Genomic DNA, 57,671 nt, shown 5'->3' on the forward strand with positions numbered 1-57,671 from the left:
TGTAAACTTGCCTATTTCTGTTGCTACGGTGTGGATCACAAATCCACTGACAATGCCTCCTATTTTTTACTGCTCATATATTGTTGGAACAATTGCCTTAGCGCAACCTACACAACACTTCCATTTTGAGCCTAGCTGGCAATGGTTTTTAGAAAGCTTAACAACCATTGGTCCGGCTTTCTTAGTTGGTTCACTTATTTGTGCAACAGCCGCGGCTATACTTGGCTATTTCGTAACAGATATGCTTTGGAAGCGCTCTGTAAGAAAAGCATGGTTACATCGACATCAAAAATAAAAAACTGACAATTCAAATATGAGTATAGACAAAAAACCCAGCTGTAAGCTGGGTTTTTTAATGTAGTTGAAAAGTTATTTTTTACGCTACTTTGCTTTAAAAAAGCGACGTGCTGCTGCAAATGGTAACAAGATTAATGCATACCAAGGGAAGCTTGCAGACTGACGCTCATATTGTTCAACTTCTTCTGCAGGGCACTCTTCAATTGAACCACTAATTGGTGTTAACTTAACAGGTACTGCAATACTTTCATATTCAACATTACCGTTAAGATCCACTACCGTGTTACCGAATGAATCTGTTTTTTCTACCGTTTTGGTAGCAACACCAAATATTTCATTATTGTTGTTAATCGACTTGGCTTCAGCAACAACGTATTTAAATCGTGTTTCACCATCTTCTTCATAGCAAGGTAATAAATCGTTTAAATTTACGACTTTATCTTCACCGATAGTGTACATAAAGCCTTCACGACGACGTGTAGACGTATTGTAGATATCGGTTTCACCCTCACCAACAATCACACCATTATCATTTATGTCATTAGCGATTGAGCTAGAACTTGAGAAATAATCTGTCGGGAAAACAACACTGTCACTTTTCTTGTCGTAATAGAAAAATTTAGTACGGTTTGTACCTTCGATTCTTTTGGTTGCATAACCAACCACAACATCGTCATTATTGATAGCTAAAGGCTGACCCGAGGTCCAATCATCTTCTTGGTCAAGAAACTCTTTTACTTCACCATTCTCAAAAATAACCGGCATAGTGATACGAATATCTCGATCTTTATAGCGAACATCTGAAGTACCAGCTATTACCCCATTTTCATTAATGACAAAAGCGCTGCTTCTAAATGCAAAATCTTCGTCATCTTTTGGCGTAAGACCTAAGCCAAATATTTCCGTATTGATAATATTTAGGTCGTTATCCAAGGTCCATTTAACGGCTCGTTTATCGAAAATACCCGTACTAAAGCTACGATTAAGCGTTTCAACACAATCTGAAACTGGCTCATCTTCGTTATCGCAACGATCGTCAATATCATCTTGAGGATCAACTGGAATACCGGTAGATACGGTACCTACTACTTCGTAGCCACTATTGGATTTGACTATGTCATATGCGGCACTAATACCACCGTGCTCATCAAATTCAGGAACTAAAGGTACTTCGACACCATTAGCACCAATAACAATACCTCGACTTATAAAGTCACGTAAGAAGTGAGTTTCTTCTTCGGTTTCATCTGTTTGGGTAAAGGCGGTCTTTTCGTAAGGCGCACTGCCCCAGCCCACCATCACGCCATCGTCAGCAACAGCAGATAGAAGGTTTGATGTTGAGCGAGTTAAGCCATCATAATCAAGCGATGCTTCATCAAATAAAACCTGCTCTTGAGACCCTTCTGCAGTATAAGTAGTGGCAATTGCACTCGATATTTTTTGATACTCAGAATCATTAGGACGACTTTCAGTAGATAAAAACCAAATCATAAATGCGTGTGCATCAGCATTGGTATTTACTGCATCGTTATTTTGGATATCATCTAACGTAAACGTAATTTCTTTGTCAATTGACTCAAATCGCGCTTTTTCTCGGTCGTAGGCGTTTTTAATGTTGCTTGCATCAAAATCGATATAAGAAACGTCTACAGGTAGTTTATAGGTACCATTTGCAAGACCAATGATATGACCGTTTTCACTAACATCCGTTATATAATTATGCTTAGAGCCTTCCAGACCACCTAACTCTTCTAATTTATAGGTCGCGCTCATCGCTGAGGTACTTAGAGTAGCTAAAATACTGGCAGCGAGTAATTTATATTTCATTTTAATCCTTACTACTGATTCTTTAAATCTTCGAGTTCTTCCCAGCGCTCAAAAGCGGCTTCAAGCTCAGACTCTAACTGGGCTAAATGGTTCAATGCTTCTGATGTAATTGCAGCATCTTGCTTAAAAAAGTCAGGGTCATTGACCACAACTTGCTGAGCATCGAGCGCTTTTTCAAGTTGTTCCACTTTACTGGGTAATTCCTCTAATTCAAGTTTTAATTTGTAAGAGAGTTTATTACTTTTCTTTTGTGGTTTATCTTGGTTTTGCACCACGGGTTTTTCTTGCTTAGTTTGTTGCTGTTGTTGTTTCTCTTGCTCAACTAAGTAGGCAGCATAAGCCTCATAGTCACTGTAGCCACCAATAATATCGGTAATCTTACCATCACCTTCAAATGCCCAGACTGAATTACAGGTATTATCTATAAATTCGCGGTCATGGCTAACAATAAGCACGGTACCTTGATATTGGTTAATAATATCTTCAAGTAATTCTAATGTTTCGATATCTAAGTCATTGGTTGGCTCATCGAGTACCAAAATATTAGACGGCTTTAAAAATAGCTTTGCAAGTAACAAACGGTTCTTCTCACCACCAGAAAGTGCTTTTACCGGTGTGCGGGCTCTTGCCGGTGGAAATAAGAAGTCTTGTAAGTAACCAAGTACATGACGTGAGCGCCCGCCCATCATCACTTCTTGCTTACCTTCAGCTACGTTGTCTTGTACTGTGGCTTCTTCATCAAGCTTTTGACGATATTGGTCAAAATAGGCAAATTCTAAATTAACGCCTTGCTTAACACTTCCGCTATCTGGTGTTAAGTCACCAAATAAAATTTTAAGCAGTGTTGTTTTACCAATACCATTAGGGCCTACAAGGCCAATACGGTCGCCACGCATAACAAGTGTAGAGAAGTCTTTAGCGATCACTTTGTCTTTAAATGCATGACTTATGTTTTTCGCTTCAAAAACAAGTTTGCCTGAACGCTCAGCAGTTTCAATGTTGAAATCTGTTTTACCAACCTGCTCTACTCGCTGCTTGCGCTCTTTACGCAACTCTTTTAATGCGCGAACGCGTCCTTCATTACGTGTTCTACGGGCTTTTATACCTTGGCGGATCCACGCTTCTTCTTCGGCTAAGCGTTTATCAAATAGCGCGTTTTGCGTTTCTTCTACCTTTAAATCATGCGCTTTTTGTTCAAGGTATGTTGCATAATCACCCGGATATGAAATTAGTTTTCCGCGGTCTAAATCAAGAATACGAGTAGCTACTGCGCGAATGAACGCACGGTCGTGAGAAATAAAAACGATACCGCCTTTAAATTCTTTTAAAAATTGCTCGAGCCAAATAACACTACTCATATCCAAGTGGTTGGTAGGCTCATCAAGTAGCAATAAATCAGGCTCACTAACTAGGGCCCTTGCTAAAGCAACCTTACGTAACCAACCGCCTGATAATGATTCAAGTTTAGCCTCTGGATCTAGCTCTAGGCGCGATAACACAAGTTGAATACGCGTATCAAAACGCCAGCCGTCAACTGTTTCTAATTGATTTGATAAGCGCTCTAACTTATTTAGTAACTTATCGTTATAGTCTGTTTGCATCTGATTACTAACTTGGTGATATTCAATCAATAAGTTAGCAATATCAGGCATACCCTGCGCTACATAATCAAATACTGATCCTGCAGCCCCCTTTGGTGGATCTTGCTCTAGACGCGAAATTCGTATACCACCTAGTTGGTTTATTTCACCATCATCCAAGATAACTTGGCCATCAAGTACTTTAAGTAATGTTGATTTTCCTGCACCGTTACGACCAACAATACATACACGCTCACCCGACTCAATAACTGCATCAGCATCATCTAGTAACGGATGCGTACCATAAGCGAGTTGCGCTTTGGCTATTCTGATTAAATCCATCGTGATTACTACTCTTATTCTTTATTATCAGCAATAAATTGCGCTAATCGCTGTGCATCAAAAGGCCAAAATAATTTTTCGCCTTGATGAGCTTCAACAACCGGAATACAGGTTTGATAAAGCGCGATAAGCTGTTCACTATCCATGATATCTTTTGCAGCAAAGGAAACGTTTGCTGCAACTAATAATTCATCTGCCATTTCACACAAATGACAGCCATCTGTGTGATACAAGGTAAAACTAGCCATGTGTAATAAGCCAACTATTATGAATTTGCTTATTGCGTTTAAAATCTGGCGATAAAGTTTTGTCAGAAATATTCTCTGCTTTTAAGCCAAGCCCCATTAAACCAACTTCATCCATGATAAAGCCACGCTTGTTGTTAGAGAATATAAGCGTGCCATTTGGACTTAAAATCTTTTTAACCCAAGTAAGGAGCTTGATATGGTCGCGCTGAACATCAAATGCGTCTTTCATACGTTTTGAGTTTGAGAACGTCGGTGGATCTAAGAAAATTAAATCATATTGACCTTGTGCGTATTCAAGCCATTTCAAGCAGTCAGCTTGCTCAAAACGAAAACGAGTATTGCTCAAGTCATTAAGCGCGAAATTCTCTTGCGCCCATTTTAAATAGGTCTTTGACATATCAACGGTAGTAATTGCTTTGGCACCACCTATCGCAGCATGAACAGATGCACTGCCCGTATAAGCAAACAAGTTTAAGAAACGTTTACCTTGTGCGTTTTGTTGAATATAACGACGAGCCAAACGGTGATCTAAGAATAAACCTGTATCTAAATAATCAAATAGATTTACTTTAAATTTAGCACCAAACTCTTCGACTACTTGTGTGCGATTTTGTTTTGATACCTTAGTATATTGCTCTTCGCCTTTTTGCTTTTTGCGTACTTTAACTGCGATATTCTCTGGCGCAATTTCTAACTGCTCAGCGGTCAGGCTAATCACATCTTGTAAGCGCTTTTGTGCCGTAGTGTCATCGATTTCTTTAGGTGCGGCATATTCAAAAATAACCGCTGAATCATCGTACACATCAACTGCAACGTTATATTCTGGAATATCCGCATCGTAAACACGATAACAGCTTACTTCATTTTGCTTTAACCAGTTTTTCAAGTTTTGCTTGTTTTTCTTTAAGCGGTTTGCAAATGCTGTTGAACCTTCAAAATTAAGAGCTGGTTTATCTTCTTTGCTTAGCTCGACTTGTTTATCATCAAGTTGATATAAATTTAGCACCACATCTAACGGGCCATTTTTGAACTTATAGCGTTTTAATTTAACAAGCTTTAATAACTTAAATAGGCTTTCGTCGGTGCCAAGTAAAGCAAGCTTCCAATGGTTAAAGTGCTTTTTGAAGCCAACACCTAAGCTTCGGTGTAAGTTAACCAACTCTGCCATCGAGCCTAAACGTTCACCATAAGGTAAGTTTGAAATCACCACACCAGGAAGCTTAGCAACAGAAGTTAGCTTAGTTGCATCGCTTTGTTTAAATTTAATTACATTACCAAGGTCTGCGCGTTCCGCGTTTTCTTGTGCTTTTTTAATTACACCAGCATCAATATCATGTCCAATAAGCCAAAGCTTTGGATCAGTAATTTGAGCTGTTAGTTCTGCTTTTAACTCTTTGTATTTTTGGATGCGGAAACTTGGTAGGCGCTCAAATGCAAAACCTTCGCGGAATAAGCCTGGCGCTTCATTACGAGCCATGCTTGCTGCTTCAATTAAAATGGTACCAGCACCACAGCATGGATCAAATAAAGGTTGTTGTACATTTTCAAGCCAGCCACTTCGCTTTACAAGTGCTGCAGCTAAATGCTCTTTAATCGGTGCTTTACCTTGGTCTTGACGATAACCACGTTCAGATAAACGTGGACCTGAATAGTCAATATAAAGCGCAACACCTTGGCGATTTAATTTTGCTACAACACGCACATTAGCGTTGTACTTATCAACATCTGGACGCTGTTCAAATAGATCTGAAAAATAGTCAACAATCGCATCTTTTACGACAAGACCAGAGAACTGGGTATTTTTTAAATCGTTGTTAGTACCACTAAAATCAACAGCGAAGGTTTGTTTTGGACCAAACCACTCTTGCCAAGGCTGTAGTCGTGCAAATTGATAAAGGCTTTCTTTGTCTTTAACGCCTTCTTTTTCTTCTATCAGCATCATGATACGAGTGGCGAAGCGACTCGATAAACAAATTTTTTGTGCTAACAAGCTATCTGCTTCAAAACGTACAGAGCCCACGGTTTGTTTAGAGACTTCTGCACCAAGTGCTGTAAGCTCATCAACAAGTAAATTTTCTATTCCGATAGAAGTAAGTGCGATAAATTGCAAAGTAAAAACCCTTAAATGCTAATTGCGCAGGATTATAGCATAGCTTGGCAAACAAAAACGCCAACATTTGCAGGGATATTAGCTAGATTTTTACTTAGCCCACTAGGTTGTGAATCTCTCGCCGCGATTAAATTGCCCCTAGAGTGAACATATTTTAATTCACAAAGGTCAACACGCCCTAGGCCGATTTAAACTGTTTTTGTTGAATATAAACAGGATGGATACGATTATTTAGAACCTTGATGGCTTCAAACTGCTCTAGAGATAGATTTTCGTCTAACTGAAAGTGTGCGCTCAGATTAATGCAAACAGATGCTTCTGGTGAATGATCAACAATTAAAAACTCACCGTCTTGTGCCTTCGAGTATAACTTTACAACCGCTTCAACACTTGGCTGGCTACCCTGGTATTCATGAAAAAACCAACTCTTTGCAAGTACTGGCTTCAAATGAAATTTAACTGCTGTAGCGTTAAGAGCAATTTGGCAAAGCTCTGCCGGGCTCCATAATGAGAATGTTTCAAGATATTGATAAACTTGCTGATAAAATGCAGCATCTTCAAGACTGAAGTTTGGCTCTTGTAAAACAGCATCAGTGAGTTGGCGTAATTTGTAAGGTGTGCACAGTTGCATATCTTGGTCAAGGTCAACCAAAAGACGATTATTTTTTGCACAAGCAAGCCATTTCCATTGCTTCGATGCTTGTAACATGTCTCCTCCCTAACTTAGAATTCTGTGCGATTAATCATAAATTATAGCTAAGCCTGACCATTAATAAAATACTTTTTTAGAACATTTTATTAATGATCAAATGCTTAGATAACTGATCCTTATAAGCCGTTAAGGATCGTTTTTACCAATTCTGGGCCTTTATAAATAAAGCCAGTATAAACTTGTACAAGGTCTGCACCTGCTGAAAATTTTTCTTTTGCAGAGTCTGCATCATCAATACCACCCACACCAATGATAGGTAACTTACCATCAGTTAAACGCTTCAGCTCACTAACCACGTGGGTTGAACGCTGACGTACTGGTTGGCCAGATAAACCGCCCGCTTCGTTTGCGTATTGTTGGCCTTGTACTGCCGCACGCTCAAGTGTGGTGTTTGTAGCAATAACACCATCGATCTTATTGTTGATCAATGACTCACTAACTTGCGCAATTTGTATTTCATCAAGATCTGGGGCGATCTTAATAAGCATAGGCACTTGTTTGTTATGCTTTGCAGCTAAATCAAGTTGTTCATTCTTTAAGCTTTGTAGTAAGTCATCAAGCGCTTCACCATATTGTAAATCACGAAGACCTGGGGTATTTGGTGAAGAGATATTTACTGTGATGTACGATGCATGCTCAAATACTTTGCGCATACAATGAATGTAGTCATCTTTACCCTGCTCGTTTGGTGTATCTTTATTTTTACCTATATTTATACCTAGAATACCGTCATATTTCGCCGCTTTTACGTTATTAACTAGGTTATCAACGCCTTTGTTGTTAAAGCCCATACGATTTATGATCGCATTTGATTCTGGTAAACGGAAAATACGCGGCTTATCGTTACCAGCTTGAGGGCGAGGAGTAACAGTACCCACTTCAACGAAGCCAAAACCCATTTGTGAAAATGCATCAATACACTCTGCATTTTTATCTAAGCCTGCCGCTAAACCTACTGGATTTTTAAATTCTAAACCCAAAAAGTTAACTGGTTTATTAGGGACAGATTGAGACCACGCTGCACTCAATGGAGTATGAGCAAATCGGCGTAAATTATTAAGTGCAAATTCATGAGCCCACTCCGCATCACGGGTAAACATAAAACGGCGAGCTAGATCATAAAACATGGTTTGTTCCTTAGGTAAAAATAAACAAGGTAGCCGCTTATAAACGGACCATTGCAAATTAAGGGCAAAAAAATACCCCAGCGAGCTGGGGTATGTATTTTAACGACTTTTCACTTATTTGGAAGTGTCACAGTTGTGGCTTAACAACATTAGTTCACGAAGTGCTACTGAGAACTTCGCAAAATCATGGCTTTGCGATGTTTTGAATTCAGATAGCATCTGTTTCCAACGTTGTAGAAGTAGATCTTGGTTATCCATCCACTCATCAATTTGTGCATCAATGTCTTTGCTGTCTGCTGCAAAGCTATTAAGTACCACAGCCGATAACGTACGTTGTTGCCAATCAAGCTCTTCACGGTAAGAAGCACGAGCAAGTGCTTGCCAGTGATTTGCAACCGGTTGGTTAGTAATTTGGTCAAGGAACCAATGTAAGCCCATACGCGCACCCAACTTGAAGTACGTGTTAGATACCATAGCAATGCTACGCTCTGAATTATTAGCAATTTCGGCTAAGTCCATTACAGAGAATAGGCTTGATAGAGACACAACTCGTGTCGCAAGTGCTTTTGGTACATTGCTATCAATTAGCTTCTCAGCTGCTTTAACTAAACGCTCGCTTTCTTTTTCAACCATGTAGCTATTTAAGTTTTCACTTAAATCAGCAAATGTTGGTGCGAAGAACTCAATTGCTTGCTCAATCGTTTGTGCTTTATTGCGATGACGTAAGAACCAACGTGTTGCACGACGAACCGTACGACGTAACTGATAGAGCATTTCTGTTTGTACAGCTGCTGGGATCTTATTATCAAGTGCAACAATTGATGACCATGTTTCTGGCATCTGGAACACTTCTTTTGCAATTGAATAGCAAAGCGCGATTTCTGCTTCGTTAGCACCTGTTTCTTCGTGCATACGAACCATGAAGTTAAGGCCCATATCGTTAACAATATTATTGGCAAGTTTTGTTGCGATAATTTCTTTACGAAGTGGGTGGTTATCCATTGCATCGTTGAACTTCTCACGAAGTGGTACCGGGAATGAGTTAACCAATAACTGACGGTAATAAGGGTTTTCAGTGATTTCATCAACCACTAAAGACTCTTTAAGTACCATTTTCGCGTAAGAAACTAGTACAGATAGTTCTGGACGAGTTAAATCTTTACCCGCTGCTGCGCGCTCTGCAAGTTCTTCATCAGTTGGAATGAACTCAATTGCACGATTTAACTTGCCATCTTTTTCAAGGGCATGGATAAAACGTACTTTTTCTTTAAGTGTTGATGTGCCTTTTGACTGTGTAATCGATAAGGTATGCGTTTGACGATAACAATCTTTTAGAACCAGTTGCGATACTTCATCGGTCATAGCATAAAGTAGCTCATCACGTTGTTTACGCGTTAAGTCACCTTCAGCAACTAAGCCATTAAGTAAGATCTTAATGTTTACTTCGTTATCTGAACACGCAACACCACCTACGTTATCGATGAAGTCAGTGTTAACACGACCGCCTTTAGCTGCAAATTCGATACGACCTAATTGAGTAGCACCTAAGTTACCACCCTCGCCTAAGATTTTCGCACCAAGCTCAGAACCGTTAATACGAAGTGCATCATTCGCGCGGTCACCAACATCTGCATCAGTCTCTTTAGAGTTCTTGATGTAAGTACCGATACCACCATTCCAAAGTAAATCAAACTCCATCATTAGAGCTGCTTTGATTAATTCGTTAGGTGTCATGCTCGCTTTTTTAGTGCCAAGCATTTTCTTCATTTCAGGGCTTAAGCTAATTGATTTAGCCGCACGAGAGAATACACCACCACCTTGTGAAATAAGGTCTTTGTTGTAATCTTCCCAAGAAGAACGCGGTAAATTAAATAAACGCTCACGCTCAGGGTAAGATGTTGCAGCATCTGGGTTTGGATCAACAAAGATGTGCATGTGGTTGAACGCCACTTGTAAGCGAATGTGCTTAGAAAGCAACATACCGTTACCAAATACGTCTCCCGCCATGTCGCCGATAGCTACAACAGTGAAATCAGTTGTTTGACAGTCAATGTCCATTTCACGGAAGTGACGCTTAACAGACTCCCACGCACCTTTTGCAGTGATACCCATTTTCTTATGGTCATAACCTACTGAGCCACCTGATGCGAATGCATCACCTAGCCAGAAGTTATATTCATTTGCGATACCGTTTGCGATATCAGAGAAAGTCGCAGTACCTTTATCGGCAGCAACAACTAAATACGGGTCATCTTCATCATGACGAACAACATCAACTGGCGGAACAATCTCACCACGTTCGATGTTATCTGTGATATCTAATAAACCACGGATGAAAATTTTGTAACACTCTTGGCCTTCTTTGAAGAATGCTTCACGGTCTGTCGGTAGCTGTTTACATACGAAACCACCTTTCGAACCTACTGGCACGATAACCGTGTTTTTAACTTGTTGCGCTTTAACAAGACCCAGTACCTCAGTACGGAAGTCTTCACGACGGTCAGACCAACGTAGGCCACCACGTGCAACTTTACCACCACGTAAATGCACACCTTCAACGCGCGGCGAGTATACGAAGATCTCAAACGCAGGCAGTGGTAATGGCATTTCTGGGATCATAGAAGGCTGAACCTTGAACGATACATATGACTTAAATTGGCCATCCGCTTCTTTTTGGAAGAAGTTCGTTCTAAGAGTTGCATTGATCATATCAACGTATAAACGGATGATACGGTCATCATCTAGGTTTGCTACGTTTTCTAGTTCAAGATTTACTTGTGCAACTAGCTTCTCAAGCGTCTTCTCACTACCAGGGTTCTTAACTGAGAACTTTTTAGTGAATAAGTTAACGATTTGCGAAGCAATATGTGGGTAATTTGCAAATGTGCTTTCGATGTAAGTCTGCGAGAAAGTTACACCAATTTGACGCATGTATTTAGCGTATGCACGAAGAATAGACGCTTCACGACCGGTTAAACCACCCATTAATACTAAACGGTTGAAACCATCGTTTTCTAAACGGTTATTCCAAACATTAGTAAGCGCAGCACGGAAACGAGCAGATACTTTATCAAAGTCAGCAATGCCCTTATTGTCAATTAGCATGGTGAAATCCATGATCCAATTAACTTTACCGTCTGTCGTTTTAACTGAGTAAGGCGTTTCACCCACTACACGTAAGCCAAAGTTTTCTAACATTGGCATGACGTCAGATAAGTGGATTGGCTCATCTTTATGGAATAAGCTTAAACGAACAACATTGGTATTTGCTTCTTCTTGTGGACGATAGAACAACATTTCTAGTTTGTTTTCGTCATTAAGAAGCTCAAGTTTCTCGATATCAACAACCGCAGCACTTGGTAAAACCTGATCTTTATATGCACTTGCAAATGCTTGTGCATATTTACGGTTTAGTTCTTTACCGCGTGCTTCACCTGCACTTTCAAGTAGTGCAGACTGGAGTCTATCTTCCCAAGTACGGGCAGCTTCAATTAGGTTGTTTTCGATGTCTTTCACGTTATATTCAATATTATTGTCAGTCACACGCACCGTATAATGAGTACGGGCTAATGTTGACTCAGAGAAGAAAGTAGTAAATTCGACTTTGTCGTCAGAATTAAATGCGTTAGCTAAGATACGTTGCGTTTCACGACGTAGTGCCGTGTTATAGCGCTCACGCGGTACATAGACCATGCAAGAGAAGAAACGGCCATATGCGTCTTTACGCACAAAAATACGGCACATATCACGCTCTTGTACTTGTAGTACGCCCATAGCAACTTCAAGTAGTTCGGCTTCACGTGCTTGCACAAGTTCATCACGTGGGTATGTTTCTAGGATATTTAATACCGCTTTATAAGCATGGGTGCCTTTAGCAAAGTCACACATTTCCATAATGCGATTAATTTTACTTTTCAGTACCGGAACATCAGCGGCGCTGTTGTTGTAAAAGCTCGAAGAGAATAAACCAAGGAAACGGTCTTCACCAATTACATTGCCTTCCTCGTCAAAACGCTTGATACCCACATAGTCAATATAAGCAGGACGGTGAACACGAGACACTGAATTAGTTTTCGTTAAAATCAGTAAATTATTGCTACGCGCTTCTTGACGTGCAACTTCTGGTAATTCAGAAAGTAAACGGCTGTGCTCTTCGTCTGTATTTTTCATCAGACCAAGGCTAGTACCTTTTTTACCTTTTAATTGGTAATCACCCTGTACAGGCGACAGTTCATACTCACGATAACCCATTAGGGTAAAGTTATCTTTTGCTAACCAGTCTAAAAACTCAACCGTTTCAGCAACTTCACTTTCGTTATTATTATGATGACGCTTAGGTAAATCCTTCGTTACAGCAATTAGCTTTTCACGAATTGGCTGCCAATCTTCTACAGCGATAGATACGTCAACTAACACAGACTCAAGTTCTTTTTTGAAAGACTCAATAACTTTTGCATCTGTTTGGCGATCAATCTCGATAAAGAACACCGTTTTTGTTGACGTTGATTCTTGCTCTGCTTTTAAGCTTGAAATACCTGTGATTTTAGCATTTTTGTCACGTTGGATTTTCAGTGGAGAGTGAAGTAATAAGTGAGAAGAGATGTTTTCGCGAGTCATGGCCATACGCACAGAATCAACTAAGAAAGGCATGTCTTTCGCGATGATTTCAACAATAGTGTGCGATGACTGCCAGCCATCTTTTGCTACTTCAGGATTGAAGACACGGACAACCGCGTCATCAGAGTTATTTTTTTCTAGCGAGTTCCATAGGCTTAGTGCAGCGCCATATAAGTCACTATCGTTGCGATGTGCCAAATCCTCTTTAGACATATTGCTGTACAAGGCTTTGGCGAATTTCTCAACGAGTAACACATTATCAGCGTGAACTTTTTTCTGGATCAGCTTACAGACATTATCTAAGATAACCGAGGCTTGCCCTTCATTTCGTGTCATTGTATGTTCCTTAATCTATACTACTTATCGATTAGTAGAATATTTGTACAGCCATTTATTAGCGTGGAGTCAGGTAAATTCTAACTCTTTTGCAGCTAATAAACAGCCTTTTCGATGAAATCATTTTAAGCTTTTCAGCTATTTGGTCATCTATTCACAAAATATAGATATAAATGGCCATTACTGGCCATATTGGAGCACAATTATTCACATTATTTTTTCTGGTCAGTCCAGAGGAAGCTACCAATTGCAGGTAAAAGTAGTACTGCGCCCAGCATGTTAACCAAAAACATGAAGGTCAAAAGAATACCCATATCTACTTGGAACTTCAGATCAGAGAAAATCCATGTGCTAACACCAATGGCTAAGGTAATACCCGTGAATAACACTGCACTGCCACGCTCTGCTAATGCATTGCGATAAGCCACTTCGAGTGCCACACCTTGTTTTAGCTGCCCCATCATTGATGACAGTATATAAATCCCATAATCAACACCGATACCAACACCTAAAGCGATAACTGGTAGTGTCGATACTGTTAAACCTATTTCAAGTTGTACCATCAAGGCTTGCGCTAAAGTTGATACGATATACAGAGGTAATACAACCGCAACCGTTGCCTTAACACTTCTAAAGCTAATTAAGCATAGCAGGATTACGGCGCCGTAAACGTAAAGCATCATAGGTAGCTGTGCAGCTGATACAGATTCGTTGGTTGCGGCCATTACACCCACAGGCCCTGATGCTAACTTAAACTTCAACTCATCCGTTTCTTCAGCCTTAGCAAACTCTTTGACCTTTGCTACTACATGGTCAATAGTTTCTGCTTTGTGGTCATTTAAGAAAATAATCACTGGCATTACAGAGCAGTTACCATCGAGTAAACCTGAGCTTGTTTCAACGCGTGAAGTAGCTTGCACTAAACTTGCCGTGTTGCGCGGCAGGCTTTGCCATTTAAGGTTACCTTCGTTGAAGCCGGCATTCACAGATTGCGCAACTGAGCTTAAACTCACTGCTGATTGCACCCCTGCGACGTTTTCCATCTGCCATTGGAAACGACTAATACGCTCCATCACATCATGCTCAGTACAAGCAGCAGGATACGCTTCTACAATCACTTTTAGGATATCTGATGAAATGGTGTATTTATCAGAAATCAAAAAGGTGTCTTGGTTATAGCGGGCATCTTGGTGCAAAGATGGCGCACCTGCGTGTAAATCACCAATGCGCATTTTGTCAGCTTGCCAATAACCCACTGCAAATAATATCGCTGTAAGCACAATAATTAAACCGGCGGTTCTACGGTCCGTCGCTTTTACTAACAGTTCACGCAATTTATCTAAGAAATTCGGTTTGTCTGAGTGTGTTCCTGCTTGAATATGCACTGAGCCTTCAAAGCGCATATACGATGCCCACACTGGTAACAATACGAGGTTTGTGAAAATAATTACCGCCACACCTAAACTTGCTGTGATGGCAAGTTCACGAATAATACCAATATCAATGGTGAGTAAGGTTAAAAAGCCAATTGTGTCTGATAGCAGCGCGATACCACCTGGAATCAAAAGTGCTCTAAAGCTTGCCTGACAACACACCCGGGTTGAGCTTCCTGACGTCACTTTTTTACCGATGTCATTGATCATTTGCACACCATGACTTACGCCAATCGCAAACACTAAAAACGGCACCAAAATTGACATAGGGTCTAAGCCAAAACCCAAGGTTGATAACAAACCTAACTGCCAAACAACGGCAATGATTGAACAGGCAATCGGTAAAATTGTCAGTTTTAAAGAGTGGCAGAACAGCCAAACCATCACAAAGGTAAAAGCAATCGCGATTGCAAAAAATAACAGTACGCCTTTAGCACCCTCTGCTACATCCCCTGCCATCTTTGCAAAACCAATAATATGGATACTGACTTTATCAGTACTTAACGGTTCACGAACTTGTGTTTCTAACTTTTCTGCAAACGCTAATGTATCGAGTTTTTCTTGTGTTTGCGGATCAGTCTCGAGTAACTGGGCTGTTACCATTGCACACGAATAGTCACTGGCGATCATTCGGCCGACTACTTTTGCTTTTTCGATGTTTTCTTTTACAACTGCAAGACCACGTTTATCAGCTGTGAAGTTAGCCGGAATAATTGGACCACCAGCGAAGCCATCTTCAACAACTTCAACAAAACGTGCACTCGGTGCGAAAATTGAATTAACTAATGGACGGTTAACACCTGGAATAAAATAAAGCTGGTCATGAACTGCTTTTAGTTGGGTAAAAAATTCTTCATTGAAAATATCACCGTCTGCATCACACACCGAAATTAAAATACTATTTGCACCACCAAATTGCTTTTCGTGTTTGGTGTATACTTTCATGTATTCATGATTAAGAGGGATATTTTTATTAAACGAGGCGTCTAATTGAATTTGTGTTGCTTTGAATAATAAAAAACAGGTGATCAAAGCAAAGGAAATAATTGCGAACAAGCGATGACGAAATACCGCTCTTTCTAAAAAGTCTAATAAACCACGCATTACGGATTCAACTCCTTCACTTTAATGCCATTTTCTGAAGCCATAATTAGTTTGTCTTGAAACACAACACCGTCGAGCAATGATTTGCCATCGGCCATTTGCTCTTCTGATAATTGATCACCCTTAACATGAAAAATAACTCCACTATTAGCAAATAAAAGCCATTCGTTATTGTGGTTTATTGCGCTGTTGACGGTGGCATAATTAGTGTTTTGAATTGGTAACCACTGATCACTATTTGCTTGACGAGTAAATATATTGCCACGCAGACCTGCAACTAGGTCTTCACCACCCTGATCTGCAGTTGACGCAAACGTAAAGAAAGAGCCCATATAAATCTCTTCAAGACGTTGCCATGTTTGGCCATTATCAACACTTTCGGCCATTAGCCCCATTTCACCTGCTAAGATTAATCGGTCTTTAGTTTTCACTATACGATTAAAATGCGGCAAAATAGATGCCGTCTCAAGCTCATATCCTTCAGGATCTGTTTCTTTTAAATCATTCAAATAGTCGCGATCATCTTCAAATAACAAGCTATCTAAAAAACGTTTCTGCCATGTTTGGCCACCATCAGTGGTTTCAAAAAACATGCCGTATGCACCCACTGCATAACCATGGCTTTCAGATGTAAAAAGAATATCTAAACATGGTTTATCCATGTTTGGTAAAGATTGTTGTAACTGCCAAGTTTTAGCAGCATCCACGGTGTTGATAATAGTGGCATCGTGGCCACAAGCCCAGCCTAATTCGTCATTATAAAAATCAACCGCGGTGAGTAATACTTGTGTTGGTACACTGGCTTGCTGCCATGTTTGTGCGTCAGTACTAGTGATAACCACACCATGTTTACCAACAGCAACCAGTTTTTCACCGACCAATTCGATGTCAGTGAGTAGAGTTTTGTTTGCATTAACTGCACTAATCGCTTGTTGCGGTGTGGGCATGTCTTGAGAAAAACATGAAGCACTATAAGCAAGACAGGCATAAAGCAAATACTTCATAAAGATAAATCGCCTTCGAAAAGATAAAAAGAGAAGTCAAAAAAGCCACTGGGAAAACCAATTGCGTGTCTTGATGACTTACGCGAATTGCAAAAGGCACCTGAAGTCAGGTGCCTTAGATTGTTTAACGACCTTCGCGGCGTAAAGCGCTTGAAGTGAACTCGTTATCGTTGAATGATTGTGAGAAATCATACATTTTTTCTTGGTTATCTAAACCAATTGCTAGGTAACGACGAGAGTTAAGGTCATGATAAACTTCTAACGTACTCCAATGAGTCGGTACTTCATAGTAGTTAAGACCATGTGCCATTGCTACACGATACATTTGGTCACGGTTATCATAAATATCCGTTACATGTACTTGCCAGCTATCTTCATCAATATAGAAAACACGTTTCTTATAAATATGACGCGTACCTTCTTTCAGGTTTGCTTCTACAACCCAAACACGGTGCTTTTCGTAACGAACATATTCAGGGTTAATGTGACCAGCTTGCAAGATATCATCATAGCTTAACTTATCGCTGTGAAGTTTATAGCTGTTATATGGAATATAAAGCTCTTGCTTACCTTTTAATGTCCAGTTGTAACGGTTAGGAGAACCGTTGAACATATCAAAGTCATCAGTGGTACGTAAGCTATCAGCCGCTGTTCCTGGTGCATCATATGCAACATTAGGTGCACGACGAACTCGACGCTGACCTGAGTTGTACGTCCATGCTTGGCGTGGCGTTAAGATTTGGTCCATAGTTTCATGAACTAATAACGCAGTACCTGCTAGACGAGCTGGCTCAGTTACTTTTTGCTTAAACTTAAACAAGATATTAGATTCTTGCAGTTTTTCTGGCGTTGCATCTGGTGATGAATATTCAACTAAAAGTTGCTCTTCAAAACCAACATAATTATATGAGCCTGACGCTGTTGGTGCTGCTTGACCACCATAGCGTTCAATTGATAAACCACGGAAACGTAAAAGGTGATTCCAAATTGCTTCTAAACCATCTTTTGGAATTGGGAAAGGTACACCCACAGCTGTGTTTTTAATACCGTTACCACCTTCAACTAACTCAGCTGTCGTAGCATATTTTTTAGTCGCATCATAAACAAACTGCGGATAAGACGCACTACGACGCGTTGGATAAATGTTCATCTTAAACGTGTCTGGATAAGTGTTGAATAATTCAACCTGACCAGGGCTCAAGTACTCTTTATATTTATCAACGTTTGACTTATCGATGGTGAACAACACTTTATCATCAGCGAATGGGTCTGGGTGGTGCATGCCTGGTTTATAATCTGCAGGAGGGGTTGTGATACCACCCGTCCAAGCTGGAATAGAACCATCTTTGTTAGCTGCTTTTTCTGCGCCAATTGGCGTTAAGTCATTACCTAAACGTGCTGCTTCATCAGCAGTAATTTTTGCAAGTACACTAGAGCTTGCGAAAACGCTACAAAAAGCTGCAGCAATGAGGGTAGGTTTTCTAATAATCATAATTTACCCTTAGATTGAATATTTAATATTAAATGAAACATAATCGCGGTCAGAGAATGTATTCGTCGCGCCACCACCCCAGAAAGAGTTATAGCTAAAGTCGAATGACCACGCATTTTGATAGTTGAAGTTCATCGTTACACCGAGTGATTTACGGTCTTCAACAAATAAGAACATCGGATCAGGTGTAATACCATTCACATCATGTGAGAACACAAAACGTGGCGAGAAGTTAACACCGTTGAAAATGTTATAGTAATCACCTTTAGCGATTAAACGATAACCCCATGCCGATGCTGTTGGGAACGGATTCGTTTCAGGACCATTCGATAAACCCATATGAAGGGTTGAATAATCATCGCTCAGTGGCCCCTGCATAATGCCGCTTCGACCCGTACCTGCAACGTTTAAACGCAGCTCATCGTATTCAGGCATATTATTAATGCGCACACCACCGATTTCACCAACAACCGCCCAGCTGTCTGCACCTAATGATGGGCCAAATAGATGCGTTGCTGTAAATTGTAATTGTGCTGTGTTACGTAATATAAAGCCTTGCGCCACTTCACCAGGACCTACAACACTTGTAGCATCACCCAAACTCATTTGCGAAATACCCGCAAAGTCAGGTCGAATTCCAGCCACGGCTAGTTGTTCTGGCATACCCGCATAAAGAAGTTCTACGTCATCAATTTGTAGTGGCTCATCTTGACGGAATGCAAATTCACCAGCGAAAGCAGTCTCGCCTAATGATGTATTAAAGCTGATACCATAAAGCTTAATATCTTCAGGGTATTCTAATTGGCCTTTGGTGAATGCTTGTAAGCTAGTTACATTATCTTCAGTGATTTCTGTAGATAACAACATACCAATATCAGCCGCGATAGCACCAGCTGTAAAATTAGACACTTGACCAGAAATTACTGGGCGTCGGCTATGGTAATTGATGTGGTATAAAGCCACTTCAGTATCGTTTAATTCAGGTAAAAACATACCTAAACGTAAACCATATTGACCACCATCATCTGGCTCATTTTTACCCGCACTGCCCTTACCTTTAAGAGCTACTTTAGTCGGATAAGCTAAATACATTTGCGCCATCATAGCTTGACCTTGCGCAGATGTTGGATCAACACCTTGCGAACGCACAATATCGTCTAAGCTGTTTAAGCTTTCTGTTAAGAATGCTAAATCGATATCTGGGTTTGATGTAAAACCTAGTTGAATATTTTGCTGATAACCATTCTCTGACGCGAAATCGTTAGTCGAGAAGTACGTACCTGCAGCTGGAAGACGTGTTTCATGCCATTCATATTGGTAAAAGCCTTCCAGTGTTAAGTTATCTGTAATGCCAAGAGATGCCCAAAGCATACCCACAGGGATAAAGGCTTCTTTTAACTCAGCGCCTGGCGCTTTTAAACGATCGATATCAACTGGGTTAACGTTTATACCATGAGAAATCAAGGTACTTTCACCCCAGTTTACAACTTGCTGACCTAAGCGAATAGACAGAGGGTTACGACCTTCATTTAAATCGAAGTTTGCCCAAACGTACGCATCTAATAAACGTAAATCAGCACATACTTGTTCTTTAGTGTCATCATCGTCACATGGGTCTACTTTGTTACCTGATGTAGGATTGCTATATGCAAAATCGCCATCCATCAATGCAAAGTCGTAAAAATACATAAAGCGTGTAAAGAAACCATAGTTATCTTTACTAATTGATAACTCGTGGTTGCCCTTTAATAATTTTGAGAATGAATCACCACTATCAAAATTTAAATTCCCTGCATCACCATTATTAGAGTAGGCACCAGGTTGGTTCCAAACATCCGCAGAAGAATAAATAGGATTTAACGCAGAATGATAACCCGTCCAATCAAATGAAGGATTATTACTTTTACCTATATGTTTAAAATCTCGGTCTTCAACACGAATGCTTTGACCATAAGAAAAGTTAGAGTCAAAACGTACGTCAAAGTCCCCTAACTCGAAGTTTGCTGCATGCAAAGATGTACTTGAGATTCCGAGTGTAGCCGCCGCGAGTCCCAAAGCTATTTTGTTTTTAACAAAAAGCGATCGTTTTATCATTGTGTTCATCCCCCTGTAACGGGTTGTTCTGTGATCAAATTGTTGTTTTTAGTATCTTTCTAACGATAGAAGCGAAACAATAAAAATACAATATAGAACGCGTTCAATCGGTTAATATTTATTTAAAAATGTGACGTTTACGTATTGGTAAGACGTCATACCAGATATTTTATACACGTAAATTAACAATAGAACAAATCGAATTAACAAAAATATAATAAAATTACTGTTTTGAAGAGCAAGAAAATAACTACAAATGAGGCTTTTTTACTGGGTGCTGAGCAATAAAAAAGCAGCTATAGCTGCTTTTTAACTCACTTTCTCTAATTTTATAAACTGATTTTCATCGGTTAATGTTAGCCGAAAGCGCCCTCTTATTCCTAAAGAAGAAATGTGCGGGCGTAAATAGCGAGCATCGAATCGTACGATTTTACCGCCGTCTTCTGTTACCTGAACAGACTTATATTTACCATGATAGTAATCAAGACATTCAGCATAACTAAGGTACAAAGCAAAATAGTATTCTCTCATTAGCTTTCAAGTGCTTTCTCAACCTTTTCAAATAAATCATCGCTTAACCCTTCTAAATTTGCTAAACGCATTAACTGCGCTTTTATAGCTGCTGAACGATTTTCGTCGTAACGTCGCCATGACATAAATGGGGTTAGCATTCGCGATGCATTTTGAGGGTTAATATCATTTAATTTAACTAATAAGTCGCCCAAAAGTTCATAACCTTTACCATCAGCTCGATGGAATTGGGTAATATTAAAATGACTAAAGCTGCCAACTAATGCCCGTACACGATTTGGGTTTCCAAAATCGAAGCTTGGATGATTATAAAGAGCTTTAATATCTTCAATACTGCTCGCTGTCTCTTTCATCGCTTGCAGTGCAAACCATTTATCCATCACAAGTACATCATGACGCCATTTTGCATCAAATTCATCAAGTAATGTGTCACACAATGGGTGGTTAGCTTTCACAACAGCACTTAATGCTGCCAATACATTCGTCATATTACTACTGTGAGCAGACTCATTAATTAAGCTATTTACTGAGTTGTGATTTGTTTTAGCTAAATAGTACAAGCAAACTTGTTTAAGAGCACGTATGGCTACAGCAGTTGCAGAGGTTGATCCATCATCCAACAGAGCGTTATAACAATTAACAAAAGAGTCAGCTAAACTGCTTGCAATTTGCGCTTCAAAGGTATTTTGCACTGCGATGATGTCATCCACAGGAATGATTGAGTATTCCGCGGCTAAAGTATCGTAACTGGGTAGTTTTAACAGTTCTGCAATTAGTGCAAGATCACCATCTCGCTCATCAATAAGTGTTTTAAGCGCATTAATTATTTCATCTGATAAGTTAGCATCACCAGATGCAACAGCTTGTTTCATCTCATTAGTAAATAAGCGTTGTTGAGCATCCCAGCGCGAAAAGTCACTACGGGCAAAACGCATAATATGTAACAGATCAGCAGCAGAAGTATTTTGATTAACAATGCATGGCGCAGAGAAGTCCTCTAACAGCACTGCGACTGGACGCTGTTTAATCCCTTCAAAAACAAACTGCTGTGTTTTTTCAGCGACATTTAATACCGAATCTTGTGGCTGGTTATTAATCACAAGAGGTAGTGACTGCCCTACACTGTCTAAAAGCTCAACAGCAAACGGAATATGCAATAAGGCATTGTCAGGTTGATTATCAGGAGCAAACTGTTCAATGCTGAGTGTGAAGGTCTGCTTTTGTTCATCGTAAACTTGTTCTACATTAAGTTTTGGCGTTCCAGCTTGACTATACCAACGCTTAAATTGCGTTAAATCGATACCTGATGCATCACTCATAGCAGCAACAAAATCATCACAGGTAACAGCTTGTCCGTCATGACGCTCAAAATACAATGACATACCTTGTTGGAACTTTTCTTCTCCCAGTAAGGTATGCATCATACGAATAACTTCAGCCCCTTTGTCATACACAGTAACCGTGTAAAAGTTGTTCATTTCGATGACTTTTTCAGGGCGAATTGGGTGTGCCATTGGCCCCGCATCTTCACTAAATTGGTGCGTTCGCATCACTTTAACCGCATCAATTCGATTGAGTGCTCGCGACCCCATATCACTACTAAACTCTTGATCGCGGAAAACAGTCAATCCCTCTTTTAAAGACAATTGGAACCAATCACGACATGTAACTCGGTTTCCTGTCCAGTTGTGGAAGTACTCATGTCCGACTATGGATTCAATTGTATGGTAATCTTTATCTGTTGCTGTTTCTTGATTCGCCAGAACACATTTAGAGTTAAAGATATTTAAACCTTTATTTTCCATCGCGCCCATGTTGAAGAAATCAACAGCGACAATCATGTAAATATCTAAATCGTATTCAAGGTTAAAGCGCTCTTCATCCCATCTCATTGATTTTTTTAGTGATGTCATAGCATGAGGTGTTTTTGATAAATTTCCTTTATCAACAAATAACGCTAATTCAACATTGCGACCTGACTTGGTTGTATAATGATCACGTAGCACATCAAAGTCACCAGCGACTAATGCAAATAAGTAGCTAGGCTTTTTAAATGGGTCTTGCCATTTTACAAAGTGCCGACCGTCATCTAAGTTACCAGCCTCAATTTGGTTACCATTTGAGAGCAAGTGAGTATATTTTTTGTCAGCAATAATAGTCACATCAAAACTGGCAAGTACGTCTGGACGGTCGAGGTAATAAGTAATTTTTCGAAAACCTTCGGCTTCACATTGCGTACAGTAAGCACCACCCGACAAATACAAACCTTCTAGTGAAGTATTCGTTTGCGGATCAATATGGTTTTCTATTTTCAGAATAAAGTTTTCTGGTAGGTTATGAATGATTAGTTTTTCATCTTCGAGTGTATAATCATCATAGGCTTTATCATCAACCACTACTGAGATAAGCGTTAAATCAACACCATCAAGAGCAAGGTCCGAATTACTTTCATCAGTACGATTGATTGTCATTGTAGACTGTACTGACGTTTGTAAAGGCGCTAATTCGAAGCGTAAATCGATATGTTGAATTGAAAATTGAGGGGCTTGATAATCTTTTAAATATTGAGCTTGAGGTTTACTCGTAGCAGACATAACTGGCTCCAAAATGGCCCTGCAACTATACAGGGCCTAAGTTTATTATTCAGCGCTAGCTTCTTGTTTAACGTGTTTTGGGGTAATACGTAAAATCTTAATACCTAAATAGGCGTAAACAACCGCTAAGAATGGATTAATTAAATTAAAGAATGCATACATAGCGTAATCAAATGGATTTATTAATAAAACACTCTGCATGTAAGCACCACAGGTATTCCAAGGTATAAGTGGGCTTGTAATAGTACCGCCATCTTCTAATGTGCGAGATAAGTTAACTGGCTTCAAACCGCGCTTTTCGTACTCATCTTTAAACATTCGACCAGGAACAACAATCGCAATATATTGGTCAGCTGCTACCGCATTGGTACCAATACAGGTTGCGATAGTGGCAGTAATCAGCGAGCCTGTGCTTTTTGCAATTTTTAAAATGCTCTTTACGAACATATCAAGTAAACCGGTTTTTTCCATAATAGCGCCGAACATCAAGGCTGTCATAATCAGCCAAGTTGTTGTTAGCATGCCTGCCATACCGCCACCACTTAATAGTGAGTCCATTTTTTCATCGCCAGTATCGATACTGAAACCGTCGAAGAAGGTTGTCCAAACTAGTTTAAAATAGCCAATCGCGTGGCCTTGTGATGCATCAATTTGGCTGTTTATTAAATCTGATTGAAATAACATCGCCCAAATCGCACCTAGTACAGCCCCGATAGAAATCGCAGGAAAAGCTGGCATCTTACGGATTGCCAAGAAAAGTAATACAGCTAATGGCACTAGCATCTCAAAGCCAATATTGAAGTTTTGCTCTAATAAATTAACGATTTCATCAATACGGCCTGCTTCTGTCGAACCACCTGCATTAAATCCCATAAAAATAAAAATAATTAACGCAATAATAAAGCTTGGCACTGTTGTCCAGAGCATATGATGAATATGTTCAAATAAATCAGCTCCCGCAACAGCCGGTGCCAAATTAGTGGTTTCTGATAATGGACTTAACTTATCACCAAAGTAAGCACCAGAAATAACCGCCCCCGCAGTAACAACTTGTTCAAGGCCAAGGCCTGTTGCGACACCAAGCAGTGCAACACCAATGGTCGCAGCTGTAGTCCATGAGCTACCGATACTCATCGCAACAATGCCACAAATTAAGCAACTTGCTGCGTAAAACCAGCTTGGATTAATGATCTGTAAACCATAGTAAATTAAGGTTGGTACAGTGCCTGAAAGTAGCCAAGTACCAATTAAAGCACCGACCATCAAAAGAATGATGATTGCACCAAGAGACAAAGTGATCCCTTCGATCATGGCTTGTTCTAGTTTCTTCCAGGTATAACCATTTTTTAAGCCAATTAATGCGGCAGTAAAGGTGGCAAATAATAATGCGATTTGATTTGGACCCGATGATGAGTTATCACCGAATAAGTAAACTGCTGCACCTAGCAGGCAAACCAGCACTGAAATTGGGATCAGGGCGTCCAAAAAGCTGGCCTGTTTAACAGGTTTATCTTCAACTGAATTCAAAAGATAGTCTCCTACACGTCTTATATGGCGTGTTTAATTATTATTGTTCATAAGCCTCAAACCCTTATAGTTTAAGGCTATCAGATTTTTCATTATAACAAGATGACCTGTTTTAGGTAGCAAAAAAGGCGCCTAAGCGCCTTTTTATTGAACAATTTTGCTAAAAAAATGCTAATTATTTTTTCGCGATACGACCATATTTAATATAGTCCTGAGTGATCAGAGCCGCTTCTTCTAAGAATGGGTCTAAATCATCTAGCACATCAGGTAAGTCGTCTAGTTTCTCAACTGGCTTTTCACCCAGACGAACCAAACGTTCATTCGCACGCTCTAATGCACGCTCTTCGCCTTCGTCTTTCTCTTTTAAGCGGTCAGCTTCAACTAGTGAGATAGTCTTACGGTCTTTCTCTTCTTGATAGCGCTTAATGTCATCAAACACATAGCCAAACTCAGGTTCACTTGCAATACGTGCATCATGAAGCTTATTAACGTAAGAGATAGCTGGTTTTAGGTTATCAACTGAGTTGTATTTAGCACGGATGATGCTGTCCCAAGGTAGTGCATTATCTTGCTGGCTTTCGCCCCACTCTGCAGGATCGATAGCTGAAGGGAAAGATACGTCTGGTATCACGCCTTTGTGCTGTGTACTGCCGCCATTGATACGGTAGAATTTTGCAATCGTATATTGCACGCTACCTAATGGATGATCATATAAATCGTAAGCACGGCCAAGCGGTTTATGCTGCTGTACAGTGCCTTTACCAAATGTTTGCTCACCAATCACAATTGCACGACCATAATCTTGCATTGCCGCAGCAAAAATTTCTGAGGCAGAGGCACTATAACGGTCAACTAATACCGTTAATGGGCCATCATAAAAAGTCACACCATCACGGTCTTTTTGCTCTTCAATACGATTATTTAGTGTATGGATTTGAACGACCGGGCCTTGATCTATAAATAAACCAGAAAGTTGTGTCGCTTCATATAAAGAACCACCACCATTTTGACGTAAGTCGATGATAATACCATCAACTTTAGCTTCTTTTAATTTAGCAAGCTCAACTTTTACATCTTGTGATAGGTTATTGTAAAAGCCTGGTATTTCAATCACACCGATTTTACTGGTTAAATCTGAATACTTTGCTTCAAACACATTTGATTTGGCAGCACGGTCTTCTAAGCGAATTTTATCACGGGTTATTTCAACCACTTTAGGAGTGCCGTGAGCATCTGCACCTTTTAAATATTGTAAACGTACTTTGGTGCCTTTTGGACCTTTTATAAGCTCAACAACATCATCTAAGCGCCAACCGATAACATCAACAAAGTCTTCACCTTCTTGGGCAACACCAATAATACGGTCATCAGCTTTAATTTGCTCTGACTTATCTGCTGGACCACCCGGTACTAGGCTACGAATTACTGTGTAATCTTCATCATAACTAAGGACTGCGCCGATACCTTCTAACTCAAGGTCCATATCCATCTTGAATTGTTCAGCACGTCGTGGAGATAAATAAGAAGTATGCGCTTCGATGCTTCGTGCAAACGAGTTCATTACAATTTGAAACGCATCTTCACTATTTGTTTGTACTAAGCGTTTTTGCGCATTGTGGTAACGCTTGGTTAAAACATCTTTAATGCCTTGCCAATCTTTACCTGTCATTTTTAAGCGTAACGCATCATATTTAACTCGTTGACGCCATAACTCATCTAACTCAGCCTGAGTTGTTGCCCAACTCGCGTCCTCGCGGTCGAACATGTATTCATCTTCTTTATCAAAAGTCATTTCTTTATCAAGTAATGACAATGAATAATCATAACGCTCAAAACGTCGTTTTAAGCTTAAGTTAAAAATATCAAAAGCAAACCCAAGCTTCCCTGTCGAAAGTGCATTATCAAACTGGTCTTTATATTGCGAGAATGAGGCAATATCTGAAGCTAAAAAAACACTTTTGTTGAAATCAAGGGATTCGATGTAACGATCAAAAACTTGCTCAGATAATTCGTCGTTAAAACGAATAGGTTTGTAGTGTGCACGAGTAAATAAGTTTGTCACCCGTTTACTAGCCGTACTATGCTGGCTTTCTTGCTTAAGAATAGGCAAATCTTCAACAGTTAGATTGTCTGTAGATGCCAATAATGAACCTGAAAACAGGGCAGCGACTAACAGAATGAGCGTAAACTTATTACTCATACACAACTCCTTAATTTTTTACAGCTATTAAATGATATACAGGCTGTCTGCTTTGGTCTTAACTTGCATCCCTGTTACTAACTCAACATGAACCTCATCTTTGTTCACTTCAGTAATAACCGCATTAACAAGTGCTTGGCCAAGTTTAACTTTAACTTTGCTATTTACCTTGACCTCAGAGGCAGGTAAAGGTTCAACTTTTCCAGAACGTTTTGCAGGTGCAGCTTTTGCAGGCTTATTGCTAACTTTAGCGCCTTTTTCAGCTGATTTTGCATGATGACCCGTATTCTTTTTGTAAGATTTTGTGTCACCGTCTTTGCGTGGACGTTGTTGCTTTTTGCGTTTAGCCATTTTTGCACGGCTTTCTTCTAACGCTTTTTGTGCATGTTCAACGTGTTCTTGTTCCACTTTTTCGTCTTGATTACCATCAAGATCGATACGAAACTCAGATTTAGTTACTGCTTCTAAATAACGCCAATTAGAGGTGTATTTTCTTAGCGCTTGACGAACCTGAGTTTTACTTACTTTCTCAGAACCTTCAATGCGCTCAGCGATATCTTTAAAAATACCTACTTTTAGCGGTTGAATGCCGTCTTTTTGTTTAAAACATTGTGGAAATTCTTGGTATAAGAAATCCAGTACTTCATTAATATCTTTTAGCTTGTTTGTGGTTTCCATGTTAGAACCTTTTATTACATCTTTTCATCAAGTGATGAATCGACATAGTGTGTTACCCAGTCGGTCAACTCTTCGAAGTCCGCTTCAATAAGCGCTAAATCACCGCGAAGGTGTTCCCAAATACCATTAATAATTTCATCAATTGATTCACAGTCAAGGTCATCAGGTAGACGATCCCAAGCCATGTGAATCAAGTCGTTGAGCCTTTCAGCAACAACTTCTTCTTCCCCTTCCCAATCACCTACATCGTGAATCGCAAAAAGGTAATCTTGCACATTTAGCAGATCTTTCATTTTAGATTTGCCTCAAAGCATTTTACCAATGCTTCTAAACCAGCTTGATCATCAGTATCAAAACGGCCAATGCTCGGGCTATCAATATCAAGTACAGCAAACACTTTACCACCTTTAAAAACAGGTACAACAATTTCAGAATTTGATGCTGCATCACATGCAATATGACCTGCAAATGCGTGAACATCTTCAACTAATTGTGTTTGTTGTGTTTGTGCAGCAGTCCCACATACCCCTTTACCTACTGGAATACGGATGCATGCTGGATTGCCTTGAAACGGCCCTAACACTAATTCTTCGGGAGAATCCATTAGATAAAAGCCCGCCCAGTTTATATCCTCTAAAGAGGTAAACAACAACGCACTTAAATTAGCCATATTTGCAATGACATTTGATTCACCTGCAATTAGTGATTCAGCTTGTTTAACTAATGACTGGTAAAAATCCTGCTTTTGCATACCAAACTACTTCTTATTAAACATACAGTAGCTAAAGGTACTCTTTGTAAGCAATAAATGAAACCTTTTAAGGGCAAAAAAAAACAATTTGCCCTTAAAATAAGCTAGCTTGATTAAATATTCTGCTATTGATGTGGAGATTGGGTTGCTAACCCCTGTCTTAAACCAAATAAAAACAGCCCTGCTGCTAAGGCAGACATAACTGCATTGATTACAAATGCCATCCCTGTAGTTGCACTTAACAAGTAACTAAAAATTGCCCCACCTAATAATCCCAGTGTCAAAACGCCCGAATAGTTTACTTTTGCATATTTATACATAAGTAAATAACCCGGTACTACAAACGCCGCCATTGTAAGACCCACAATGTGCGCATTAGCGATTGCACTGACAAGTAGATTAAAAAAAATACTCAGCCCATTACCATCTAAGGTAAAAGCATAATAAAGGCCGAGGATACAACCTACGATAACGGGCGATAATAATGAAAGTCCTACACTCTTTGCTAAACGATGTTTCATAAATTCCCTAATTTCACAAAGATAATACGAGATACGTAAAGCATGGACTAAGTGGTTGAAATGCGAAATATCGACAATAGTCGTAATTTGTAAAACTAAGGAAAGGCTGTAGAAACAAAAAAGCCGCTGAATAAATTCAGCGGCTTCAATGATGGTGGAGAGATAGGGATTTGAACCCTAGAGGGGCTACAAACCCCTGCCGGTTTTCAAGACCGGTGCATTCGACCACTCTGCCATCTCTCCGAATGCGAAAATCCTACTCGCTAGCGCCAGTAGTAAAAATAATGGTGGAGAGATAGGGATTTGAACCCTAGAGGGGCTACAAACCCCTGCCGGTTTTCAAGACCGGTGCATTCGACCACTCTGCCATCTCTCCGACGGCGTGCATAATAGATAAGGCAGCTGTGTTTGTGAAGCTTTTTTTTCAAAAATCTGTTTAAGTGATTAAAAAACAACTAAATCGCTCAGCATTAACACAATTAAAGTCAAAATATAATCGATTTGAACTTTTTGATTATTTTGCATGTCTATTGATCTACAAAGGTTTGCCCAAACATATAACTCTTGATAGGCTTAGTTTCAGTTTAATATTGGAACTAACGAACGAATTAAGTTCATTCAAAGGAGCTCTAACAATGGCGTTTAATCAATCGTACAATACCACTAGACCGGTAATGTCGACTATTGAAACAAATAAAGTATTAAAAAATACTTACTTTTTACTGGCTATGACACTTGCTTTTAGCGCAGTAACTGCAGGTATTTCAATGGCGATGAATCTACCTTATTTTATGGGGTTAGTATTTAGCTTGATTGCATTTGGTGTTCTTTTTGTAGTTAACAAAAAGGCTGACAGTGCATCAGGTGTTGCATGGGTGTTTGTATTTACTGGTTTGATGGGCGCGGGCCTTGGCCCTATGCTTAACTACTATGCAGCAATGCCGAACGGTCCAATGCTAATAATGCAAGCGCTTGGTTCTACTGCGTTGATCTTCTTTGGTTTGTCTGCGTATGCACTTACCACTAAAAAAGACTTCTCATTTATGGGCGGCTTTTTAACTGTTGGTTTAATCGTGGTTATCATTGCAAGCCTAGTAAACCTCTTTATTGGTAGCTCTATCACCTTTATGGTTATTAATGCAGCTGTTGTATTGATTATGTCTGGTTTAATCTTATTCGATACAAGCCGTATCATAAATGGCGGCGAGACAAACTATATTCGTGCCACAGTATCTTTATACCTGAACGTCTATAACTTATTTACATCTCTCCTACACCTACTTGGTGCAAGTGATGACTAATTAAATAGTTCTGTTAAAATAGCCCCTTTCTAGGGGCTTTTTTATTGGATGCGTTTTGGCAAAATTTGTACTTTCTCTTCACACCGCACCGACTGACCACGATACTACACAACGTCTGATTAAATTTTCACAGGCATGCATTGAGTCAGGTCACACTATTTCAGCTGTTTTTTTATACCAAGCAGGTGTTTTTCATGCCAGCCAACATTTAGAACTTGCCAGTGACGAGCTACCAATAAGTCGTTTGTGGCAAGGTTTACATGAACAAGCTATTCCGCTTTTATTATGCGTTACAGCTGCAGAAAAACGAGGATTAGATATTAACCAGACGGGTGTTTTCACAGTGGCGGGGTTAGCTGAGTTTGCAATGCTTGCCAGTGATGCTGATAAATGGGTGCAATTTAAATGAAAAACGTTTTAGTTATTAGCCAACACAGCCCGTTTGATGACCAGCATATTCGTGACTCACTCGACACGACGCTAATTTTCGCTGCTATTGAACAAAACATTAGCTGGTTGCTCAGTGGTGAGGCAGTTTTAGCTCTAAAAAAGAATCAACAGCCAGAACAACTTGGTATCAAAAACTATTTTAAAACCATTAAGACGCTTGAGTTATATGATGTAGAAAATATTTATGTGTGCGAAAAATCATTAATAGACTTTAATTTAACAAAAGATAAATTAATTATTGATGTGAAGGTAGCCAGTTTTGAGCAGCAACGTCATTTAATAAGCCAACAAGATCAGGTGGTAACATTATGAGCACACTTCATATATTTGCTAAACCACTTTCTCATTATTGCACCAATACGCTAGCAAATTTAATAGCCGCAGAGGATACTATTCTATTAGTTAGCGACGCTTGCTACAGCAGCACGCAATTTAAGCAATTTTCATCCGCTTTATATTTACTCAATGAAGATGCCACAGCACGAAATATCTCTATAAGCTTGGGCGACATCGCAATCGACTACACGCAATTTGTAGAAATGACTTTAAACACAAAGAACACGATTACTTGGTAAACCATGCTTGAATTTAATAACAAACAAATAGAAACTGACAAACAAGGTTATTTACTTGACTCAAATGATTGGTGTGAAGAGCTTGCACCAATCATTGCTGAGCAAGAGAATATTACGTTAAGTGAACAGCACTGGGAAGTTGTGCACTTTGTGCGTGATTTTTACTTAGAATATAACACCAGTCCAGCAATCCGTATGCTGGTCAAAGCCATGGCCCAAAAACTAGGTGAAGAAAAAGGTAATAGTATGTACTTATATAAACTATTTCCCAAAGGCCCAGCTAAACAAGCAACTAAAATTGCAGGTTTGCCTAAACCGGCTAGGTGCATTTAATGGCAAACAAAGCCAATAGCAAACCACGTCGTAGTAGCGGTCGAACGTATTCAAGGCCCACGCAAAAACGCCAAGTTAAAAAAGCAATCAGCCCAGAGCAGCGCAAAGTAGTGCTGTTTAACAAACCATTTGATGTGCTTTGCCAATTTACTGATGAGCAAAACCGCAAAACGCTTGCCGACTTTATTAGTATTAAAGACGTGTATGCAGCAGGACGCTTAGACAGAGATAGCGAAGGGCTTTTGCTACTTACAAACTGCGGCAAGTTACAACATACACTCACTGAACCCAATAAAAAAACAGCTAAAACGTATTGGGTTCAAGTAGAAGGCGATGTCAGTGATGAGGCTATTTTTGCCCTAAACAAAGGCGTAGAACTTAAAGATGGCATGACCAAGCCTGCCAAGGTTAAACGCATTAACGAACCATCAATTTGGCCGCGTACCCCGCCCGTTCGCGAGCGCAAAAACATACCTACCAGCTGGTTGGAAATCTCTATCACTGAGGGACGCAATCGCCAAGTTCGTCGCATGACTGCTCATGTTGGCTTTCCTACTTTACGATTAATTCGTTACAGCATTGGTAGCTATACTCTCGATGGTTTGGATAGTGGCCAGTTTAAAGTAGTGAACAATCCAGATGCATAAACCTAATGTCACAGTCGCGGCTATCGTTACATGCGAAGATAAGTTTTTACTTGTTAAAGAACGCGATAAACACACAGGTGAGATCTGTTATAACCAGCCTGCCGGTCATTTGGAGGCAAATGAAACCTTAGCTGAAGCTGCTTGTCGTGAGCTTATTGAAGAGACAGGTATTAGCCTTAATGCCAGCCATCTGGTTGGTATTTACAATTTACATGCGGCTAATGGCGTCCATTATATGCGTTTTAGCTTTGCTTTTACTTGCCCAGAGCTATATTTACCATCCCCCCAAGATAATGACATTCTCAGTGCCGATTGGTTTAGCATTGAGCAAATAAGAAACTTACCACTTAGAAGCCCGCTGGTTTTAAAATGCATTGAAGATCATTTAGCTGGCCAAGCCTACCCCCTAAGTTTGATTTACCAATAACTGCTGTAATTTTGGCTGGTTTGGGCGTCTAAAAGTATGCTATATCCAACCCACTATTACTTGCAATCAATGCCTTGCCTAAATCGCTTTTAATTCCAACTGAAACTCGCATCTTGAGGTGGTTTGGGTATATAATACCGCCCTTTCCATAGCAGTTAAAAATGACAGCGAATATTATGAGCGAAAATAGTCACATTAAAGTCATCGTGGGTATGTCCGGCGGTGTTGATTCTTCTGTATCAGCGTATTTATTAAAGCAGCAAGGCTATCAAGTTGAAGGCCTGTTCATGAAAAACTGGGAAGAAGACGATAATGATGAATATTGCGCTGCAGCTGAAGACCTAAAAGACGCACAAGCTGTGTGCGACAAGCTAGGCATTGAGCTTCACACTGTAAATTTTGCAGCCGAATACTGGGACAACGTATTTGAGTACTTTTTAGCTGAGTACAAAGCAGGCCGTACGCCAAACCCAGACATCATGTGTAATAAAGAAATCAAATTCAAAGCATTTTTAGAATTTGCAGCGCAAGCACTGGGTGCAGATTATATCGCGACTGGTCACTATGTACGCCGCGAAAAACGTGGTGATAAATTTGTCATGTGTCGTGGTCTTGATGACAACAAAGATCAAAGCTATTTCTTATACACTCTAAGCCATGAGCATATTGCGCAAACACTTTTCCCTGTTGGCGATATTGCTAAGCCTGAAGTACGCCGCATCGCTGAAGAGCAAGACTTAATCACTCACGATAAAAAAGACAGTACCGGTATCTGTTTTATTGGTGAGCGTAAATTTAAAGACTTCTTACAAAAATTCTTACCAGCACAGCCAGGTAAAATTGAAGATACCGATGGCAATGAAGTGGGTGAGCACGAAGGCTTGATGTACCACACACTTGGTCAACGTAAAGGTCTATTAATTGGCGGCATGAAAGAAGGTTCGGGTGAACCTTGGTATGTAGTTGATAAAGACGTTGATCGAAACGTATTAGTGGTTGGTCAAGGCAAAGACCACCCTCGCCTATACAGTAATGGCTTAAATGCAAATCAACTTCACTGGGTTGACCGCGAAGGCCCTAAAGGGACTACGCGCTGTACGGTTAAAACCCGTTATCGCCAAGAAGATATCAGTTGTACATTACTCGTTGGTGAAGATGGTATGGCACGCGTGTTATTTGATGAGCCACAAAAAGCCGTGACTCCTGGTCAATCAGCCGTTTTCTATGCTGACGAAGTGTGTTTAGGTGGTGGGATTATTGATTCGGTGATCAAATAATGACAGAACACCAAGTCATGGCGTTAGCTGCCATGTGTCAAGTTGCTAAACAAGTACAAAAAGTTGCGCAATATGGCCAAGGTAGCGACCACGAATTAGAAAAGTTATTAAACTGTATAATTGAAACATCACCAAATAGTCCTGAAGATGTGTATCAGGGTAAACATAATTTACGTGAAGGTTATCGCATTTTGATTGCACAGCTTTCTGCCGGCGCAGACAAAGACGTCGAAATCGTGAAATATGTGGGTGGTTTAATGCAATTAGAACGTGCATTAAGTTCAAAACAAAACAGCTTAAATGAATTAGGTCGTCGCATTGATGATGTTAAACGTCGCCTCGACCATTTTGCTATCACAGATGATACTGTCGTAGCAGCGCTTGCTGATATTTACTCATCGGTGCTAAGCCCCCTTGGGCATCGTATTCAAGTGTACGGCAAGCCAGAGTTATTAAAACAGCAGCTCACGCAAAACAAAATTCGTGCCCTATTATTGGCCGGAATTCGTAGTGCCGTGTTATGGCGACAAATGGGCGGTAAGCGCCGTCATTTTTTCTTTGCAAAAAGAAAAATCCTCGCTATTGCTAAACAATCAATTTAATTATCGTTCAAACTAGACAATTTAGGAGTCATTATGGAGCTTTCAGCGTTAACCGCTATCTCTCCGGTAGATGGTCGCTATGGCAGCAAGACCACGGAACTACGCAGCATTTTCAGCGAATTTGGTTTAATCAAATACCGTGTAACTGTTGAAGTTCGTTGGTTACAAGCTTTGTCTGCAGCAAGCGCAATCACAGAAGTACCGGCATTTAGCGACGAGGCTAATGCTTTACTTAATGCCATTGTTGATAACTTTAGCGAAGCGGATGCTGCACGCGTTAAAGAGATCGAGCGCACAACTAACCATGACGTAAAAGCAGTTGAATACCTACTTAAAGAGAAAGTAGCTGACAACGCAGAGCTAAACGCAGTTAACGAATTCATTCACTTTGCCTGTACTTCAGAAGACATCAATAACCTGTCTCACGGTTTAATGCTTACAGAAGCGCGTGATAAAGTATTACTTCCATACTGTGACCAACTTCTAAATGCATTGAAAGAAAAAGCAGTTGAATACAAGTCAGTTGCGATGATGACGCGTACCCACGGTCAACCTGCTACGCCATCTACAATGGGTAAAGAGTTTGCAAACGTATACATGCGCTTAAAGCGTCAACGTGACCAAATTGCCAAGGTAGAAATGTTAGGTAAAATCAACGGTGCTGTAGGTAACTACAACGCTCACCTTAGTGCTTACCCAGATTACGATTGGCACAGCCACGCTGAGCAATTTGTAACAAGCCTAGGTTTAACATTTAACCCATTCACAACACAAATCGAGCCGCATGATTACATTGCAGAGTTATTCGATGCAGTTGCACGTTTCAACACTGTATTACTTGATTTTGACCGTGACGTTTGGGGCTACATTGCACTAAACCACTTTAAACAAAAAACAATCGCAGGTGAGATTGGTTCATCTACTATGCCTCACAAAGTAAACCCGATTGATTTTGAAAACTCTGAAGGTAACTTAGGTATTGCTAACGCTATCTTTACTCACCTTGCGCAAAAACTACCTGTTTCTCGCTGGCAACGTGACTTAACTGACTCAACAGTGTTACGTAACCTAGGTGTTGGTATGGGCTACACTTTGATCGCTTACCAAGCGACATTAAAAGGTGTAAGCAAACTTGAAGTAAACGAAGCGCGTTTACTAGAAGAGCTAGACCAAAACTGGGAATTACTAGCAGAGCCAATTCAAACGGTAATGCGTAAATATGGTATCGAAAAGCCATACGAAAAACTTAAAGACCTTACGCGTGGTAAGCGCGTAAACCAAGAAATCATGGCTGATTTCATCGATGGTCTTGAGTTACCTGAAGAAGCAAAAGTAGAAATGAAAAAATTAACACCGGCTAATTACATTGGTCGTGCTGTTGAGTTCATCGACAACTTAGCTTAAATTCAAATTAAGACTTAAAAAAGCGAAAGGCCTTCCTTTCGCTTTTTTTATATCAATTCGCTTAGGTCATGTTATGTATCAATTAACCATCAATTCATTAACCCAAGAGCAATTTTTAGCTGAGTATTGGCAAAAAAAACCACTACTTATTAAGCAAGGCTTTAAAGATTTTGCTGATCCTATTGAGCCCGAAGAACTTGCTGGGCTTGCCATGGAAGAAAGCATTGAATCACGTATTGTGACCAATCACTCAGATGATTGGCAAGCATACCATGGTCCATTTGAAGACTTTAGCTTGCTAACTGAGAAGCACGCTACGTTACTCGTACAAGCGGTTGACCATTGGCATAACGATGCAGCGCAACTACTGGAACCATTTCGCTTTATTCCAAACTGGCGTATCGATGACTTGATGATCAGCTACTCTACGCCGGGTGGTGGCGTGGGTCCGCATTTAGATCAATACGATGTATTTATTATTCAGGGCGAAGGTAAACGCCATTGGCGCGTTGGTTTACCTGATGCGAACTTAAAACAATTTGCGCAAAATAAAAGTTTATTACAAGTTGAGCAATTTCCTGCCGTGATCGATTGTGTGTTAGAACCGGGTGATATTCTTTATATTCCACCAGGCTGCCCGCACGAGGGTTACGCTGTTGAAAATGCACTTAATTATTCTGTAGGTTTTAGAGCGCCAAATCAACGCGATTTATTATCACAATTTGCCGATCACCTCATCGATACTGAGCTTGGTAATCAACGATATGGTGATGCAGAGCTTAAGTTACGTTCATCTAAAGGTGAACTTAACCAAACTGAAGCAGAAAAAGTAAAGCAATTAATGATTGCTGCAATCAATGATGACTCAGTATTTAAGACATGGCTTGGCAATAGTATGAGCCAGCCAAAACATGAAATGGACCTAGCACCACTAGAAGAACCATACACGCTTGATGATGTAAAAGCACTGTTAGATGATGATATGCTCATTTTTGAACGCTTAGGTGGCACACGTGCAATTTATCAAATCATCGATGATAAAGTGCTTTTTAGTGTTAATGGGGTCAATTATATGCATGATCTAGAAGATCTTTCTCTAATAAAAAGATTAACAGACCAAACATCACTGACCGCTAGCGATATAAATAGTTCAAAAAATAACCACATTTTCCTAAAAACTTTTACTACACTATTAAATGAGGGTATTTGGTTTTGTTAGGAGCGTGTTTATATGGGCTACATGATAGATGAAGTTGAATGGAGTATCGACAAGGAACTATTGCAACAAATCCGAGAGAGGGTATTTGTTTGCGAATTACATATTCCAAAACACGTCGAATTTGACCATTTAGATAAAACGGCTCATCACGTACTTGTTACTGATGAAAGTAATAAATGTCCAGTTGCGACTGGGCGCTTGTGTAATGATGGCTTAATTGGTCGGATTGCTGTATTACCTGAACACCGTAACCGATCGGTTTACAAATCATTATTGAATTACTTAGTAGGTTTAGCTGAAAAACAAGGCTGTGATTGCGTTAGTATCAATTGCATATTAAATGAAGTTGATCGATTTAAACGAAATGGGTTTTCGGCTGATGGCTTAGTATTTATGGAGGCAGGAATTCCAAGACAACGTATGCTCTGCCCTATCAAGCAATTTGATACGCGGCCATTCACTTTGGTGCACTAGATGGTTTAAAAAGCTGAATATAATTATTCAGCTTTTTTATTTAAAGTTAAGCTGGCTCATTTTGCCACATATCATCTTTTTCGAATAACTCATACAAACCATGAGCGCGGTTAATGAGTAAATTAGCAAAATCTACTTTGGTCTTATCTACAGCGCCTGACTGCATTAGTTGATCAGCCTTTAGTTGCCATTGCATTGAGAAATATCTAAGTACTTCACGGGCATTGGTTGCTGCACTCGCTTCTGCGTGATCGGTTGGTAAACGCCCTGTGATAACCCAATAGCTTTTACCATTTTGTGCTTTAAACTTCCAAATAGCCACTAATGGCGCAATGAAACGGCTTTCTTTCTCAACAACTGTTTGCGGGATAACGCCTTTTTCAGCTAGATGCTTTTGTGCATTCTGGAAACATTCTCTTTGCCACATAACACTTTGTTTTTGCGCTTCGGCTTGTTCTTCTGGTGTTAATGGTCTTGCTTGTTTTTGTTCCATGGTGGTTACTCTTTTACAACATTTCTGACACTTTAAAATTTAAAATGGCGCTGTGCAAGTGTTTACGGGCAATCAAAGGTCATTTTAATTTACTTGCCTACTATTCAGTCAACTCAGAAAGAAGAGTTAGGTTGAGTTAAAAATTGTAGCTCTTCAGGTGTTGATTCACGACCTAAAATTGCGTTGCGGTGTGGATAGCGACCAAACCTATCAATAATAACTTTGTGCTTTAGTTCAAATTCATAATTACTCATGCCTTTAAACAATTGCTCAGCCTGCTGATGAATAACTTTGGATTCACTATGCATAAACGGCATATAAATAAACGCAGCTTGAGAGCTGGGCAACTTTTTATCAAAGCCAAGTTCAATTGCTCTTTGCGCTAAGCTTAATGCTTGTGGATCTTGGCTAAACGCCTGTGCAGTATTTCGATAAATATTGCGTGAAAACTGATCTAACACGATAATTTCAGCTAAAGAGCCTAGGGCATCCACTCGCCAGTCAGCATGCTCGCCAGCGATAACTTGCAATAGACATTCTGAAAACTTAACCGTAATTAATGCATCAGTGTCATCAGATTGCTTATACCAAGCATCTGAGCCTAATTCATTAAACCAAAAATCGATAACTCTTTGCTTATCCATAAACATTCCTTAATTACCCAGTACTTTTGCTGGGTCTACTCGGGTTGCTTGCCACGCAGGGTATAATGTTGCCAAAATAGCGAGGACAAAGGTAACAATCACCGTGATAACGATATCTTGCCAAACGAGTTTACTAGGTAAAAACTCAATGAAATAAACACCTTGTAATGGGTTATCACCTAACAAATGACTGATCCACGAGAATAATTCACTGATATTTAATGCAAGCATAACACCTATAATCGTTCCAAGTATTACGCCAATAAGTGCTTGCGTAAATCCTTGCATAACAAAGGTCGCTAAAATCGTACTGTCTTGTGCTCCCATGGTTTTCAAAATCGCAATATTTGCCTGTTTTTCGCGTACTTCCATAACAAGTGATGAAACAATATTAAAACTAGCTACGGCAATAATTAGAAACACCACGATATACACAATAGTTCGAACCATTTGAATATCTTGATATAAGCTGCCTTGCGTTCTGAACCAACTAGAGACATAGACATAATCTGGGATAACTTGCCCCACCCGCATAGCGGTTTGATGAGCAGCAAACACATCAGCTACTTGTAACCGTAAACCGGTTACTTGGTTTTCATCGAAACTCAGTACACTTTGCGCTTTGTCGAGGCGAATAAAAGCCGCAGTTTCATCTATCGGGCCGCCCATTTTAATAATACCCGCAAGATTCAAACTCGCCCGCTTTGGAGCAAGTAAAGTGTTACTTTGCTGGTTTATCTGTGGGATTAATAAGGTAACTGGGTCGCCAATTTTAAGACCTAACCGGTTGACTATTTGTTGTCCTAAAAGTACATCTTCTTGTTGTAACTGACTAACTAAGCGCCCTTCTGTAAATTGGTTTAACGCCGATACTTGGTTTTCAAACTCTGGGCTAACGCCACGCACTTCAACCGCTTTTAACTCACTTTTAAACTGCGCCATGCCGTTGACACTAATAAAAGGTGCTGCACCTGTTACACCAGCTTGCGAGCGCAATAAAGCAACTTTTGACTGCCAATTATTGATTGGTTTATTAGGAGCAACGTATTCAACCTGCGGTACAACCGATAAAAGCCGATGCACTAGTTGTTGCTCAAAGCCATTAATCACTGATAGAGCAACAATTAATACGGCGACTCCCAAAAGTATGCCGATTGTCGAAGCTTTAGCAATAAAGCTTACAAAGCCATTTTGCCCCTCTTTTTGGCCACTGTGAGCGCGAAATCGTTTTGAAATAAAGGCACTAAGCAACATGCTGAGACTCTTTAATTGCGAGCTTACCATCATCTAAATAGGCAATTTTGCCTAGTTTATCTGCAAGCTCTAAATCATGGGTTACCACAACAAAACTAGTTTTTAAGCTGGTATTTAACTCTTTAATCAAGTCATAAATCTTAATTGCGTTTTGTTTATCTAAGTTACCCGTTGGTTCATCGGCTAGCACCAACGCAGGCTCTGTTACCAATGCACGTGCTATTGCAACCCGCTGCCTCTCACCACCTGACAACGCCGATGGTTTATGTTCGCAACGATGAGATAACCCTACTTTATCAAGCATGTTGAGGGCTTTTTCGTTTGCCGCTTTTGCGCTTAAACCTTTAATTAAAAGTGGCATAGCAACATTTTCAATGGCAGTAAATTCCATTAATAAATGATGGAATTGGTAAATGAAGCCCAAATTTTCGTTGCGGAAACTCGCTTGTTGTTTTCGGTTTAATTTAGCAACCTGCTGGCCTTTGATTTCAACGGTTCCATCTGTCGCATTATCTAAGGTGCCTAATATATGTAATAAAGTACTTTTACCAGAACCAGAACTACCTACAACGGCTAACATTTCGCCCTGATTGAGCGTTAAATCAACCCCTTTTAAGACTGCAACCTGATTATCGCCATCTTGATACACTTTATTAAGCTGCTGACAATTAATCACTAAATCACTCATAACGTAATACCTCTGCTGGATTCACTTTTGCAGCTTTTCGGGCAGGATACAAAGTAGCTAAAAAGCTCATAGCAATACTCCCTGCGGCAATTAGGCTCAAACTCATAACATCAAATTTAACGGGTAAACTCACACCCGCTAATAAATTAATGCCTAACATATTCAATAACTCATTTATATTGCTACTTAATAGCACGCCAAGTAACGCACCAATACTGGTGCCAATAACACCATTGTATAAACCCTGGATCATAAATACATGCTGAACTTGCAAAGGAGTTAAACCCAGCGTTTGTAAGATAGCCACTTCACTTTGTTTTTCACTTACCATCATGGTTAATGCAGAAACTATATTAAACACCGCAACAAGCACAATTAAACCAAGTAACATAGACATAATGCGCTTTTCCATCGCCACAGCCGCAAATAACGTCCCTTGACTAGCTCGCCAATCAGTTACTGTGTAATCATTTAAAATTGCTATTTGAGATTGCAATACTTGCTCTACGGAAAAAGGTTCGTACAAAGAGATACTCAAGTTGGGTGCTGCTGATTTTGCCAGCTTTAAAACTCGGCCTAACGAATAACCACTGGTAAATGCCAATGACATATCAATTTCAGATTGTGTTTCATACAGTGCCGCAACGGTAAACAAACGTTGGCTAGGTACTCGACCAAGGGGTGTATACGAACTGGCATTTGGCATGATCACCCGTACTTTATCGCCAAGCGAAATACCCAATTTACGGCTTAAATAGCGGCTAATCGCAATGTGATAGTTACTGTCCATTACTTGTGACCAATTGCCAGCAACAATTTTATCTTTTACGTTATACAGGGAGCTTCCTTCGTCATAGAGCCCTTGCAATAACACGCCGTGTAAATCTTGGTTGGTTTGCAAAATGGCTTCGCCATGGCGATAAAGGTTAACTTGTTTAATATCTTTAGAGTTTGCTAGTTGCTGCTGTAACTGCAACATGGTTTCTTTCGAATTATCTTCAGCTGATACTTCGATATGGGGAATTAAACCAAGCATGTTTGTTTTGAGGTTATTTTCAAAGCCATTCATTACAGAACTGACTGTAAACAAGGCCATTAAGCCAATAGCAATGCCCGCAATTGAGAAAAATGAAATGAATGAGATAAAAGCATTGCCCTTTGAGGAGCGACTATATCTCAGCCCTATAAAAAGGCTAACAGGTTGAAACATAATAAGTTATGAATATTCCAAGGGCTAAATATGCGCTCATGTTAGCATAGATTTAGCCAGCATGGGATGCGCGAAATTGTAAAAAATAATTATAAATCTGATACTTGAACAGTAGCGACCAAATGGTCAAGTAATGCTTTTACATTGGTTGCTATAAATTGCCTAGGTGGGTACACCCCCCATACACCTTCAGGTGCAGGTGCAACATTCGAAAGTACAGCGGTCAACTTGCCATTGGCTAGGTGCTCATTGACATAATAATCCGGTAATTGCACGATGCCTAACCCTTTAATAGCTGCATCCACCAATGCCCAACCACTATTACATGCTAAACGCCCAGCCACTTTAATATGCTTATCTTGGCCCTGCTCTTTTACCCGCCAGTAGCTGTTATTACCGATGAGGCAATGGTGCTGACTTAATTCACTGACACTGTGCGGTTGCCCATAATTATTTATGTATTCGGGACTACAACATATAACCAGCCTGCGTTGGCTAATGCGCCGAGCTTTTAAAGATGAATCCTTTAGATGACCAAGCCGAATAGCTAAGTCATACCCTTCTTCTAATAGATTGACTTGCTCATTACTTAAATGACTGATTACTTCAATATCTGGGTGCTTTTGCATAAATGTATGCACCGCAGGCATTATGTAGCTTTCACCATACATGACAGGGGCTGTCAGCTTGATGCTGCCTTTAGGTGTCAGTTGCTGCTCGGCAAGCAGTGCCGTGGCATCATCCATAGCATGCTGTAACTGTTTTGTTTGATGCGCAAACACTTGCCCCTCTTGCGTTAGCACTACTTTACGGGTCGTTCGGGTTAGCAATTGTGTGTTTAATCGTTCTTCTAATTGACTCACATAACGGCTTACATGCGCCACTGACATACCCAGCAGTTTACTTGCTTTTGTAAAACTACCAGTTTCGGCTACCGCTAAAAATTCATCAATTCCGTGCCAACGATTCATTATTACCATACTGTAAAAGTGTTTTAATAAAACTAAGATTATCATTCATTGAGAAATAAATAAAATAGACTAAGTTTATTACTTACTTCCAACAACTATAAGGGAACGTTATGACTGATTTTATTAAATCAAAAGCGGCTATCGCTTGGGGTCCAAATCAACCACTCTCAATTGAAGAAGTGGATGTAATGATGCCTAAAAAAGGCGAAGTACTGGTAAAGATTGTTGCTACAGGTGTTTGTCATACCGATGCATTCACTTTGTCTGGTGAAGACCCTGAAGGTATTTTCCCAGCAATCCTTGGCCATGAAGGCGGCGGTATTGTTGAAGCTGTTGGTGAAGGCGTAACGCACGTTGAAGTAGGCGATCATGTTATACCTCTTTACACTGCTGAATGTGGCGAGTGTAAGATGTGTAAGTCTGGCAAAACAAACTTATGCTCTGCGGTACGTGAAACGCAAGGTAAAGGTTTAATGCCAGATGGCACAACGCGTTTCTATAAAGATGGTCAACCAATTTATCACTACATGGGTTGCTCTACTTTCTCTGAATACACTGTATTACCTGAGATTTCACTTGCTAAAGTGAGCAAAGAAGCACCTCTTGAAGAAATTTGTTTACTTGGTTGTGGTGTAACAACCGGCATGGGTGCTGTGACTAAAACAGCAAAAGTTCAAAAAGGTGATACTGTTGCTATTTTTGGCCTTGGTGGTATTGGTTTATCTGCCATCATTGGTGCAACTATGGCTGGCGCAAGCCGTATTATTGGTGTTGATATCAATACCAGCAAGTTCGAATTAGCTACTAAATTAGGCGCAACTGATTTAATTAATCCAAATGACTACGACAAACCAATCCAAGAAGTCATTGTTGAAATGACTGACGGCGGTGTTGATTTCTCATTTGAATGTATCGGCAACGTTAATGTTATGCGCTCTGCCCTTGAGTGTTGTCACAAAGGTTGGGGCGAATCAGTAATTATCGGTGTTGCAGGCGCAGGTCAAGAGATCTCTACCCGTCCATTCCAACTAGTAACAGGCCGTGTATGGCGTGGTAGCGCATTTGGTGGCGTTAAAGGTCGCTCTGAGCTACCAGAGATTGTTGAGCGCTATATGAATGGTGAGTTTGCGTTGAATGATTTCATCACACACACCATGAAACTAGAAGATATCAATGAAGCTTTCGACTTAATGCACGAAGGTAAGAGTATTCGCTCAGTTATTCATTATTAATCTTTTAATTTTGCGCTAGGTTACTACCTAGCGCTTTTGTTTCAAGGATGTGGTTATGCTAGAAAACATAAGCTCAACAAAAGTCAGCGGTGGCTGGCATAAACAATATACCCACCAAGCTAATAGTACACATTGTGCCATGCGCTTTGCGATATTTTTACCGCCTGGTGCCAGCGAAACGAATAAAGTACCTGTAATGTATTGGTTATCAGGTTTAACCTGCACTGATGAAAACTTTATGCAAAAAGCGGGAGCTTTTAAAAAAGCGGCTGAACTAGGTATTGCTATCGTCGCCCCAGATACTAGCCCGCGCGGTGATAATGTTCCTGACGACGAAAACTACGATTTTGGTCAAGGTGCAGGCTTTTATGTTAATGCAACCCAAGCACCTTATAATGTGCATTACAACATGTACGATTATGTTGTTGCTGAGTTACCAGCACTGATTGAGGCGCACTTCCCTGTTACTAACAAAAAAGCCATTGCCGGACACTCTATGGGTGGCCATGGCGCGCTAATGATTGCACTTAAAAACCCTAAGCAGTACGTTAGCGCTAGTGCTTTTAGCCCGATTGTGAACCCGATGAATTGCCCTTGGGGTGAAAAGGCGTTTAGCAATTACCTTGGCAGTGATAAAGCAAATTGGCTCGAATACGATAGCTGTGAATTAATGAAAAAAGCAATTGCTGACGATTATTTACCGATGCGTATTGATCAAGGTGAAGCCGATAACTTCTTAACTGAGCAACTCAAAACCGAGAACTTATTTGCTGTCGTGAACGAAAAAGATTACCCAGCTGAAATTAACATGCACGCTGGTTATGATCATAGTTACTTCTTTATCAGCAGCTTTATTGATGAACACCTAATGTTTCATCAAAAGTATTTGTAATAAGTAATGACTAGTGTGAGGTCTTTATTTCCTCACACTCTTTGATACTTTGACTGATTTGCCTGCAAACCAGTTGCGGTTCTTTGTCTTTCGGTTTTAATAAGCCAATCACAGCACTGTCAATTTCAAAACCTAGCTTTGCGAATGAGAAACCCTCGGGATCTTTTATTGTAGTCTTAGCATGATTTGCATTTGTATTTCCAAGCTTAGTTGATGGTGAGTTTTTTGCAGAACCATCAATAAAGGCTCCCGCCAAGGTACACCCCGTTAATTGATAAATTAGTGAGTAGATAACAAGTTTTGAGAAGTTAATCTTCATTGTTAAAGCTATCCATCATTGTAGGTCTTTTTTCGGTTCAGCTTTAACCACAACACATTCTTTTATGACATGGTTTATTTGACAACAATTAAGCATGGGTCCTCCAATACACTTAAGCTTATTTTATGAGCATAATAGCAAATGCTTAATTTTACTGTAAGAAATTGTAGTGATACCAACTCGCTTAATTAAGTGATCTACTTTGAGGTAATTGTTCTTGGGTTGGTATTAATCACAAATATCGCGAATAAACTCTTTTAAAAAACCAACCAGCTGCAATAAAAATATTAGTAAGAAAGGTAAAGCGCCTAAAATTGCAACGCTACGATTTAAGGGCTCATCTTGTAACAGTAATAATGAAAAGCTGCATATAAATAAAGCAAAACACCATGCGTAGAGGGTCACACGATTATTTTTAGCTCCAACAAGCTCTCTTATCACTAAAATTGCAGAGTCAGCTGAGGTTGCCACAAATACCAAGAGTAATAACAAACTTGACCAAATAAACACGGTCCCTTGCCAACCTAATTGATGAAAAAATACAAATAGGCCTTGGCTGTAATCTTGTCTAATTGCAGCTAAAATGCCTGCTTGATTGAGTCTATCCCATTCAATCGCTGCGCCTGAGAAAGTCGCAAACCAGATAATTGTGACTAAAGTTGGAATGCACACAACCGCCATAATAAATTGCCAAACCTTACGCCCCTGACTAATTTTGGCTAGGAACACGCCGACGAATGGCCCCCATGCTAACCACCAAAAGTAGTAATTATATGTCCAATGATTGGCCCAATCTGGTGTTTTTAATTGGCTATCAAATTGCCAAGTGCCGGTCGCAAGTAACTGTAAATAGTAGCCGGTTCCATCTAATGCAATTTTAATAATGGGCGCAATCGGCACCACTATTAGCAACCAAACGAGCAAACTAAATGCCAAAAGCACATTAAATATGCTCAGTGATTGCACACCGCGGCGTAAACCAAACTTAACCGACAGAGAATAAATAACTGCTAACAAACAAACGATTAAAGACCCAACTAATAATGTTGAAGTAACACCCAACTCGATCTCAACACCTTTACTGATCAGTAAAGTTGAATTTGCTATGGTCCCCACTACACCAAAAAATATCGAGAGCACCGCAGTTAATTTTACAATAAACGAGACTGTATATTTTGCAGATCTATCAAACCGATTGCCAAGTGCCGTTAAAACAGGAGCACATATATCTCCTGACTTACCACTGTACTGTGTTAAGCCACCAAGAACTAATGCAAAGACTGCATAAAGAGCCCAAGCATGAGCTCCCCAATTGACCAAGGTTAAAGCCAAGCTACTTGCTAGTCTGTCTGGGTATAAGCTTTGTTTAAGTGGTGGGTCAAGGGAGTGTAATGCAGGCTCTGCTACACCCCAAAAAACCAACCCTGAGCCCATTCCAGCAGCAAACAGCATAGCAAACCAACCAAAGTTTGAGTACTCGACAACAGCATGTTCGCCACCAACTTTGCGGCTTCCTAATGGACTTACGGCTAATATTATGATGGCAAACAATAAAAAATTGATCATCAAGAAAAAGCTACTACCTATCCACTTTAAAACCATTTGTACAAACGGTTGTACTTGCTCAGTGATAATGTCCGGCAATATAACAGCAATGAGAGCACCAAACATACACAGTGCAAGCGCGGTCTTTTCAAGAGGTGAGGTGGAATGTTTCAAAGTGAAGCCTATTTATTCAGCGTGATTAGCATACTGTTAGCATGGCTGAAATTCAAACAGCCAAAAGACTGAAAAAATGACATAGCAATGCGTAAAAAGCGCAAATTATACCAAGCCTTACTTTTTAAAACCCGGCTACATGTCCCTAGTTTCCTCATTTTATTAAATTTGTTGATCGGGTATTGAAATTGCAGCTCAGTCAAAATTAACATCGCAAGGAGCTAAGTATGGACTTTAATTTTGATTGGTATGAAATTCTCGATAATTTAATTCACTTAGGGATTGCCTATTTACTTGCCTTGCCCATGGCATTTGACCGTGAAAAAACCAGTAATGGCGCTGGTCTTCGAACTTTTCCGTTAGTAGCCGTTGCATCTTGTGGTTATGCATTAGTGGGCATGTCTGTATTAACAAGCTCTGAGGCTGAATCAAAAGTACTAGAAGGGATTATCACAGGTATTGGCTTTATCGGTGGCGGTGCCATTTTGAAGAACAAAAATTCAACTTATGGAACAGCCACAGCGGCCAGTATTTGGAATATGGGACTTATTGGCATAGCTGTGGCATTCAGTCGCTACGAAATTGCCTTTTTAATGGCATTAATTAATTTCGTAACGCTAAGGTATGTTAAACGCTTAAAGTAAACAGTTAACTAGCATCGTATTTAGAGTTTACGATGGCATATCCTGTTTGTTTAACTTTAATTTCAGCTGGGTTTGCAGATTTAACTAATAAACCGCAGCGTCTGCTTTGCTCATCAATGACATAGTTAACTAACTCACTGGCTTCAAGATCAATGACTTGATCAGCACAACGGATCTGTAATTTGGATACATCACTTGCGCCCTCTATCTTGATAGAACCGCGAGACAAAGATAAATAAGACAGCTTATCTTTTGAAACATTAATTTGTGAATTGATTTGCGGTGTGCGGGCTAACAAGTCATCAATTTGCTTAATTGTAGCAAGCTTGTTTTCTTCTGAGAATTCTTTACCTTCGATATTATCAAGTGCATAAATAGCATTGTAAGCGAGGTTAAAATCGCCCTTAAAGCTATACCACTGCAGAGCACTTTTAGCGACTAAATACTGAATATCTGTTGGTAATTTTGCTCGCAATAAATAGGCTATCGACAATTGCTCATCAAAGCCAAACCATTGCTGTTGGTAGTAATAAAATTGACTTTTTAACCAAGCAAATAACGCCTGCTCAGAGGTGTTTTTGGTGTGATCTTTATATAACTTAGCCAATGCCTGCTCAGCTTTTTTAAACTCTTTGGCTTGCAGCATTTTATTAATTTCATCGTATTCATTAATAAAACCACGGCTCGCTTTATCATTTGAGTAACCGTTAAAATATTTCCCTACTTCAAATGAAAATAGATACCCACCTTCAACTGTTTTACCCTCTTTAGTGGCTGGTGCAAACTCTAAATTAGTTAAATATTTCTCTGCGTTTTCTTCACTACCACGGGTATCGGAGGCCATGATCACTTCAATGTCTTTCGCTTTACCTTGTGTGTCAACTACATACGACATTAACGCCCACCCTTCTAATCGAGAGCCATTGTAGCTACCAGCAAAACGCGGATTTTGATTTTTAACGATATAGGCCGATGTAGCAGCTTGTACGTCAATACCTAAGTCATTAACGTCTCGTGCTAAAGTATGTGTTGGTAATCCGATTAGTGAACAAAGTACAGCAAATTTAGTAAGTTTGATCATGAGTAATTGCTCCAATTCCCTTAGATAGGAACATTTATAGCACTAAAAAAGGCGCTTTAAAAGCGCCTTGCTGTCAAGAATGTGCTTAAACATGTCTTGATCTTAAAACATATCCTGGTATGGGTTTGATTTTGTTAACAAAATCCTCTTATCAAAACCAGGGATTGTCATTGAATCTTCACAAATTTCAATGTCATTTTCGTCAATTAGTCCATCACCAAAACGATATATAAGGTCATAATGACCTAAATCAGCCTGTTTTTGGTAGTCAGCTTGGGCTTGTGCAACTTGAGTATGACGGTCTTGATATTGCGCCATAACCGCATCTCCATGACGCTTTGCTAGCATTTTTAATGTGATTGTTGGTGAAAGTACTGTTGCCGTTGCGTTATTACCACCAAATCCTTTAGAGTTAATAAATGCAATGTCCATTGCATCGCATTGGTAATGTTGAGTACGAATATCTAAATGCTCGCTATAAACGTCATCCGCCACTTTATCGATTGTCGTGATACCCGGCATAATATTATGACTGAACACACCTAACGCCATAGCTAACTGATCTCCACTAGCTGGCGCTATAGTATGACCCACATACGCCTTAGGTGCTGCAACCTTCCAATTATCAATCGCAAATGTCTGTGCTACTTTATGATAAATTAATGATTCTGTTACACGATTTTGTGGCGTGCTCGAGCCATGTGCCAAAATAAAGCTTCGTTTTTGTACCGCTTCTTGACCAACAATACTGCTCGCCAATGCAACAGATTTAGCCATTGTAATATAGTTACCAGGACCCGGCGCTGTGATTGATTTTTTAATACCATCTGCATTGACAAACACATCAGCAACGCTACCTAACACATCAGCACCTAACTCTAATGCCAGTGCATCATCCATTAAAATTGCAACCTGTGCACCTTCACCAATAGTAAAGCCACAGTTTTCACCGAATGGACGACTTGTGCGGCGATGATCAACCACATCAGTATTATCAAGACGCTTTAAACCTTCTTCATTTGCAAGTGCGCTCATATTACCAAAACCTTCAACGATTTCTGGCGTAATAGCACACTCAACAGACGCTACGATAGCTACTCGTGTACGACCCGCTTGAATATCGTTTACTGCGGCACGCAGGTTATATAAAAACGTGGCGCACGCGCCTGATGTGGTAAAAGTTGTACCCACATTACCTGTTACATAGGCATTGATAAAGTCAGTCGACATTGTGTTTAAGCCAAGTGCAAGCTGTTTAGTACTTACGCGATCGCCCTGTTGACGCGCACGTATCAATCCACCAAATCCCTCATCATCGACTTGACCTGCCACAGAAGCTGAGTATGTACCAATTTGATCAGGCTCAACACTGTTCATTACCTGCTGCCACGGCAGACCTGTTGAACGAATAGCATCGGTTGCGGCAAAGATAGTTGCTTGTAAGCCTCTTGGTTGATAACGGCTGTTATACATAGCTGAAGGTTCAAAACCTGTCGGTAATTGACCTGCCGCTTTAATTGGATTATCACGCGTGCTGTCATGCTTGATAGCAAGATCAGCACTAATAGTGACTTTCACTTTTTTATCACTAAGGTCTTCGACCTGCCAACTTGCTGGCACTGGAGATGGTAAATCACGACGGCGCGTTTCAAAAACAATCTGTTGTTCATCAGACGCTGTTAACGTCATTTTTTGCTGCCATGGCGTTGCATCTACATCGAAGTGGTTTTTTTCAATTTTACGAATAAGTGTGCCAGCTAAAATTTGCTCGCCAAATTGTGTTTCAATATCTGCTTCATTGACGGTATTACCATTTGCATCTTTTAAAACACCGTCTGTCAATGTAACTAAATTCATTAAAGTCGCTAAGCCTAAAAATGTCTCCTGACGGGCTTTTGCGTCCAAGCTGTCTAACACGATACGACGATAACCTTGATGAAAAGAAGTGCGGCCAGCGGCATTAATACCACCCATACCAACAATAACGGGTAATGCTGTCATAATTTACCTTGAGAAAACGTGTTACGATAATTCGCTTAAGTTTAAATGGATTACCAACGCTTCTTTATGCTTAAATAGCCAAATATTATGCATGAAATGCCAAAAACAACTGGTCGGAGCAATTAAAGTGACAAAACTTCAACAAACTAAAGCCACCGAAATCAGTATCTTGGTTTATCCCCATTTATTAATTACCAGCCTCACGCTACCAATTGAGATGTTGAGGGCTGGCGAAGCGTTTGCTAAAAGCCATCATCAGTCTCAACAGTTTTGCCCTCTAAATATCAACTTAGTAGCCAGTAACTTTGCGCCTATACCCAACAGAACGGGGCTGGCAATTATACCTGACTGTGAAACAGTCACCGCCCCTACAAGTGATTTAATAATTGTACCTGGCATCTGGCGTAATCCGCGTCCTGTCGTCAATAAACAAAAAAAATTAGTGCAATGGTTAAAGGATTCATGGCAGCAAGGAAGTCATATTATTGGTGTAGGCACAGGTAATTGTTTAGTTGCAGAAGCAGGATTACTGGATGGTCACCCTGCTACCACTCACTGGCATTACGCAGAACAATTTAAACGTGACTACCCTAAAGTCCAGCTCAAGCCTGACTTTTTCATCACGCAATCTGAGCGCATGTACACGGTTGCGAGTTTAAATGCGCTTGCCGATGTTATTGTGCATATTATTAGTCAATATTACGGCCGAGAAGCTGCACAACATGTTGAACGTAATTTTTCCCATGAAATCCGTAAGCCATATGAAGATCAACGTTATCTTGAGGGAGCTGTCGATAAGCATCCTGATGAACTCATTGCTCAAATACAATTTTGGTTGAAAAACAACCTAACATCAGATTTGTCTTTGCAAGAGATTGCAGCACAATTCAACCTAAGCTATCGCACCTTTACTCGACGCTTTCGCCAAGCCACCAGCCAAACCCCCATTGAATACTGGCAACAACTTCGCGTGCAAACAGCAAAAGAATTACTCGCCTCTTCAAACTTATCGATTCAAGAAGTCGCACTTGAAGTCGGGTATAACGACCAAGGTCATTTAACACGGGTATTTAAGAAAGTACTATCACAAACTCCTAGTGAATACAGAACAGTTGTGCGACGTAAGTTATTCGGATAACGAGTAAGATAAACTCAGAAATTTTTGAAAATATCATTTAAGTCAAGCATTAATTTGCCGAAATTAAATTTGTAACTAAGCTTTCAGATAGCAGTAATTTTTTCTCTGAGTCGGAAATAATGTATCAACCTGATTATAATGAATTAGTACAAAGTTGGAATAAAACCCTTGAGGTTTTAGCGATGTTTGCAAAAGTGCCCGTTGCTTTAATTATGAAAGTTGAAGACAACGTTATCAGTGTTTTTTCAAAAAATGATCATCTCGAAAATCCCTATAACATCGGTGATTGTGAAAGCTTAGATGGCTCTGGCCTATATTGCGAGCATGTCATAAAAACGCAAAAGCTATTATCAATATCTAACGCACTGGTTGATGAAAATTGGAAAGATAACCCTGATATAAAGTTAAATATGATTTCTTACTTGGGGTTACCTATATCAGCCGGCGATGCGACCCCTTTTGGTACGATATGTATTTTAGATAATAAACCGCATAGTTACAGTGAACCTGTTATTAAATTACTTGAAACCATCAAGCATAGTTTTGAAGCCCAACTAAAATTACTTCATCAGCAAAAACAAGCATTTGAACAACTACAGTTCGAGGAGTTGGCTACTCTAATAAGAGGGATTGCCCATGAACTCAACACCCCACTCGGTAATTGCATAACCGCAGTTGATGTGGCTAATTTATCAATTACTAACACGCACCAAAGTCTTGAAAATAAAAGTTTAGGCCAAAAAGCTCTATATAAGGCTCTTGAAACAATGGCTAATACTAATGAGTTATTAACACGGAACCTCACCACCTGTGCCCATAAAATACGTATTTTACAAGACTTGCTATACACAAAAGCTCAATCATCAAAGTCTCCCTTTAGCCTCAAACAGTTAGCTGATACATTAACTAACCATTTAACACAACCACTTAAAGATACGAATGCCAAGCTTGAGGTTAGTTACTCGCCTTCCAAGTCAGAATGTGAAATTGAAATAGATTTACTAAAACAAGTGCTGTTCATTTTGCTACAAAACTCTATGGAGCACGCATTTTTAGGCGTTGAAAAACCACGAATCAAAATTGATATGCAAGATTACAATGGTATATTGAAAATTCATTACACTGACAATGGCATCGGAATCGAAGATGATCAGATCAACGCTATTTTTACACCTTTCTATAAAGGAAAAAACAACCATACAGGAATGGGGTTAGGTCTTAGTATTGCTAAAAAAATTGTAACGCAGCAACTACAAGGTAATATCTCAGTAATAGATAGCAACGAGGGAGTACACTTTTTATTAAGCCTGCCAAAATAGTGAGTAGTAAATTGCAGAAAATGACTATTTTCAAATGGTGCCTTTTAGCCCATATTTCTTTTTGCAGTTTAACTTTATTTGCAGAACCAAATTATCAAGAAGTAAAACAGTTAATTGACCTACATTTTATCCATAAAACTGATTATGCTAATAAAGCAGCTTATCTCGAATATGGTAACTTAAACCTAAAATCACTCATAAAATCACTTAATGAGCCACACTCTTACCTAAAAGTTAAAGGTTTAAATACAACTTTCTTTAGTGCAAAAAAACGCTGTGTTAATAACAGTAAAATTAAGCTGAATTTTCAAAAAGGTAAACTTGCTTATCTAAAAATTTCCAGTATTGGCTCAACGACCACGAAAGAGAAATCTCAATATGTTAGTAATTCAATCAATAAGATAAGATCTCAAGATAACGAGAACTCTCGATACTGGATTATTGATTTAAGAAAAAATAGCGGCGGCAATATGTGGCCTATGTTACAAGCACTTTCCCCTTTTTTCGACGCTACACAGACATTAGGTGAATTCCATTTGTCATCTGGAAGCATTACTAGATTTGGTTTTAAAGATGGAATAGCCCATGAAAGCTCGCTACAAAAAATCAATTTCCAACCAGATACCTATCATTTAAAACATCAGCCTATTGGAATTTATGTTTTGATTGATTCTAGTGTCGCAAGTTCAGCTGAAGCTTTAGCAATTGGCCTATCATCGCTTGAAAATGTAACACTCGTTGGCGAGAAAACGTGTGGCTTAGCTACCGTCAATACTCCGTTTGAACTCAGTGACGGAAGTATTCTTGTTTTAACAACAGGCGAGATGGCCAATATTCATGGTCAAACGTTTAAAAATGGCATCACACCGAGTATGAGTAGTCTAGAGTTTAGTACGCTAATCAAAGACTTTGTAGAATAAAATTTTGCTAGCTTGTGGGCTGCCTCTGTCTTCATAACCCACTATTGCATAACTATTTTTAATCAGCATACTCAGCATTGCAGGAAAACGGTTCATCGACTTAACTTTAATAGCTCGGTAATTGTGCTCTTGAACCCATGTTTCTTGTGCGTTTAATAATGCCTGTGCGATCCCCTTTCCTCTGCACTTTGGCGCTACTGCGCCAAGCCAGCTATAGAAAGTATTTGAATCTAATGCATAACCGAGTTTGTAGGCCACAGGCTCATTATCGATAAAGGCTACTAAAATTAAATACTCAACACCTGCTATCCTTGCTTGTAATTTACCGAGCGTATTTCTACCATCAAACTCAGGGATTTGACTATCAACAAGTAACAAATCGTCTAAACTAGCAGGCTTTATCGTGTAACAAGGCTCCATGACTCACTCTAATCTATTATCTAACTTCACTTTTCTTTTCGATAATACAACTTTGAATAGCGTTTTACACGGGCATGCACGCCGCGACCTAAACTCTTAAATTTAGCTTCAAGTACATCTACACCATATAAAATACCTACTACTAGCACAGATAGTTTTATTGCAGCTAGTAAGTTGTTGGTGGCAATGACAACACCAATTGATGCTAATACCCAGATCGTTGCAGCGGATGTTACTCCGACAACCGCGCCATCTTTTGCAAGCATTACTCCGGCACCTAAAAAGCCAATACCGGTGATAATTTGCCCCACTACACGTGAATGGTCTATCACATCGCCATGTAACATAAATGCAGTAGCAAGAAATAAATAGGTACCCAACACAATGAGTGCTGAGGTACGTATACCAACAGGTTTGCCGCGTAATTGGCGCTCCATACCAATAATTGCGCCGCAAAAAGCGGCGCTACCAATTGCTGACCAAGAATAAGGGGCAATATCAAATAAACTACTCAGTGTCACTTTACTTCCAAATCAAACTAACAATCAAAATTATAAATAAAAGGCCATCGCAGTGCTGAGTCGTGATGAACCAAAACTCGCCATTTTGCTAAAATCGGCTTTGGCTATTGGCACATGCTGACAGTCAATCGCCAATTGCTTTTCGTTTTCACAGAATGGATCATGAACATACAAGCAGTGCTCATCAATATGGGTTACACACACCCAATGCGGTGATTTTTTTCCATCAAATCGATAGGTGCTGATCAATAACACCACCGCTTTACCCTCAGCAAGCCAATCTTCAATGGAGGCCAAGGTTAACTCTTGATACCTCACAGGCAGTTTTGCAGCGATTGCTTCAGCCACAAACTGATTGTGTACGGTATGCAAAATGGCTTTTTTCTTTTCGCTTCTCACCCCGTTAATAAACAAAGTATCACGGGTATTTAAAACAACATCAGCTTTAAAACCTCGCTTCATTGCCGCAAGTGCTAACCCTAGAGGATGGCAACCGCCATGCCCTGATGTCATGAAAATAGTCGTCGCTTCACGCCATATATCCAGCTCTTTGAGTTGGCTCATTGCGGTATCATTCAAGGATGACATTGCCATTAATAGCGCCGCAGGACCACAGGTAAACTCGGTTGTTTGCTGATACCAAGGCGTGTGTTTATCGGCATTAAATTCGATATTACGACGAATGTTTTTTTGCATTCGATGGGCATCACTATGGTCATCATAATAATCACTGTAATGACCAAATACCTGATAACCCACTTTTTCATATAAGCGAATTGCTGAATGGTTGTTTACCGCAACTTCTAAACGCATGTATAAACGGCCACGTTTAGCCGTTTCGTTTTCAAGCGCAAGCAGTATCTTTGAGGCAATGCCTTTGCCTTGCTGAGATTGTAAAACAGCCAGTGAATATAACCGAGCGAGGCGCGTCCCTTTGTGACACCACACTAAACCATAACCAACGAGTTGGTTATCTACCTCTGCCACCATCAGTAAACCATGCGTTGCGCTGATCCAGCGTTTTAAACTACGGCTACTTAACCTATCTTGACTAAAGCTTTGTTCTTCAATCGCTACAAGGGCCGCCAAATCCGTTGCCTGAGCAAAACGGATTTGGCAAACAGATGCGTTCATTAACCGCGGCCTCGTGCTTCTAGGCGTTGTTTAAACTCATCCATAATGATCATATAAAGCTCATCACCTAAATAAGCATCTTCGACTTTATGGTCGATACTCGGGTTGTCATTCACTTCTAACACGTATGCTTTACCTTGATGCTCTTTAACATCAACGCCATACAAACCTTTACCCACCGTTTTACAGGCTTTTAATGCTGCATCAAGTACCACTTTAGGTAGTTCAAATGTTGGCAAGGTTTCAAAACCACCTGAGAAAAAGCGTTTTGCATCATGGTTGTAAATTTGCCAGTGATTACGCGCCATTAAATAACGACATGCATAAATTGCACGGCCATTTAACACCCCGACACGCCAATCATATTCGGTGTACATATACTCTTGCGCTAGCACAAGTGCACTGAACTCAAACAGCTCAGTTAACTTAGCAACTAACTCATCACGATTAGCAACTTTAAATACACCTTTAGAGAAAGAGCCTTCTGGCATTTTTAATACCAGTGGGTAGCTAAAGTTTGCTTCTAAACTTTCAATTGTCTCTTCGTTTGTATCAGCCACAACATGAGTTTTTAAACTCGGCACTTTTTGATAATTAAAGGCATCGTGTAAATACACTTTATTACAACAACGCAATATTGACTCTGCATCATCAATGACCACTAAGCCTAAGCTTTGTGCTTTACTTGCTAAGCGATAAGTTGGATGGTCGATAGCCGTTGTTTGACGAATAAATAGCGCATCAAATTGTGCAATATTGGTAATTTCATCAAATGTCAGTGCTTGAGCATAAATACCATGTTTAGCGGCTGCTTTAATAAATTTAGCAATGGCATCTTTATCACTTGGCGGCACTTTTTCTTGGTGATCAACCAATATAGCCATATCCCAACGGTAACGACGTTTTTTATCGTGAATGCGCCACACAGACTCGGTAAAGCTACTGAGTTGTTTTACAAACTCTGTAAAGCCAGTGTCATCTAATGATGCAATTGTGCCTTGTTTTACAACACCTTGCTCATCACACACCAAAATAGGCGCAGGATATTGTGAGAATAATGCTTTGGTTGCTTTACTTTGCTGCTCTTTATCTGTGTGACCAAAAAAGACAGTGCCACCAGCGAGCTCTTTATGACGCGTGCTGTGCTCATCGCTACGGAGCGCATTAATTGTTTTTACACTCGGTAATACCTGATGCTTTCTCGCTTCAGCAAGCAAAGAACAATAATAACCTTTAC

The 57,671-nt window shown here is 39.9% G+C and carries 52 protein-coding genes and 2 tRNA genes (2 of these 54 running past the window's edge); 19 read left to right on the top strand and 35 right to left on the bottom strand.

The window, feature by feature from the left end; genetic code table 11:
• Positions 1-295, top strand: partial view of a DUF2062 domain-containing protein gene (locus tag ACSFVZ_RS04810; RefSeq protein ID WP_135924782.1) — the 3' portion only. The gene continues 215 nt to the left of window position 1, outside the view; 295 of the gene's 510 nt are visible here — the last part of the coding sequence; its start codon lies beyond the left edge, outside the window; the stop codon is at positions 293-295.
• 86 nt (positions 296-381) lie between these two features.
• On the opposite strand, the gene ACSFVZ_RS04815 is transcribed toward ACSFVZ_RS04810, so the two are convergent.
• The 21 genes from ACSFVZ_RS04815 to ACSFVZ_RS04915 form a co-directional block, all read right to left on the bottom strand.
• On the bottom strand, positions 382-2,124 hold the full coding sequence (locus ACSFVZ_RS04815; RefSeq protein ID WP_435558241.1) for a DUF3466 family protein: 1,743 nt from the start codon (positions 2,122-2,124) through the stop codon (positions 382-384).
• 11 nt (positions 2,125-2,135) lie between these two features.
• Complete coding sequence (gene uup, locus ACSFVZ_RS04820; protein WP_199526431.1) at positions 2,136-4,046, bottom strand: ATP-binding cassette ATPase Uup; 1,911 nt, start codon at positions 4,044-4,046, stop codon at positions 2,136-2,138.
• Between the two features lie 14 nt (positions 4,047-4,060).
• The gene (locus tag ACSFVZ_RS04825) at positions 4,061-4,294 is read right to left on the bottom strand and encodes a glutaredoxin family protein (protein WP_435558242.1); all 234 of its coding nucleotides are present in this window, start codon (positions 4,292-4,294) and stop codon (positions 4,061-4,063) included.
• The gene (gene rlmKL, locus ACSFVZ_RS04830) at positions 4,287-6,404 is read right to left on the bottom strand and encodes a bifunctional 23S rRNA (guanine(2069)-N(7))-methyltransferase RlmK/23S rRNA (guanine(2445)-N(2))-methyltransferase RlmL (protein ID WP_435558243.1); all 2,118 of its coding nucleotides are present in this window, start codon (positions 6,402-6,404) and stop codon (positions 4,287-4,289) included. Before rlmKL ends, ACSFVZ_RS04825 begins: the two co-directional genes overlap by 8 nt.
• A gap of 178 nt (positions 6,405-6,582) precedes the next feature.
• The gene (locus ACSFVZ_RS04835) at positions 6,583-7,113 is read right to left on the bottom strand and encodes a cell division protein ZapC domain-containing protein (protein ID WP_138557574.1); all 531 of its coding nucleotides are present in this window, start codon (positions 7,111-7,113) and stop codon (positions 6,583-6,585) included.
• A gap of 119 nt (positions 7,114-7,232) precedes the next feature.
• Entirely contained in the window at positions 7,233-8,243 is a 1,011-nt protein-coding gene (gene pyrD, locus ACSFVZ_RS04840) for a quinone-dependent dihydroorotate dehydrogenase (RefSeq protein WP_435558244.1), read from the bottom strand.
• A 114-nt stretch (positions 8,244-8,357) separates the two neighbouring features.
• Complete coding sequence (locus ACSFVZ_RS04845) at positions 8,358-13,196, bottom strand: NAD-glutamate dehydrogenase (protein ID WP_135924798.1); 4,839 nt, start codon at positions 13,194-13,196, stop codon at positions 8,358-8,360.
• A 212-nt stretch (positions 13,197-13,408) separates the two neighbouring features.
• The gene (locus tag ACSFVZ_RS04850) at positions 13,409-15,733 is read right to left on the bottom strand and encodes an efflux RND transporter permease subunit (RefSeq protein ID WP_135924801.1); all 2,325 of its coding nucleotides are present in this window, start codon (positions 15,731-15,733) and stop codon (positions 13,409-13,411) included.
• Positions 15,733-16,737, bottom strand: a complete 1,005-nt coding sequence (locus ACSFVZ_RS04855; RefSeq protein WP_199526430.1) for a WD40/YVTN/BNR-like repeat-containing protein — start codon at positions 16,735-16,737, stop codon at positions 15,733-15,735. The genes ACSFVZ_RS04850 and ACSFVZ_RS04855 overlap by 1 nt, the downstream gene beginning before the upstream one ends.
• A 124-nt stretch (positions 16,738-16,861) precedes the next feature.
• On the bottom strand, positions 16,862-18,226 hold the full coding sequence (locus tag ACSFVZ_RS04860) for a DUF1329 domain-containing protein (protein ID WP_435558278.1): 1,365 nt from the start codon (positions 18,224-18,226) through the stop codon (positions 16,862-16,864).
• A gap of 12 nt (positions 18,227-18,238) precedes the next feature.
• Positions 18,239-20,323 carry a DUF1302 domain-containing protein gene (locus ACSFVZ_RS04865; protein ID WP_135924806.1) on the bottom strand — a complete coding sequence of 695 codons (2,085 nt, stop codon included), beginning with the start codon at positions 20,321-20,323 and terminating at the stop codon, positions 18,239-18,241.
• A 309-nt stretch (positions 20,324-20,632) separates the two neighbouring features.
• Positions 20,633-20,854: a DUF2835 family protein gene (locus ACSFVZ_RS04870; protein ID WP_135924807.1), complete on the bottom strand. Its 222-nt coding sequence runs from the start codon at positions 20,852-20,854 to the stop codon at positions 20,633-20,635.
• On the bottom strand, positions 20,854-23,448 hold the full coding sequence (pepN, locus tag ACSFVZ_RS04875; protein ID WP_435558245.1) for an aminopeptidase N: 2,595 nt from the start codon (positions 23,446-23,448) through the stop codon (positions 20,854-20,856). Before pepN ends, ACSFVZ_RS04870 begins: the two co-directional genes overlap by 1 nt.
• 45 nt (positions 23,449-23,493) lie before the next feature.
• Positions 23,494-24,975 (bottom strand): Na+/H+ antiporter NhaC, encoded by a 1,482-nt coding sequence (gene nhaC, locus ACSFVZ_RS04880; protein WP_135924812.1) that lies wholly within the window; start codon positions 24,973-24,975, stop codon positions 23,494-23,496.
• A gap of 175 nt (positions 24,976-25,150) precedes the next feature.
• Positions 25,151-27,175 (bottom strand): carboxy terminal-processing peptidase, encoded by a 2,025-nt coding sequence (gene prc, locus ACSFVZ_RS04885; RefSeq protein WP_435558246.1) that lies wholly within the window; start codon positions 27,173-27,175, stop codon positions 25,151-25,153.
• 27 nt (positions 27,176-27,202) lie between these two features.
• Positions 27,203-27,853 (bottom strand): RNA chaperone ProQ, encoded by a 651-nt coding sequence (proQ, locus tag ACSFVZ_RS04890; RefSeq protein WP_138557580.1) that lies wholly within the window; start codon positions 27,851-27,853, stop codon positions 27,203-27,205.
• Positions 27,854-27,867: 14 nt separating this feature from the next.
• Entirely contained in the window at positions 27,868-28,146 is a 279-nt protein-coding gene (locus ACSFVZ_RS04895) for a hypothetical protein (protein WP_135924820.1), read from the bottom strand.
• Complete coding sequence (gene msrC, locus ACSFVZ_RS04900) at positions 28,143-28,604, bottom strand: free L-methionine (R)-S-oxide reductase MsrC (protein WP_435558247.1); 462 nt, start codon at positions 28,602-28,604, stop codon at positions 28,143-28,145. The genes ACSFVZ_RS04895 and msrC overlap by 4 nt, the downstream gene beginning before the upstream one ends.
• Before the next feature lie 125 nt (positions 28,605-28,729).
• Positions 28,730-29,125, bottom strand: coding sequence for a hypothetical protein (locus ACSFVZ_RS04905; RefSeq protein WP_138557581.1), 396 nt, complete (start codon positions 29,123-29,125; stop codon positions 28,730-28,732).
• Between the two features lie 152 nt (positions 29,126-29,277).
• Positions 29,278-29,368 (bottom strand) — tRNA-Ser (locus ACSFVZ_RS04910).
• Between the two features lie 42 nt (positions 29,369-29,410).
• A tRNA-Ser gene (locus ACSFVZ_RS04915) sits at positions 29,411-29,501 on the bottom strand.
• A 259-nt stretch (positions 29,502-29,760) separates the two neighbouring features.
• Here ACSFVZ_RS04915 and ACSFVZ_RS04920 point away from each other — a divergent pair.
• The 12 genes from ACSFVZ_RS04920 (at position 29,761) to ACSFVZ_RS04975 (ending at position 37,834) form a co-directional block, all read left to right on the top strand.
• A complete protein-coding gene (locus ACSFVZ_RS04920) occupies positions 29,761-30,426 on the top strand; it encodes a Bax inhibitor-1/YccA family protein (RefSeq protein WP_135924827.1) in 666 nt (221 codons plus the stop codon).
• 55 nt (positions 30,427-30,481) lie between these two features.
• On the top strand, positions 30,482-30,835 hold the full coding sequence (tusD, locus tag ACSFVZ_RS04925) for a sulfurtransferase complex subunit TusD (protein ID WP_135924830.1): 354 nt from the start codon (positions 30,482-30,484) through the stop codon (positions 30,833-30,835).
• A complete protein-coding gene (gene tusC, locus ACSFVZ_RS04930) occupies positions 30,832-31,188 on the top strand; it encodes a sulfurtransferase complex subunit TusC (RefSeq protein WP_135924832.1) in 357 nt (118 codons plus the stop codon). The genes tusD and tusC overlap by 4 nt, the downstream gene beginning before the upstream one ends.
• Positions 31,185-31,451 carry a sulfurtransferase complex subunit TusB gene (gene tusB, locus ACSFVZ_RS04935; protein ID WP_135924835.1) on the top strand — a complete coding sequence of 89 codons (267 nt, stop codon included), beginning with the start codon at positions 31,185-31,187 and terminating at the stop codon, positions 31,449-31,451. Before tusC ends, tusB begins: the two co-directional genes overlap by 4 nt.
• Before the next feature lie 3 nt (positions 31,452-31,454).
• The gene (locus tag ACSFVZ_RS04940) at positions 31,455-31,784 is read left to right on the top strand and encodes a TusE/DsrC/DsvC family sulfur relay protein (RefSeq protein ID WP_135924837.1); all 330 of its coding nucleotides are present in this window, start codon (positions 31,455-31,457) and stop codon (positions 31,782-31,784) included.
• Positions 31,784-32,431, top strand: coding sequence for an rRNA large subunit pseudouridine synthase E (locus ACSFVZ_RS04945; RefSeq protein ID WP_135924840.1), 648 nt, complete (start codon positions 31,784-31,786; stop codon positions 32,429-32,431). The genes ACSFVZ_RS04940 and ACSFVZ_RS04945 overlap by 1 nt, the downstream gene beginning before the upstream one ends.
• Positions 32,424-32,858, top strand: coding sequence for an NUDIX hydrolase (locus ACSFVZ_RS04950; RefSeq protein ID WP_199526424.1), 435 nt, complete (start codon positions 32,424-32,426; stop codon positions 32,856-32,858). The genes ACSFVZ_RS04945 and ACSFVZ_RS04950 overlap by 8 nt, the downstream gene beginning before the upstream one ends.
• Positions 32,859-33,034: 176 nt before the next feature.
• Entirely contained in the window at positions 33,035-34,135 is a 1,101-nt protein-coding gene (mnmA, locus tag ACSFVZ_RS04955; protein ID WP_054551934.1) for a tRNA 2-thiouridine(34) synthase MnmA, read from the top strand.
• Positions 34,135-34,737 (top strand): high frequency lysogenization protein HflD, encoded by a 603-nt coding sequence (gene hflD / locus ACSFVZ_RS04960; protein ID WP_138557585.1) that lies wholly within the window; start codon positions 34,135-34,137, stop codon positions 34,735-34,737. Before mnmA ends, hflD begins: the two co-directional genes overlap by 1 nt.
• Before the next feature lie 33 nt (positions 34,738-34,770).
• Entirely contained in the window at positions 34,771-36,141 is a 1,371-nt protein-coding gene (gene purB / locus ACSFVZ_RS04965) for an adenylosuccinate lyase (RefSeq protein ID WP_135924849.1), read from the top strand.
• 73 nt (positions 36,142-36,214) lie between these two features.
• Positions 36,215-37,360, top strand: a complete 1,146-nt coding sequence (locus ACSFVZ_RS04970) for a JmjC domain-containing protein (protein ID WP_435558248.1) — start codon at positions 36,215-36,217, stop codon at positions 37,358-37,360.
• 12 nt (positions 37,361-37,372) lie between these two features.
• Positions 37,373-37,834, top strand: coding sequence for a GNAT family N-acetyltransferase (locus ACSFVZ_RS04975; protein ID WP_135924853.1), 462 nt, complete (start codon positions 37,373-37,375; stop codon positions 37,832-37,834).
• Positions 37,835-37,880: 46 nt separating this feature from the next.
• On the opposite strand, the gene ACSFVZ_RS04980 is transcribed toward ACSFVZ_RS04975, so the two are convergent.
• From ACSFVZ_RS04980 to ACSFVZ_RS05005, 6 genes are all read right to left on the bottom strand, one after another.
• Entirely contained in the window at positions 37,881-38,327 is a 447-nt protein-coding gene (locus tag ACSFVZ_RS04980) for a DUF4826 family protein (RefSeq protein ID WP_135924855.1), read from the bottom strand.
• 113 nt (positions 38,328-38,440) lie between these two features.
• The gene (locus ACSFVZ_RS04985) at positions 38,441-38,971 is read right to left on the bottom strand and encodes a DUF924 family protein (protein ID WP_435558250.1); all 531 of its coding nucleotides are present in this window, start codon (positions 38,969-38,971) and stop codon (positions 38,441-38,443) included.
• A gap of 9 nt (positions 38,972-38,980) precedes the next feature.
• Complete coding sequence (locus ACSFVZ_RS04990) at positions 38,981-40,225, bottom strand: lipoprotein-releasing ABC transporter permease subunit (protein WP_435558251.1); 1,245 nt, start codon at positions 40,223-40,225, stop codon at positions 38,981-38,983.
• Entirely contained in the window at positions 40,215-40,913 is a 699-nt protein-coding gene (gene lolD / locus ACSFVZ_RS04995) for a lipoprotein-releasing ABC transporter ATP-binding protein LolD (RefSeq protein WP_135924863.1), read from the bottom strand. The genes ACSFVZ_RS04990 and lolD overlap by 11 nt, the downstream gene beginning before the upstream one ends.
• A complete protein-coding gene (locus tag ACSFVZ_RS05000) occupies positions 40,906-42,123 on the bottom strand; it encodes a lipoprotein-releasing ABC transporter permease subunit (protein ID WP_295512150.1) in 1,218 nt (405 codons plus the stop codon). The genes lolD and ACSFVZ_RS05000 overlap by 8 nt, the downstream gene beginning before the upstream one ends.
• A gap of 89 nt (positions 42,124-42,212) precedes the next feature.
• A complete protein-coding gene (locus tag ACSFVZ_RS05005; protein WP_138557590.1) occupies positions 42,213-43,094 on the bottom strand; it encodes a LysR family transcriptional regulator in 882 nt (293 codons plus the stop codon).
• A gap of 110 nt (positions 43,095-43,204) precedes the next feature.
• Here ACSFVZ_RS05005 and ACSFVZ_RS05010 point away from each other — a divergent pair, with 110 nt between their 5' ends.
• On the top strand, positions 43,205-44,326 hold the full coding sequence (locus tag ACSFVZ_RS05010) for an S-(hydroxymethyl)glutathione dehydrogenase/class III alcohol dehydrogenase (RefSeq protein ID WP_138557591.1): 1,122 nt from the start codon (positions 43,205-43,207) through the stop codon (positions 44,324-44,326).
• 55 nt (positions 44,327-44,381) lie between these two features.
• Complete coding sequence (gene fghA / locus ACSFVZ_RS05015) at positions 44,382-45,218, top strand: S-formylglutathione hydrolase (protein ID WP_138557592.1); 837 nt, start codon at positions 44,382-44,384, stop codon at positions 45,216-45,218.
• A gap of 10 nt (positions 45,219-45,228) precedes the next feature.
• On the opposite strand, the gene ACSFVZ_RS05020 is transcribed toward fghA, so the two are convergent.
• The gene (locus tag ACSFVZ_RS05020; protein ID WP_138557593.1) at positions 45,229-45,537 is read right to left on the bottom strand and encodes a hypothetical protein; all 309 of its coding nucleotides are present in this window, start codon (positions 45,535-45,537) and stop codon (positions 45,229-45,231) included.
• A gap of 228 nt (positions 45,538-45,765) precedes the next feature.
• Positions 45,766-47,256 (bottom strand): BCCT family transporter, encoded by a 1,491-nt coding sequence (locus ACSFVZ_RS05025; protein WP_249930215.1) that lies wholly within the window; start codon positions 47,254-47,256, stop codon positions 45,766-45,768.
• A 227-nt stretch (positions 47,257-47,483) separates the two neighbouring features.
• On the opposite strand from ACSFVZ_RS05025, the gene ACSFVZ_RS05030 reads away from it, so the two are divergent.
• Positions 47,484-47,900: an MgtC/SapB family protein gene (locus tag ACSFVZ_RS05030; protein ID WP_135924881.1), complete on the top strand. Its 417-nt coding sequence runs from the start codon at positions 47,484-47,486 to the stop codon at positions 47,898-47,900.
• Between the two features lie 4 nt (positions 47,901-47,904).
• Here ACSFVZ_RS05030 and ACSFVZ_RS05035 read toward each other — a convergent pair whose 3' ends face one another.
• Together ACSFVZ_RS05035 and ACSFVZ_RS05040 are read right to left on the bottom strand one after the other, a co-directional pair.
• Positions 47,905-48,981: an energy transducer TonB gene (locus ACSFVZ_RS05035; RefSeq protein WP_138557594.1), complete on the bottom strand. Its 1,077-nt coding sequence runs from the start codon at positions 48,979-48,981 to the stop codon at positions 47,905-47,907.
• A 102-nt stretch (positions 48,982-49,083) separates the two neighbouring features.
• Positions 49,084-50,982, bottom strand: coding sequence for a beta-ketoacyl synthase (locus ACSFVZ_RS05040; RefSeq protein ID WP_435558252.1), 1,899 nt, complete (start codon positions 50,980-50,982; stop codon positions 49,084-49,086).
• Between the two features lie 91 nt (positions 50,983-51,073).
• Between ACSFVZ_RS05040 and ACSFVZ_RS05045 the strand changes: the two genes are divergently transcribed.
• From ACSFVZ_RS05045 to ACSFVZ_RS05055, 3 genes are all read left to right on the top strand, one after another.
• Positions 51,074-52,120: a GlxA family transcriptional regulator gene (locus ACSFVZ_RS05045; RefSeq protein WP_138557596.1), complete on the top strand. Its 1,047-nt coding sequence runs from the start codon at positions 51,074-51,076 to the stop codon at positions 52,118-52,120.
• Positions 52,121-52,302: 182 nt separating this feature from the next.
• Complete coding sequence (locus ACSFVZ_RS05050; protein ID WP_168246735.1) at positions 52,303-53,439, top strand: GAF domain-containing sensor histidine kinase; 1,137 nt, start codon at positions 52,303-52,305, stop codon at positions 53,437-53,439.
• A gap of 20 nt (positions 53,440-53,459) precedes the next feature.
• A complete protein-coding gene (locus ACSFVZ_RS05055) occupies positions 53,460-54,359 on the top strand; it encodes a S41 family peptidase (RefSeq protein WP_435558279.1) in 900 nt (299 codons plus the stop codon).
• Here the strand turns inward: ACSFVZ_RS05055 and ACSFVZ_RS05060 are convergent.
• The 4 genes in view from ACSFVZ_RS05060 to ACSFVZ_RS05075 are tightly spaced (at most 30 nt apart) and all read right to left on the bottom strand, a layout consistent with a single transcriptional unit that may run on beyond the window.
• Positions 54,336-54,779, bottom strand: a complete 444-nt coding sequence (locus tag ACSFVZ_RS05060; RefSeq protein ID WP_435558254.1) for a GNAT family N-acetyltransferase — start codon at positions 54,777-54,779, stop codon at positions 54,336-54,338. The two genes, ACSFVZ_RS05055 and ACSFVZ_RS05060, sit on opposite strands and share 24 nt — an antisense overlap.
• A 26-nt stretch (positions 54,780-54,805) precedes the next feature.
• Positions 54,806-55,300, bottom strand: coding sequence for an MgtC/SapB family protein (locus tag ACSFVZ_RS05065; protein ID WP_138557599.1), 495 nt, complete (start codon positions 55,298-55,300; stop codon positions 54,806-54,808).
• A 30-nt stretch (positions 55,301-55,330) separates the two neighbouring features.
• Positions 55,331-56,434, bottom strand: a complete 1,104-nt coding sequence (locus tag ACSFVZ_RS05070) for a peptidase C39 family protein (protein WP_435558255.1) — start codon at positions 56,432-56,434, stop codon at positions 55,331-55,333.
• Positions 56,434-57,671, bottom strand: the 3' portion of a protein-coding gene (locus ACSFVZ_RS05075) for a RimK family ATP-grasp domain-containing protein (protein WP_138557601.1). It continues 157 nt past the right edge of the window; the window shows 1,238 of its 1,395 coding nt (coding positions 158-1,395); its start codon lies beyond the right edge, outside the window; its stop codon occupies positions 56,434-56,436. The genes ACSFVZ_RS05070 and ACSFVZ_RS05075 overlap by 1 nt, the downstream gene beginning before the upstream one ends.

It is taken from the genome of Pseudoalteromonas nanhaiensis, from assembly GCF_051235485.1.
In the GTDB taxonomy this organism is placed as follows: Bacteria; Pseudomonadota; Gammaproteobacteria; order Enterobacterales; family Alteromonadaceae; genus Pseudoalteromonas; species Pseudoalteromonas lipolytica_C.

What these genes read in the sequence shown, in the direction of transcription:
- ACSFVZ_RS04815 (WP_435558241.1), bottom strand. Translation starts at nt 2,124, where the DNA reads ATGAAATATAAATTACTCGCTGCCAGTATTTTAGCTACTCTAAGTACC.
- uup (WP_199526431.1), bottom strand. Translation starts at nt 4,046, where the DNA reads ATGGATTTAATCAGAATAGCCAAAGCGCAACTCGCTTATGGTACGCAT.
- ACSFVZ_RS04825 (WP_435558242.1), bottom strand. Translation starts at nt 4,294, where the DNA reads ATGGCTAGTTTTACCTTGTATCACACAGATGGCTGTCATTTGTGTGAA.
- ACSFVZ_RS04835 (WP_138557574.1), bottom strand. Translation starts at nt 7,113, where the DNA reads ATGTTACAAGCATCGAAGCAATGGAAATGGCTTGCTTGTGCAAAAAAT.
- pyrD (WP_435558244.1), bottom strand. Translation starts at nt 8,243, where the DNA reads ATGTTTTATGATCTAGCTCGCCGTTTTATGTTTACCCGTGATGCGGAG.
- ACSFVZ_RS04845 (WP_135924798.1), bottom strand. Translation starts at nt 13,196, where the DNA reads ATGACACGAAATGAAGGGCAAGCCTCGGTTATCTTAGATAATGTCTGT.
- ACSFVZ_RS04850 (WP_135924801.1), bottom strand. Translation starts at nt 15,733, where the DNA reads ATGCGTGGTTTATTAGACTTTTTAGAAAGAGCGGTATTTCGTCATCGC.
- ACSFVZ_RS04855 (WP_199526430.1), bottom strand. Translation starts at nt 16,737, where the DNA reads ATGAAGTATTTGCTTTATGCCTGTCTTGCTTATAGTGCTTCATGTTTT.
- ACSFVZ_RS04865 (WP_135924806.1), bottom strand. Translation starts at nt 20,323, where the DNA reads ATGATAAAACGATCGCTTTTTGTTAAAAACAAAATAGCTTTGGGACTC.
- ACSFVZ_RS04870 (WP_135924807.1), bottom strand. Translation starts at nt 20,854, where the DNA reads ATGAGAGAATACTATTTTGCTTTGTACCTTAGTTATGCTGAATGTCTT.
- pepN (WP_435558245.1), bottom strand. Translation starts at nt 23,448, where the DNA reads ATGTCTGCTACGAGTAAACCTCAAGCTCAATATTTAAAAGATTATCAA.
- prc (WP_435558246.1), bottom strand. Translation starts at nt 27,175, where the DNA reads ATGAGTAATAAGTTTACGCTCATTCTGTTAGTCGCTGCCCTGTTTTCA.
- proQ (WP_138557580.1), bottom strand. Translation starts at nt 27,853, where the DNA reads ATGGAAACCACAAACAAGCTAAAAGATATTAATGAAGTACTGGATTTC.
- ACSFVZ_RS04895 (WP_135924820.1), bottom strand. Translation starts at nt 28,146, where the DNA reads ATGAAAGATCTGCTAAATGTGCAAGATTACCTTTTTGCGATTCACGAT.
- msrC (WP_435558247.1), bottom strand. Translation starts at nt 28,604, where the DNA reads ATGCAAAAGCAGGATTTTTACCAGTCATTAGTTAAACAAGCTGAATCA.
- ACSFVZ_RS04905 (WP_138557581.1), bottom strand. Translation starts at nt 29,125, where the DNA reads ATGAAACATCGTTTAGCAAAGAGTGTAGGACTTTCATTATTATCGCCC.
- ACSFVZ_RS04920 (WP_135924827.1), top strand. Translation starts at nt 29,761, where the DNA reads ATGGCGTTTAATCAATCGTACAATACCACTAGACCGGTAATGTCGACT.
- tusC (WP_135924832.1), top strand. Translation starts at nt 30,832, where the DNA reads ATGAAAAACGTTTTAGTTATTAGCCAACACAGCCCGTTTGATGACCAG.
- tusB (WP_135924835.1), top strand. Translation starts at nt 31,185, where the DNA reads ATGAGCACACTTCATATATTTGCTAAACCACTTTCTCATTATTGCACC.
- ACSFVZ_RS04940 (WP_135924837.1), top strand. Translation starts at nt 31,455, where the DNA reads ATGCTTGAATTTAATAACAAACAAATAGAAACTGACAAACAAGGTTAT.
- ACSFVZ_RS04945 (WP_135924840.1), top strand. Translation starts at nt 31,784, where the DNA reads ATGGCAAACAAAGCCAATAGCAAACCACGTCGTAGTAGCGGTCGAACG.
- ACSFVZ_RS04950 (WP_199526424.1), top strand. Translation starts at nt 32,424, where the DNA reads ATGCATAAACCTAATGTCACAGTCGCGGCTATCGTTACATGCGAAGAT.
- mnmA (WP_054551934.1), top strand. Translation starts at nt 33,035, where the DNA reads ATGAGCGAAAATAGTCACATTAAAGTCATCGTGGGTATGTCCGGCGGT.
- hflD (WP_138557585.1), top strand. Translation starts at nt 34,135, where the DNA reads ATGACAGAACACCAAGTCATGGCGTTAGCTGCCATGTGTCAAGTTGCT.
- purB (WP_135924849.1), top strand. Translation starts at nt 34,771, where the DNA reads ATGGAGCTTTCAGCGTTAACCGCTATCTCTCCGGTAGATGGTCGCTAT.
- ACSFVZ_RS04970 (WP_435558248.1), top strand. Translation starts at nt 36,215, where the DNA reads ATGTATCAATTAACCATCAATTCATTAACCCAAGAGCAATTTTTAGCT.
- ACSFVZ_RS04975 (WP_135924853.1), top strand. Translation starts at nt 37,373, where the DNA reads ATGGGCTACATGATAGATGAAGTTGAATGGAGTATCGACAAGGAACTA.
- ACSFVZ_RS04980 (WP_135924855.1), bottom strand. Translation starts at nt 38,327, where the DNA reads ATGGAACAAAAACAAGCAAGACCATTAACACCAGAAGAACAAGCCGAA.
- ACSFVZ_RS04985 (WP_435558250.1), bottom strand. Translation starts at nt 38,971, where the DNA reads ATGGATAAGCAAAGAGTTATCGATTTTTGGTTTAATGAATTAGGCTCA.
- ACSFVZ_RS04990 (WP_435558251.1), bottom strand. Translation starts at nt 40,225, where the DNA reads ATGTTGCTTAGTGCCTTTATTTCAAAACGATTTCGCGCTCACAGTGGC.
- lolD (WP_135924863.1), bottom strand. Translation starts at nt 40,913, where the DNA reads ATGAGTGATTTAGTGATTAATTGTCAGCAGCTTAATAAAGTGTATCAA.
- ACSFVZ_RS05000 (WP_295512150.1), bottom strand. Translation starts at nt 42,123, where the DNA reads ATGTTTCAACCTGTTAGCCTTTTTATAGGGCTGAGATATAGTCGCTCC.
- ACSFVZ_RS05005 (WP_138557590.1), bottom strand. Translation starts at nt 43,094, where the DNA reads ATGAATCGTTGGCACGGAATTGATGAATTTTTAGCGGTAGCCGAAACT.
- ACSFVZ_RS05010 (WP_138557591.1), top strand. Translation starts at nt 43,205, where the DNA reads ATGACTGATTTTATTAAATCAAAAGCGGCTATCGCTTGGGGTCCAAAT.
- fghA (WP_138557592.1), top strand. Translation starts at nt 44,382, where the DNA reads ATGCTAGAAAACATAAGCTCAACAAAAGTCAGCGGTGGCTGGCATAAA.
- ACSFVZ_RS05020 (WP_138557593.1), bottom strand. Translation starts at nt 45,537, where the DNA reads ATGAAGATTAACTTCTCAAAACTTGTTATCTACTCACTAATTTATCAA.
- ACSFVZ_RS05030 (WP_135924881.1), top strand. Translation starts at nt 47,484, where the DNA reads ATGGACTTTAATTTTGATTGGTATGAAATTCTCGATAATTTAATTCAC.
- ACSFVZ_RS05035 (WP_138557594.1), bottom strand. Translation starts at nt 48,981, where the DNA reads ATGATCAAACTTACTAAATTTGCTGTACTTTGTTCACTAATCGGATTA.
- ACSFVZ_RS05040 (WP_435558252.1), bottom strand. Translation starts at nt 50,982, where the DNA reads ATGACAGCATTACCCGTTATTGTTGGTATGGGTGGTATTAATGCCGCT.
- ACSFVZ_RS05045 (WP_138557596.1), top strand. Translation starts at nt 51,074, where the DNA reads ATGAAATGCCAAAAACAACTGGTCGGAGCAATTAAAGTGACAAAACTT.
- ACSFVZ_RS05050 (WP_168246735.1), top strand. Translation starts at nt 52,303, where the DNA reads ATGTTTGCAAAAGTGCCCGTTGCTTTAATTATGAAAGTTGAAGACAAC.
- ACSFVZ_RS05055 (WP_435558279.1), top strand. Translation starts at nt 53,460, where the DNA reads ATGACTATTTTCAAATGGTGCCTTTTAGCCCATATTTCTTTTTGCAGT.
- ACSFVZ_RS05060 (WP_435558254.1), bottom strand. Translation starts at nt 54,779, where the DNA reads ATGGAGCCTTGTTACACGATAAAGCCTGCTAGTTTAGACGATTTGTTA.
- ACSFVZ_RS05070 (WP_435558255.1), bottom strand. Translation starts at nt 56,434, where the DNA reads ATGAACGCATCTGTTTGCCAAATCCGTTTTGCTCAGGCAACGGATTTG.